This window comes from Amycolatopsis sp. NPDC058278 (assembly GCF_042881395.1).
Classification (GTDB): Bacteria; Actinomycetota; Actinomycetes; order Mycobacteriales; family Pseudonocardiaceae; genus Amycolatopsis.
In genome coordinates, this window is sequence record NZ_JBHVXZ010000021.1 from 57672 (window position 1) to 107789 (window position 50118).

General features: G+C 68.6%; 46 protein-coding genes (1 of these 46 cut by a window edge). 26 read left to right on the forward strand and 20 right to left on the reverse strand.

Annotated elements, in window-relative coordinates; genetic code table 11:
• The 3 genes from ACFVYA_RS13680 to ACFVYA_RS13690 form a co-directional block, all read right to left on the reverse strand.
• On the reverse strand, positions 1-213 hold the beginning of the coding sequence (locus ACFVYA_RS13680) for an NUDIX hydrolase (protein WP_387044923.1). The gene continues 345 nt to the left of window position 1, outside the view; the window shows 213 of its 558 coding nt (coding positions 1-213); it begins with the start codon at positions 211-213; the stop codon falls past the left edge of the window.
• A 1069-nt stretch (positions 214-1282) separates the two neighbouring features.
• The gene (locus ACFVYA_RS13685; protein ID WP_387044925.1) at positions 1283-2620 is read right to left on the reverse strand and encodes an FAD-binding protein; all 1338 of its coding nucleotides are present in this window, start codon (positions 2618-2620) and stop codon (positions 1283-1285) included.
• On the reverse strand, positions 2617-4869 hold the full coding sequence (locus ACFVYA_RS13690; RefSeq protein ID WP_387044926.1) for an ATP-binding protein: 2253 nt from the start codon (positions 4867-4869) through the stop codon (positions 2617-2619). Before ACFVYA_RS13690 ends, ACFVYA_RS13685 begins: the two co-directional genes overlap by 4 nt.
• Positions 4870-5282: 413 nt before the next feature.
• Here ACFVYA_RS13690 and ACFVYA_RS13695 point away from each other — a divergent pair, with 413 nt between their 5' ends.
• Positions 5283-5543, forward strand: a complete 261-nt coding sequence (locus ACFVYA_RS13695) for a DUF6355 family natural product biosynthesis protein (protein ID WP_387044983.1) — start codon at positions 5283-5285, stop codon at positions 5541-5543.
• A gap of 86 nt (positions 5544-5629) precedes the next feature.
• Here the strand turns inward: ACFVYA_RS13695 and ACFVYA_RS13700 are convergent, their stop codons facing one another.
• The gene (locus ACFVYA_RS13700; protein ID WP_387044928.1) at positions 5630-6424 is read right to left on the reverse strand and encodes a prepilin peptidase; all 795 of its coding nucleotides are present in this window, start codon (positions 6422-6424) and stop codon (positions 5630-5632) included.
• 102 nt (positions 6425-6526) lie between these two features.
• Between ACFVYA_RS13700 and ACFVYA_RS13705 the strand changes: the two genes are divergently transcribed.
• The 12 genes from ACFVYA_RS13705 (at position 6527) to ACFVYA_RS13760 (ending at position 15226) form a co-directional block, all read left to right on the forward strand.
• Complete coding sequence (locus ACFVYA_RS13705; RefSeq protein WP_387044930.1) at positions 6527-6958, forward strand: hypothetical protein; 432 nt, start codon at positions 6527-6529, stop codon at positions 6956-6958.
• Between the two features lie 23 nt (positions 6959-6981).
• Positions 6982-7947: a hypothetical protein gene (locus tag ACFVYA_RS13710; RefSeq protein WP_387044932.1), complete on the forward strand. Its 966-nt coding sequence runs from the start codon at positions 6982-6984 to the stop codon at positions 7945-7947.
• A 113-nt stretch (positions 7948-8060) separates the two neighbouring features.
• Positions 8061-8762, forward strand: coding sequence for a hypothetical protein (locus ACFVYA_RS13715; protein ID WP_387044933.1), 702 nt, complete (start codon positions 8061-8063; stop codon positions 8760-8762).
• The gene (locus ACFVYA_RS13720) at positions 8762-9625 is read left to right on the forward strand and encodes a carbon monoxide dehydrogenase maturation protein (protein ID WP_387044935.1); all 864 of its coding nucleotides are present in this window, start codon (positions 8762-8764) and stop codon (positions 9623-9625) included. The genes ACFVYA_RS13715 and ACFVYA_RS13720 overlap by 1 nt, the downstream gene beginning before the upstream one ends.
• Positions 9622-10983 carry a CpaF family protein gene (locus ACFVYA_RS13725; RefSeq protein WP_387044937.1) on the forward strand — a complete coding sequence of 454 codons (1362 nt, stop codon included), beginning with the start codon at positions 9622-9624 and terminating at the stop codon, positions 10981-10983. The genes ACFVYA_RS13720 and ACFVYA_RS13725 overlap by 4 nt, the downstream gene beginning before the upstream one ends.
• Positions 10971-11885 (forward strand): type II secretion system F family protein, encoded by a 915-nt coding sequence (locus ACFVYA_RS13730; protein ID WP_387044938.1) that lies wholly within the window; start codon positions 10971-10973, stop codon positions 11883-11885. Before ACFVYA_RS13725 ends, ACFVYA_RS13730 begins: the two co-directional genes overlap by 13 nt.
• On the forward strand, positions 11882-12769 hold the full coding sequence (locus tag ACFVYA_RS13735; protein WP_387044940.1) for a secretion system protein: 888 nt from the start codon (positions 11882-11884) through the stop codon (positions 12767-12769). The genes ACFVYA_RS13730 and ACFVYA_RS13735 overlap by 4 nt, the downstream gene beginning before the upstream one ends.
• Before the next feature lie 18 nt (positions 12770-12787).
• On the forward strand, positions 12788-12982 hold the full coding sequence (locus ACFVYA_RS13740; protein WP_387044942.1) for a hypothetical protein: 195 nt from the start codon (positions 12788-12790) through the stop codon (positions 12980-12982).
• A 1-nt stretch (position 12983) separates the two neighbouring features.
• Positions 12984-13406 (forward strand): TadE/TadG family type IV pilus assembly protein, encoded by a 423-nt coding sequence (locus tag ACFVYA_RS13745; RefSeq protein ID WP_387044944.1) that lies wholly within the window; start codon positions 12984-12986, stop codon positions 13404-13406.
• Positions 13407-13422: 16 nt separating this feature from the next.
• Positions 13423-14304, forward strand: a complete 882-nt coding sequence (locus ACFVYA_RS13750) for a hypothetical protein (protein WP_387044945.1) — start codon at positions 13423-13425, stop codon at positions 14302-14304.
• Positions 14301-14756 carry a TadE/TadG family type IV pilus assembly protein gene (locus tag ACFVYA_RS13755; protein ID WP_387044946.1) on the forward strand — a complete coding sequence of 152 codons (456 nt, stop codon included), beginning with the start codon at positions 14301-14303 and terminating at the stop codon, positions 14754-14756. Before ACFVYA_RS13750 ends, ACFVYA_RS13755 begins: the two co-directional genes overlap by 4 nt.
• Positions 14756-15226 (forward strand): pilus assembly protein TadG-related protein, encoded by a 471-nt coding sequence (locus tag ACFVYA_RS13760; protein WP_387044947.1) that lies wholly within the window; start codon positions 14756-14758, stop codon positions 15224-15226. The genes ACFVYA_RS13755 and ACFVYA_RS13760 overlap by 1 nt, the downstream gene beginning before the upstream one ends.
• 154 nt (positions 15227-15380) lie before the next feature.
• On the opposite strand, the gene ACFVYA_RS13765 is transcribed toward ACFVYA_RS13760, so the two are convergent.
• The 5 genes from ACFVYA_RS13765 to ACFVYA_RS13785 form a co-directional block, all read right to left on the reverse strand.
• The gene (locus tag ACFVYA_RS13765; RefSeq protein ID WP_387044948.1) at positions 15381-15758 is read right to left on the reverse strand and encodes a hypothetical protein; all 378 of its coding nucleotides are present in this window, start codon (positions 15756-15758) and stop codon (positions 15381-15383) included.
• 126 nt (positions 15759-15884) lie between these two features.
• Positions 15885-16412 (reverse strand): hypothetical protein, encoded by a 528-nt coding sequence (locus ACFVYA_RS13770; protein WP_387044950.1) that lies wholly within the window; start codon positions 16410-16412, stop codon positions 15885-15887.
• Positions 16413-16417: 5 nt separating this feature from the next.
• Positions 16418-18604: a hypothetical protein gene (locus tag ACFVYA_RS13775; protein WP_387044951.1), complete on the reverse strand. Its 2187-nt coding sequence runs from the start codon at positions 18602-18604 to the stop codon at positions 16418-16420.
• A gap of 185 nt (positions 18605-18789) precedes the next feature.
• Complete coding sequence (locus tag ACFVYA_RS13780) at positions 18790-19104, reverse strand: helix-turn-helix domain-containing protein (protein ID WP_387044952.1); 315 nt, start codon at positions 19102-19104, stop codon at positions 18790-18792.
• A 13-nt stretch (positions 19105-19117) separates the two neighbouring features.
• Complete coding sequence (locus ACFVYA_RS13785) at positions 19118-20191, reverse strand: tyrosine-type recombinase/integrase (protein ID WP_387044954.1); 1074 nt, start codon at positions 20189-20191, stop codon at positions 19118-19120.
• A 196-nt stretch (positions 20192-20387) separates the two neighbouring features.
• Between ACFVYA_RS13785 and ACFVYA_RS13790 the strand changes: the two genes are divergently transcribed.
• The 5 genes from ACFVYA_RS13790 (at position 20388) to ACFVYA_RS13810 (ending at position 27921) form a co-directional block, all read left to right on the forward strand.
• Positions 20388-20798, forward strand: coding sequence for a hypothetical protein (locus ACFVYA_RS13790; RefSeq protein WP_387044955.1), 411 nt, complete (start codon positions 20388-20390; stop codon positions 20796-20798).
• Between the two features lie 84 nt (positions 20799-20882).
• A complete protein-coding gene (locus ACFVYA_RS13795; RefSeq protein ID WP_387044956.1) occupies positions 20883-23369 on the forward strand; it encodes a transcriptional regulator in 2487 nt (828 codons plus the stop codon).
• A 1171-nt stretch (positions 23370-24540) separates the two neighbouring features.
• Complete coding sequence (locus ACFVYA_RS13800; RefSeq protein ID WP_387044958.1) at positions 24541-25338, forward strand: AAA family ATPase; 798 nt, start codon at positions 24541-24543, stop codon at positions 25336-25338.
• A gap of 39 nt (positions 25339-25377) precedes the next feature.
• The gene (locus tag ACFVYA_RS13805) at positions 25378-27153 is read left to right on the forward strand and encodes a vWA domain-containing protein (protein ID WP_387044959.1); all 1776 of its coding nucleotides are present in this window, start codon (positions 25378-25380) and stop codon (positions 27151-27153) included.
• A 72-nt stretch (positions 27154-27225) separates the two neighbouring features.
• On the forward strand, positions 27226-27921 hold the full coding sequence (locus ACFVYA_RS13810) for a hypothetical protein (RefSeq protein WP_387044960.1): 696 nt from the start codon (positions 27226-27228) through the stop codon (positions 27919-27921).
• 72 nt (positions 27922-27993) lie between these two features.
• Here ACFVYA_RS13810 and ACFVYA_RS13815 read toward each other — a convergent pair whose 3' ends face one another.
• The 9 genes from ACFVYA_RS13815 to ACFVYA_RS13855 form a co-directional block, all read right to left on the reverse strand.
• Positions 27994-28626 carry a hypothetical protein gene (locus ACFVYA_RS13815; protein WP_387044961.1) on the reverse strand — a complete coding sequence of 211 codons (633 nt, stop codon included), beginning with the start codon at positions 28624-28626 and terminating at the stop codon, positions 27994-27996.
• Between the two features lie 180 nt (positions 28627-28806).
• Positions 28807-29769 carry a C40 family peptidase gene (locus tag ACFVYA_RS13820; RefSeq protein WP_387044962.1) on the reverse strand — a complete coding sequence of 321 codons (963 nt, stop codon included), beginning with the start codon at positions 29767-29769 and terminating at the stop codon, positions 28807-28809.
• An 18-nt stretch (positions 29770-29787) separates the two neighbouring features.
• On the reverse strand, positions 29788-30867 hold the full coding sequence (locus ACFVYA_RS13825; protein WP_387044963.1) for a replication-relaxation family protein: 1080 nt from the start codon (positions 30865-30867) through the stop codon (positions 29788-29790).
• 20 nt (positions 30868-30887) lie between these two features.
• Positions 30888-33380 (reverse strand): type IV secretory system conjugative DNA transfer family protein, encoded by a 2493-nt coding sequence (locus tag ACFVYA_RS13830; protein ID WP_387044964.1) that lies wholly within the window; start codon positions 33378-33380, stop codon positions 30888-30890.
• Complete coding sequence (locus ACFVYA_RS13835; protein ID WP_387044965.1) at positions 33377-35215, reverse strand: VirB4 family type IV secretion system protein; 1839 nt, start codon at positions 35213-35215, stop codon at positions 33377-33379. The genes ACFVYA_RS13830 and ACFVYA_RS13835 overlap by 4 nt, the downstream gene beginning before the upstream one ends.
• The gene (locus ACFVYA_RS13840) at positions 35212-36255 is read right to left on the reverse strand and encodes a PrgI family protein (RefSeq protein ID WP_387044966.1); all 1044 of its coding nucleotides are present in this window, start codon (positions 36253-36255) and stop codon (positions 35212-35214) included. Before ACFVYA_RS13840 ends, ACFVYA_RS13835 begins: the two co-directional genes overlap by 4 nt.
• Positions 36256-36267: 12 nt before the next feature.
• The gene (locus ACFVYA_RS13845) at positions 36268-37968 is read right to left on the reverse strand and encodes a hypothetical protein (protein ID WP_387044967.1); all 1701 of its coding nucleotides are present in this window, start codon (positions 37966-37968) and stop codon (positions 36268-36270) included.
• Between the two features lie 504 nt (positions 37969-38472).
• On the reverse strand, positions 38473-38781 hold the full coding sequence (locus tag ACFVYA_RS13850; RefSeq protein WP_387044968.1) for a pilin: 309 nt from the start codon (positions 38779-38781) through the stop codon (positions 38473-38475).
• A gap of 176 nt (positions 38782-38957) precedes the next feature.
• Positions 38958-39842 carry a sigma-70 family RNA polymerase sigma factor gene (locus ACFVYA_RS13855; RefSeq protein WP_387044969.1) on the reverse strand — a complete coding sequence of 295 codons (885 nt, stop codon included), beginning with the start codon at positions 39840-39842 and terminating at the stop codon, positions 38958-38960.
• Positions 39843-40227: 385 nt separating this feature from the next.
• Here ACFVYA_RS13855 and ACFVYA_RS13860 point away from each other — a divergent pair, with 385 nt between their 5' ends.
• The 6 genes from ACFVYA_RS13860 to ACFVYA_RS13885 all read left to right on the forward strand — a co-directional run bounded on the left by ACFVYA_RS13860 (position 40228) and on the right by ACFVYA_RS13885 (position 45080).
• Entirely contained in the window at positions 40228-41106 is an 879-nt protein-coding gene (locus ACFVYA_RS13860) for a hypothetical protein (RefSeq protein ID WP_387044970.1), read from the forward strand.
• A gap of 29 nt (positions 41107-41135) precedes the next feature.
• Entirely contained in the window at positions 41136-42179 is a 1044-nt protein-coding gene (locus ACFVYA_RS13865) for a TRM11 family SAM-dependent methyltransferase (RefSeq protein WP_387044971.1), read from the forward strand.
• Positions 42176-42745, forward strand: a complete 570-nt coding sequence (locus ACFVYA_RS13870; RefSeq protein WP_387044972.1) for a VUT family protein — start codon at positions 42176-42178, stop codon at positions 42743-42745. Before ACFVYA_RS13865 ends, ACFVYA_RS13870 begins: the two co-directional genes overlap by 4 nt.
• A complete protein-coding gene (locus ACFVYA_RS13875) occupies positions 42742-43611 on the forward strand; it encodes a hypothetical protein (RefSeq protein WP_387044973.1) in 870 nt (289 codons plus the stop codon). Before ACFVYA_RS13870 ends, ACFVYA_RS13875 begins: the two co-directional genes overlap by 4 nt.
• Positions 43608-43796, forward strand: coding sequence for an excisionase family DNA-binding protein (locus ACFVYA_RS13880; protein ID WP_387044974.1), 189 nt, complete (start codon positions 43608-43610; stop codon positions 43794-43796). The genes ACFVYA_RS13875 and ACFVYA_RS13880 overlap by 4 nt, the downstream gene beginning before the upstream one ends.
• A gap of 69 nt (positions 43797-43865) precedes the next feature.
• Complete coding sequence (locus ACFVYA_RS13885) at positions 43866-45080, forward strand: tyrosine-type recombinase/integrase (RefSeq protein ID WP_387044975.1); 1215 nt, start codon at positions 43866-43868, stop codon at positions 45078-45080.
• 128 nt (positions 45081-45208) lie between these two features.
• Here the strand turns inward: ACFVYA_RS13885 and ACFVYA_RS13890 are convergent, their stop codons facing one another.
• Positions 45209-47524: a hypothetical protein gene (locus ACFVYA_RS13890; RefSeq protein ID WP_387044976.1), complete on the reverse strand. Its 2316-nt coding sequence runs from the start codon at positions 47522-47524 to the stop codon at positions 45209-45211.
• Between the two features lie 302 nt (positions 47525-47826).
• Positions 47827-48351: a hypothetical protein gene (locus tag ACFVYA_RS13895; protein ID WP_387044977.1), complete on the reverse strand. Its 525-nt coding sequence runs from the start codon at positions 48349-48351 to the stop codon at positions 47827-47829.
• Positions 48352-48584: 233 nt separating this feature from the next.
• Between ACFVYA_RS13895 and ACFVYA_RS13900 the strand changes: the two genes are divergently transcribed.
• Both ACFVYA_RS13900 and ACFVYA_RS13905 read left to right on the forward strand, forming a co-directional pair.
• Entirely contained in the window at positions 48585-48923 is a 339-nt protein-coding gene (locus tag ACFVYA_RS13900; protein WP_387044978.1) for a hypothetical protein, read from the forward strand.
• An 866-nt stretch (positions 48924-49789) separates the two neighbouring features.
• Positions 49790-50020, forward strand: a complete 231-nt coding sequence (locus ACFVYA_RS13905) for a hypothetical protein (protein ID WP_387044979.1) — start codon at positions 49790-49792, stop codon at positions 50018-50020.
• Positions 50021-50118: the final 98 nt, after the last annotated feature.

The following is a 50118-nucleotide window of genomic DNA, read 5'->3' on the forward strand; positions in this document are numbered from 1 at the left end:
CCGGTGCCGCCACATCATGAGAACGCGGTCTTGGTCGTCGAGGACAGCCATCATCGCGGCTTTGGGCATGCGGAGCACGTACTGCTCGAACTTCACGCCGTCCGGTAGCTCGACCGAGGCAATGCTGAGGCGGAGTCGGCGAGTGTCGTCGACGACTCGCTCGCCGTGGATCGTCCAGCGTGTCAGCTCTTGCCCGTTCGATTCGGTGGCCACATCACGAGATGTTACGGCGTTTGTCCCGGGTGCGCGCTGTCTTCGATGGCCCTGCCTCTCACGCCGCCGGGAGCTCGATGGGCTGCCTTCTGACGATCACCACTCGACGTTGGCGGAGATTGGCCAGGTCAGCGAGCAGGTCGTCCAGCGTGACCAGCAGGTCCGCTGATAACTCTGGTGCCAGCTGGCCGGCCTGCCGCCGAGCTCGGCGCTTCCGCGCTCGTCGCCAGCTCGATGACGTGACCGCTGTCGACGCCGAGGTACTCGTAGAGCTGGAGAAGCTCCGGCGTAATCGTCGAAGCCTGAGCTCGTCGCGCTGGCGTCCGTGCCGGGACCATCCGCCTTCGCCCGCCCGCAGGCAGGTGCGATGGTCAATCGTGGCAACGCCCGCCTCGGTGGCCGCGGCGATCGCGTGGGAGCCGTCGGGTGTGCGGCGACCGGTAGCCCAGCCGTAGCTGCCTCGTCGACGATGGCCAGCTGGCGCTCGGTGACTTGGCTGCCCGCACCAACGGCGAGTTCGAGGTGATCGTCTTGCGCTCGCTTACGGGTGAGGCGCGGACGGCCCATCGAACGCATGTTCTACGATTTGATAGCTTGGCCGTGCCGAGGTTGGGACGCTGAGCCTGGAGGTTGTTGTGGCGTGGTTGCTGAAGGAACGAGCTTCCGGTCGCGAGTGGCGAGTCGGCGACAGCGACCTCGCGTGGGAAGCTGGCGGCTACGACTCCGCGCGCTTCGAACTTCACGTCCTCGACGAGGAAGTCATCGGCACGCCAGACGGCGTGCCAGCAGGTGTGTTAACCCACCGATAAGGCAGTCTTCCGCGCAAAGACTTCAGTTTCCGGCTGAACCCCTGTGATTGACTTGCAGGGCCCATTGGGAGGTGGGTCGCTGTGGACGCGGCTGTTCGCCTGCTGGTTGAGCTGGCACTCGCCCCGGTGGTCGCCCGCCTCACGCGCCGAGCTGCCTTTGCACCTGTGCCACGTCGGCGCGTCGTCAAGACGATCGCCGCCGCGGCGCGATCGCGGTCGCACTGGTGTGCGGAACCTGGGCTCGGTCATAGCCGGTCGGATCAGGCGAAGCGGCGCGGCAACAAGTTCGACGGGTCGTATCGAGCTTTGGCCTCGGCGAGCGCCGCCTGTGCCGTACCGAGGTGACGTGTCCAGTCGGCGCTGGTGAACGGGATGGCCCCGGTGGGGTAGCTGGTGCCGCCTACGCTGACGGCGGTGTCGTACCACCGTCGGTTTCCGGCCACCATCTCCTGGGCCTTCGCTGCGTCCATCGCGAAGCGAAGCCCGGCGACCAGGTAGACCGTGCTGCCCTCAGGTAGCCGGAAGAGCGGGGTGCCGAACGCCGCGGTGGTCATCGGGTAGATGAGGATCAGCCCGGACGCGCCCAGGTCAGCCTGTTCGAGGTCAGCCATGACCTCGCTCATGAACGCGTCAAGCTTCGCATCAGGCAGCAGCAGGTTGGGCCACGGATGCAGGGCTTGCCATTCGCCAGTGCCCTCGAGGTACGTCACGGTCTCGTTGAGGCGGGTGGCGAACTCCCAGTAGCCTAGGTCCTCGATCTTGTCGCGGGCGGCCACGAAGCCGATCCCAGCCACGAGGACGTCATCGTCGGGCTCGTGGGGTGGCGTGTAGTACGAGGCGACGTCCAGCATGTACACCCAGCCGTCCGGGGTCGGCAGGATCTCTCCCTGCAGGAAGTCGAATCGGCCGTCGGCGAGCAGGCGGCGCTGGCAGGCGAGCAGCTCGTCGATGGTGGGGTAGTAGACCTTGACGCGCCGCACGCGCGCGGGGGCTGGAATCAACGGCAGGGTGGCCCGCACGATGACGCCGCACTGACCGAAGCCTCCCAGTACGGCGTGGAAGAGGTCTGGTAGCTCGGACGGTGAGCAGTGGCGGAGTATCCCGTCGGCCGTGACGACATCAAGCGCGAGCACGTTGTCCGTCTGAACTCCGCACCGATGGCTCGTACCGCCGATTCCGCCCGCTGACAGCGTGCCTCCGACAGAGAGGCCCAAGTAGTCGGTGAGGACGCGCGGGGTCAGCCCGTGCTGGAGCGTGCGTGCGAGGAGTGAGTTCCAGGTCGCGCCGGCGTCGACGGTCACTTCGTCTTCGGTGAGATCGTGAACCTCGGTCAGGGCGGTCAGGTCGATGACCAGACCGTCGAGCGCTTGCGCCTGTCCCAGGCTGGTGTGGCCGCAGCCGCGGGGCACGACGGCGATGTTGTTGGCCGCAGCGACGGGCAGGACGGCCTCGATGTCGGCTGTGGACCCGGCGCGGAGAACCGCGCGAGGCGGGCGGTTGACGATGCCACCGAAGTCGGCCGCCGCCAAGGCCGTCGCGGCGGGATCGGTGACCATCGTGCCGTCAAGACGCAAGTGGGAAAAGACGTTCGAAGTCAATGCGTTGTCCCCTCTTCCAGGTTGGCGATGCTGGCGCGCACGACGGCTTCGGCGGGATCGCCCCGGTGTTCGAAGATGGTCGCGGCCTCTTCGAGTCGACAGCGCGCCATGGTGCTGTCGCCGCGAGCGATCCACGTTCGTGCGAGAGCCCAGAGGGTGTCGGCTTGCCCCTTGTCGTCATGCGCGGCCCGTTGGACGGAAAGGGCCTCGTCAAGCCGGTGCAGCGCGTCGTCGAACATGCCGGCGGCGAGGTAGGTCGTTCCCAATTGGTAGAGCGAGAGCCCTTCGCCGTACTTGTCGTCGATGGACCTGCAGAGGGACAGTGCGCGGTCCGCGTACCGAAGCGCGTCTCCGGTGTGCTTCTCTGCCCGGCAAAGGTCGGCGAGATGTACCAAAGCCACCGATTCGGCGTGCTGGTCGTTCTGGTCGCGGTGGATCACCATACCGCGCTCCAGCGCGCTCTTGGCCATGCTGACGTCCTCCATGTCCGCGTGCGCGAGCCCGATGCCGATGTGGCACCACGCAGACCTGGTTGGTTCCCCCTCGTTTTCCAGCAGGTCCAGTCCTCGGCGAAACGCATCGCGGCCGCTTTCCGGGTTTCCCAATCCGAGTGCGACGAGGCCGAGGCCGGTCAGCATGTCCGCCTGCAGACAGGGGTCGCCGAGCTTGGCCGCGGCCTCCAGACCCAGGTGGTACGTGCGTTCCCAGATCGTCCACGGTTTGCGGAGGTGGAAGTAGGAAAAGAGTGCTTGCGAAAGCCGGCAGGCAAGATCAGGGTGCCCGATCCTGAGAGCAAGCCCGACCACCGCTGGAAAGCTGGCCAGTTCTTGCTCGCACCAGGCGAATGCCTCGGCGTAGCCAGGTAGCGCGGTATCGGAGGTCGGCGGCCGGAACGGCTCGAGGGCGCGCCCGGCCGCGGCGGCGGTGTCGAGGTACCACGACAGCTCACGTACTTGAGCTCGCTCTATCTCTTGGGCGGCGTCGACGGCGAGGGCCTGCTCGGATGCGTAGACCCGGAGCAGATCGTGCAGCCAGAAGTGATCCCGGCCGGCCTCCTCGACCAAGTGGCACGTGGCGAGTGCGTGAAGAAGCTGCGCTGCCTTGTCCACCGGTATGTCGGCGAGCGCCGCGGCCGCAGGAACACTGATGTCCTTACCGGGGTGCAGGCCGAGCATCCGAAACATCCGCGCTGCCGCCGTCGGCAGCGCGCGGTAGGACCAGGAGAAGACCGCCCGGACATCGGCGTCCTCGTCCGACGCGAGAGCGGCGAGCCGTTGACGCTCTTCGGCGAGGTCTTCAGCAAGCTCGGACAGCCGGATGGGATGCGCGGCGATCCGTTCCGCGGCGACCGCGACGGCGAGCGGGAGGTGGCCGCACCGGTCGAGGACAGCTTGCGCCGCCGCCGGCTCGTCGTTGACCCGCGAGCCCACGATTTCCTGCAGCAAACGGAGCGAATCGTCGGCGGGGAAGGGGGCTAGGGCCAGCTGTGCTGCACCCGCGCGTACGACCAGCCCGGTGAGCGTGACCCGGCTCGTCACCAGGACCGTGCTGCCGGCCGCGCCGGGGAGCAGAGGACGTACTTGGTCCGAAGAGACCGCGTTGTCGAGCACGACCAGGATGCGGCGATCGTGTGTCATCGTGCGAAACAGCGCGGCTCGCTTCTCCTCAGTGGAAGGTACGTCCGCGGGAGTCAGCCCTAGGGAAATCAGGAAGTCTTCCAGGATTTCGGCGGGGCTCGCCGGTGATTGGTGTCCTGAGTGGCCGCGCAGATCTGCGAACAGCTGGCCGTCTGGGAAGCGGTCGACCTCCCGATGGGCCCAGTAGAGGGCAAGGGTCGTCTTTCCGACTCCAGGTGGTCCGTGGACGGTCGCGATCGACAGCCGGTCAGCTTTCTCCGAGACCGCGTCGAGAGCCGACAACTGAGCGCGTCGCCCGACAAACCGGCCTGGAGCCGCCGGCAGCTGTGCGGGACGCGTTACCGCGGCTTGCGAATCACTCTGGCGTGGACGCGGAATCAGGGCCAGCAGTTCGCCGTCAGCTTCGAGTGCGTTGTCGCAAGCCTCAGCAAGCTCCGTGGTCGCGGCACGACGGCCATGCTCGACGTTGGCGAGGTGAGCCCGGCTGTAGTGAGTGCGAGCGGCCAGTTCCGTCAGTGAAAGCCCGCGAGCGATTCGCACATCCCGAAGGCCGGATCCGAAAGTCTTTCGCCTCTCAACTTCCGATCCCCGTGTTTCATGTTTCTTGTACATGAAAACAGAAACCCCCTGGTAATCGCGGTCGCTCCAGCAGATCCTGAGATGGAAGCACCGAGCGACGGATACGTACCCCTCGGCAACGAGGGTAGCGCCGCTGGAGCTTCGAGACAGGCAAGTCGCGGGACGCCGCGAGCAAGATCGTCCGCGAGGTGGACGGTCGAGTACTGAAAGTGATCATTGCTCAGTTTGTGACACCAGACGGGTGACATCACGAACGGTGCGCCGTGAGCGCTTCGTGACGGCCCCGCCTCGATCTTCGGAAGTGCCACCTGTCCGGTCGGACTGACACCTGTGTGGACGTCTGGCTGACTTAAGCCTCTTTGGAGAATGAAATGTCCATTTCTTCGCATCTTCGACGCGCTTCCGTTATTGGAGCGGTCGTTGTGTCAACCGGCTGTTCCGTGGCGATGGAAGCGTCAGCTCTGCCAGTGTCGGAGGGGGTGGAAACTTCTGGTTGCGGCTACATTGGCGGAGGTGAGTACACCCATTGTGTCAATGGTTCCGGGTCGACTGTGATGCTCGACGTCCGGGACATCTTCTTCAACTTGTACCACTACTGCGTCGGGCCGGGCACCACGAATCTGCAGCCGGTGATTCGCTGGCGTGTGGTGGGCGCTTGGTGGAACGGCGGAGTGGGCTGCAGCCCGGGGTACTACGGCCCCGCGTGATGCCACAGGGTGCCGCTCTCGTGCGAGAGGAGTGCGGGCGGTCGTTGCCGTTCGTTCCCGAAAGCGAGCGCTGTCGTTGGCGACAATCAGGCAGCGACCGTGAGCATCGCCGTCATCCCCGCCAGAAGGCACGGACCAAACGGCACAGCGCGGCTCGCTCGGTTGCGCGGTACGAGCAGAAGCGCCAAAGCGATGAGCGACGCAAGCACAACCGCGCCGGCCAGCTCGGCCCAGCTGGACCAACCGGTAACCAGACCGACCACGGCCGCGAGGCCAACGTCTCCAGAACCGACACCGCCTTCGACCAGAACCGCGAGCAACAGGTAGAAGCCTGCTCCCGCGAGCATCGCCCACAGTGCACGGAGTCCGGGACCTGGGTCGGAACGCGCCACGCACAGGAATGCGAGACCGAGCGCAGCGCCCACCAGCTGAGGCACGACGACGATTCGAGGTAACCGATGTTCAAACCAGTCGATGATCGACAACGGGACTCCGAGCACCAGTACGAAGGCGTAGACCGGCAGCTCCCCGCGGGAGCCGACACGCCAGGCGAGGATCCCGAGAGCCAATGCGGTGAGGAACGCGCCAAACCACCACGACGACGCGATCTGTGCCGGTCGACTGGAGAACCGCTTGGTGATCAGGCTTCCCCCGGCCCCGAGGCTGAAGCCCGCTACTGCGCTGATGATGGCCGGCCAACCGTTCACAGCGGTGCCGCCGAGTTGTCGCTGATGCAGCTCCCCATGAAGCAATGCTGGCCAGCTCGTTGGCAGACTGCACTGCTCGTCCCACCAACGAGTGAACTTCGGGGGAGGTGGCGTCGGCGACATGACGGTCAGCTGATCATTCCCAAGGGAGGGGACGTCATGAGTCTGCGTCACGGTGCCATCGGTGCCTCTTTGGTCTTGCTGCTTGGAGCATGCAGCTCCGCCACGCCGAGTGGACCACCGATGCCTTCAAGTACCACGGCGGCAACGAGGAGTGTGCTACCGCAGCCGGTAGACGAAGCGAAAGAGCGCGCGGTGGCTGCCTACCTCGGCATGTGGAACGACATGGCCGACGCCGCCGTGACCTCGGACTGGCAATCACCGAAGCTGGCGTTGAACGCCACGGCCGACGCACTGTCGAGGATTTCCCGCGGTCTGTACGCCGACCACTACAACGGCCTCGTCACCAAGGGAAAACCGGTCAACCATCCGACGGTCGAATCCGTCGAGCCCGCGGTTGCTCCGACCACGGTCGATATCGTCGACTGCGGGGACGACAGCCAGTGGCTCAAGTACCGCGCCGACACCGGCCAACAGGCCGACGACGGACCGAGCGGACGTCGCCACATCGACGCAAAGGTCAAGAAGGCCGTGGACGGCTCCTGGAAGGTCGTCGACTTCGCGATCCAGGGCGTGGGGACATGCTGACGCGGGTTCCGGTGGTCGGCGGAATGATCGTCACCCTGCTGCTGAGTTCGGCGGCCAGTGCCTCGGCTGGTGGCTGGGGTTCCGTCGACTGTGCGCAAGAGTCATCGCCCTACTGCGAACTCGGAGCTGGAAAGACCGGAAAGGCCCCAGAAGGCAACGGCCGGGTACCGGACGAGCCGAGCCGGAAGGGCGGCGGCGGAAAGGCCACCCCTCCTCCCGGTGACCGGATCATCGGCGGTAGCTCGCCGGTGGCGAACTGCTCGTACGTCCGGAGCAACTTCCAGCCTCCGGCGAACGGCGTCCAGACCGTGGCGTTCCGCGGTGCTGCGCGTGCTGCTCCGCCTGTCGTTCTCGCGTCCGCGCCGCTTCCACGAGCAAGCAACGTCGTCGCGCGGCAGAGTGGGGCGTGGTACGTCTACCGGTGTACTGGTCCGGGTTTTCACGATGGTCTGTACCGAGCGCCGATCTGGCTCCCCGACGGAGCGGCTCCTGCCGAAGCGGCCCTGCCCTCTCCGCAGGAACTGGCGGAGCAGGCTCGAACTCAGCTGCGCTTGCCGTCTCCGCATATCGAAGCCAACCCGGTCGGCGACAAACTGGTGAGCCTCCCGACCTGGCTGTGGCTGGACCGCGGCAACTGGGGAACGCGACAGGCGACGGCGGCTGTTCCCGGCGTATCGGTGACGGCGGTGGCGACGCCCAAGTCCGTCTCCTGGTCGACGGGCGACGGGGATACCGTGACCTGCTCCGGCCCGGGAACCCCGTTCGAGGCCGGGCGAGACGCCTCGACGTCCTCCCCTGATTGCGGTCACACCTATCGCCGGTCCTCGGCCACAGCTCCAGCCCAGCAGTTTCCGGTCAGGGCAACGGTCCATTGGACGGTGACCTGGGCCGGAGCCGGGGCGAGCGGCACGTTCCCCGACTTGACCACGTCGGCGGCGGCAGCTTTCCGAGTTGCCGAGATCCAGGCGCTCGGTACCGGGCGCCGCTGACCCGCCGACCCGGCTGTCGACAGCCGGTCGGCACATCCACATTCCCGCTTTGAGCTGTGCACCAGCGTCCAGGAAGTGCACGGCGCGGTCGAACCATGCCTGGGAGGCACCTCGTGACCAGCATCCGTACCGGTGACCACGACACGAGAACTGAGCCCGGTTCCGTCTCGTGGCTGGGGAAGAAAGGCCAGCTGGCCGCGGTGCCAGCTGGTCGGCGAACACGTCGGAACCTGCCGCACCTGCTCGTCGGCGTCCTGCTCGTCCTCGTGTGCGTCGGCGGTGCGCTGTGGTGGACCACCAGCGCGCAGGGCCGGGTCCCGGTGCTCGCGGTCGCCCGGCCGCTGAGCGTCGGACACGTTCTTGAGCGGGCGGACGTCCGCGAGGTCGAGATCTCGGACGTCGACACGATCGCGACCGTGCCAGCAGAGCAGGCGACCACCGTGCTCGGCCGGCCGATGGCCACGAACCTCAGCCCGGGTGCGTTGCTCACCCCAGGCAGCGTCGGCCCGGCAGCGGTCCCCGCCGCAGGCCACGCCATCGTGGCGGTCGCGCTGAAGCCGGGGCAGTTCCCGCTCGAGGTCGCAGCCGGGTCGCCCACCCTCGTCGTGGTCACCGCGCCGTCGTCGCCCTCCGGTTCGTCAGTCGCGCCGGAGAGCGGGCAGATGTGGCAGGCCACCGTGACCGGGCTGGTCAAAACGGAGTCCGACCAGACCACCGTGATTTCACTGCAACTCTTGGGCGATGCCGCGCTTGCGCTCGCCCGGGTGCCGGTCGGCCAGGTGTCGCTGGTCATGCTCGCGGGTGGTGAGCGCTGATGTTGATCGCTCTCGCCAGCGTGAAGGGCTCGCCGGGCGTCACCACCTTCGCCCTCGCCCTGGCCGCGAGCTGGCCGGCCGACGTCCGTCGCGTGGTCGTCGAGTGCGATCCCGCCGGCGGTGACCTCGCGCAGCGATTCGGCCTGGCCACATCGCCTGGTCTGCTCAGTCTCGCCGCGGCTGCTCGACAGCCAGTGGATCCCGACGTCGTCTGGAACCACACCCAACCGCTTCCCGGCAGCATCCAGGTCATACCGGGCCCGCCGGGAGGCCAGCAGGCGCGTGCCGCACTGAGCACCCTGACTTCGCCGACCTCGCCGCTCTACGGCACGGCCCGCCAACCGGCGGTGGCGATGTTCGCCGATTGCGGACGATTGGACCCGGGTTCGCCCGCCGAAGGGGTGATCCGGCACGCGGACGTCCTGCTGCTGATCTCCGGCACCTACAGCGACGAGCTCGCCCACCTCGCCACCCGCGTTCACGAGCTGGGCCACACTGCCGCCCGGGCATGCCTGGTACTCGCCGGCCACGGGCACCCAACCCACGCTGTCGAGCGCGAGCTGCGCATCCCGGTCATGGCGCGAATTCCCGACGACCCGAGCGCAGCCGCGCGCTACACCGGGCGAGCAGCCACCGGCCGGCGGCGACCAGGTGGGCTCATCCGGGTCGCGAACGTCGTCGCTCAGGCCCTGTCCAATGGGTCCCCTCGCGGACCGTCCCAGCCCATCCCGGACTTCGTGCAGCAGGTGCCGGGCGTGCCTGCCCAGCCCACTGCGGCGTCCGGCGTCCGCTTACTTCCGCCGCCGGCCCTGCATAACGGCCACCCCCAAACCAGTGCTTCCGGGAAGGACGTTCGGTCATGACGATTCTCGACGAACACCGCCGGCCCGATCCGGCAGCCGACTCCGGTCCCGAGGGCCGCTTGCGGGCCTTTCTGCGGCGCACGCTCGCCGACGAGCTGCCGAGCCGGGTCGGCGCGGCAACGGAGCCGATGACCGCGGCGCAGCGCCGCGAGTGGGCCCGTGACGTTCTCCGCGCCGCGGTGGCCGCGCACAGTGAGGCCGAGCTGCAAGCGGGACAGGTACTGCTGGCACCGGACGCCGAGGCGCTGCTCGTCGAGGCGGTCCTGGACGAGGTCTTCGGGCTGGGCGGACTGCAGCCACTGCTCGACGACCCCGCGGTCGAGACCATCAACGTAAACAGCTTCGACCGCGTCTTCGTCCAGTACGCCGACGGCACTCGCGCCCAAGTTGCCCCGGTCGCCGCCTCGAACGACGAGCTGACCGACCTCGTCCGCACCCTCGCCGCCCGGGCGTCCTCGGAGGAACGCCGCTTCGATCGCGGCTCGCCCGCGCTGAACCTCCAGCTGCCCGGCGGCGAGCGCCTGTTCGCCGTGCTTGGGCTCACCGCCGGCGGGGTCACCGCGTGCTCGATCCGCCGCCACGGCTACCTCACGACCAGCCTCGCCCAGCTGAGCCGCCGCGGCACCCTCGACGTCGGCCTCGAGCGGTTCCTGCGCGCGCTCGTGCGTGCCCGCAAGAACGTCCTGATCACCGGCGGCGCCGGGTTCGGCAAGACGACGCTGCTGCGGGCGATGGCGGCCGAGATGGATCCGCTGGAACGCATCGTCACCATCGAGGACGCCTTCGAGCTCGGCCTCGGGCTCGATCCGCGCCTGCACGCCGACGTCACGGCCCTGCAGGCCCGCCAGCCCAACGTCGAAGGCGCGGGCGCGATCAGCCAGGCCGAGCTCGTGCGCTGGGGCCTGCGGATGTCCCCGGACCGCGTGATCGTCGGCGAGATCCGCGGGCCCGAGGTAATTCCGATGTGCAACGCGATGTCCCAGGGCAACGACGGCTCGATGGCGACGTTGCACGCGAGCAGCTCGAAGATCGCCTTCACCCGGCTGGCGTCCTATGCCGCCCAAGGCGCCGAACGGCTCTCACTGGAAGCGACCGCGCTGCTGGTCGCATCGAGCGTGCACTTCGTCGTGCACCTGGCCAAGGCTGCCGACCGCACGACCCGGGTCGTCTCCTCGATCCGCGAGGTCGTTGACGCCGATGGCGGAACCATCATCTCCAACGAGGTCTACCGCCCCGGCTCTGACCTTCGAGCGCGTCCGGTCGCTGGCGCGCTGCGTGCGAACACGCTCGACGACCTCGTCGACGCCGGATTCGACCCGGACCTCCTTGCCGCGCCGGAGGGGTGGTGGGCGACGTGACCGACACCCTCATCGGCAGCCTCACCGGACTCGGCAGTGCCATGGGCATGCTGCTCGTCATCGTCGGCTTCCGCCAGCCGCAGCTACCGTCCGGCGCGCTGCCTTCCCGGAGTGCGTGGTGGCGAGTCGATCGAACCTTCGTGCTCCGGTCGGGCGTGGCCCTCGGCGTCGGCCTGCTGGCCGGCGCGATAACCGGCTGGGTCGTCGGGGGAGTCCTCGCCGCGGCAGCGGCGTGGTTCTTGCCCGCGTTGGTCGGACCCGACCGTGCGCACATCCGCCGGGTCGCGCGGATCGAAGCCGTGGCGTCGTGGACGGAGATGCTGCGCGACACGCTCTCGGCCGCGGCCGGGCTCGAACAGGCGATCCTCGCGACCGCCCCGCTCGCGCCCACGGCGATCCGCGAGGACGTCGGCCACCTCGCGGCGCGGCTGCGGAGCGGGCATCGGCTCGCGCCGGCGTTGCGACATCTGGCCGAGGAACTGGCCGACCCGACCGCGGACCTGGTCATCGCCTCGCTGGTCCTAGCGGCCGAACACCATGCTCGCCAACTCGGCGACCTGCTCGGCTCGCTGGCAGAGACCGCGCGAGCGCAGGCGGCGATGCGGATGCGCGTGGAAACCGGCCGCGCCCGCACCCGAACCTCGGTGCGGGTCGTCGTCGCCACCACGATCGCGTTCGCCACCGGCGTCGTCGTGCTCAACCGCGCCTACCTCACCGCCTACGACAGCCCGCCCGGCCAGACCGTCCTGCTCGTCATCGGCGCGCTGTTCAGCAGCGGGTTCGCCTGGCTGACCCGGATCGCCGCCGGCCGCCCCACTGCCCGGGTGCTCTCGCTGGCCGACCCGCCCGAGCTCGAACCGACCACAGCCGCCACGGCGTCGTGGGGTGGTGAGCGCGTATGACCGCCGCGATTCTCTTCGGCCTCGGAGCCGGCCTCGGCCTCTGGCTGGTAGTGATCTGGGCGATCCCGCCGCAAGCCACGCTTCGGGGCAGGTTCGCCGACCCGGGGGACGACATCGGCTCGATTGCGGCGGTCACCGAGACATCGTGGGCCACCACCATGGCAGGGCCTCTCGTACCCAGCCTGCGCGCACTCGGCTTACCCGGAGACCGGCTGGCCCGCGATCTCCGTGTCGTGGGCCGCGGCGCTGACACCCACCTGGCTATGAAGGCGCTACTGGCCTGCACCGGTCTGCTGACGCCGCTGCTGTTACAAGGCCTGGTCGCGGTCCTCGGCGTGCCCCTCGGCTTCGACGTACCGTTGGTGTTCGCGCTCGTGGGCGCCGCAGCCGGGTTCATCGCTCCCGACCTCGAGGTCCACGGCAAAGCCACGCGTGCACGTGCGGAGTTCCGCGCCGCGTTGTCAGCGTTCCTGGACCTCGTCTGGATCACCCTCGCCGGCGGTTCCGGTGTCGAAGCCGCACTCTTAGCTGCTGCGGACGTCGGTCGCGGCGGCGCCTTCGGCCAGTTGCGCCGCGTTCTCGATGCCGCTTTGCTGACCCGCACCGCGCCGTGGACGACGTTGCGACGGCTCGGGGAAGAACTGGACATCGCTGAGCTCGCCGAGCTCGCCGCGTCGGTTTCGCTCGCCGGCACCGAGGGTGCCAAGGTCAGAACCTCCCTGGCCGCAAAAGCTGCGGCGCTGCGCACTCACCTGGTCGCCGAGGCCGAGGCCGACGCTCAAGCCGCGACCGAACGTATGGCGCTGCCGGTCACCCTGCTGTTCCTCGGCTTCCTCGGATTCATCGCCTACCCGGCTGTCACCCAGGTCCTCAACGGACTCTGACCATCCACAGGAGACATTATGCTGACCTACTGCCGAACGCTCTGGAGCTTGATCTCCGCGCGAGTGCTCCTGTTGCGAAAAGACAACAGCCGTGGCGAGATCACCACCACGGTCATCGTCACCGCGCTCATGGCCGTGCTCGCCATCGCGCTGATCGCGATCATTGCCGCCAAGCTGACCGCCAAGGCCAACAGCATCGACCTCGGCGGCTGACGTGAAATCGACACTGGCCGGCCGCGGTCGGCGGCGCGTCAGGCGCGCGCTGGCAGGGGACCGAGGAGCGGTCACCACCGAGCTGGTGATCGCGACCCCGCTGCTGTTGCTGGCGTTGCTGGCGATCGTGCAGTTCGCCCTTTGGTCACACGCGACCCACGTCGCGCAGGCGGCTGCCGCCGAGGGACTCGCCGCCGCGCGTACCCAGGACGGCACCGCCGCGGGCGGCCGGGCCGCCGCCCAGCGGCTGCTCGACGACCTCGCGCGCGGCCCCTTGCGATCGTCGCGCGTCGAGGTGGCGCGGACGGCGACCTCGGCGTCGGTGAGCGTGCAGGGCGAGGCCGTTGCTGTTCTGCCCGGCGTGCACCTGCACGTGCACGCCGAAACCGCAGGCGAGGTCGAAAGGTTCGTTCCCGACGCCTGATCGAAGGGGAGAAGCCGTGTCATTGCTGGAGAAGTCAGACCCGGTGACCATCGGAAATTTCGTCGACGGTCCCGACACCATGCTGTGGAATCCGGCCCTCACAACGAAACGTTGGCGCGCGGAGGTGTTTCGTGCCTTCCTCCGGCGAGCCTTCTCGATCCGCTGCGTAGCCGGGCTGCTCGCCTTCGCTCTCGTGCTGGGCTTCGACGTCGCCGAGAGCCTCACAGGCGCGCTGACGATCGGCGGTGGCATCGCGCTCGCGCTGAGCGGGTTGGCGGATGCGGTCATCACCGCGGCCTCCCTGGCCACCGATCACCAGCACAAGCCCGGACAGCGCTGCCGACTGGAGCGATCGCCTGGCGAATTTTTCCTCCGAAGCCATGACTTCGCCGACCTGGACGAGGCAGCTAGCCAGACCGCCGGGCTCCTGGTTGACCTCACCGGCGAACTGCACGACACATCGGCCCGCGACTGGCTCGACCCGGAGCTGTCCGGCCGAGTCCACCAGATCGTCTGGGATGCACTGACCCGCCTGTCCCGGACCGGCGCTGCTCGCCGGCACGCCGCACGGCTCGCCGTGACCCAGGGAGAGAGCGACCTCGCGGCCACGATCATGGCAGCGATTGCCGAGTTCGACGCGCTGCTCGGCGAGCTGGTCTTTCACCTGCAAGGGTGCGTCACGCTCACACGAGAATGGGAAGCCAAACTTCGGCATGCCGAGCTGCTCAAGCGCACGACCACCGTCTGCTCCGAGCTGGAGGCGGCGTCCGTCCGCCCGGTGGTCGTAGATGCTGTGGAGCTGCCGTGCTCCGTTTTTGCCTACGTCACCGCGGCCCGCGACCTGACCGAAGCCGGCCCGTTCCCGTGGGAACGATCACCGGCGGAGCCGGTCCGGTGACCGCCACGCCCCGCCCGGTGATGGGCTGGTGGCGTGCCGAGCGCGGGTCGGTGACCGCCGAGGCCGTCCTGATCGCGCCGGTCCTGGTCATGCTGCTGGTGTTCATCGCTGTGGTCGTCCACCGCGGCGTCGACGCGCGACTGCGCCTCGACGACGCCGCACACCAGTCCGCGCGCGCCGCGAGCCTGCAGCGCACTCCCGCGGCCGCCACCGCCGCTGCGGAAGCGACCGCCAGATCGGCCTTGGTCGACGCCGGGCTGGTCTGCCGCGACGCCGCGGTCAGCACGACGACCTCGTCGAGCCCGGGGCGCACCGTCATCGTCAGCGTCCGCTGCACCGTCGATTTCGGCCAGGCGTTCGTCCTCGGCGTCCCAGGCAGCCGGACGCTCAGCGCCACGGCCACCGAGGTCATCGACACCTACCGCTCCCAGCCAACCGCCGGAGGCGCGTGATGAACGCCCGCTGCGCGGCGTGGTGGCGAGCCGAGAAAGGTCAGGTATCGGCGTTCGTCGTCGTGCTGGTGCTCGGGCTCCTCGCCTTGGTCGGCCTGGGACTCGACGGCGGCCTCGCACTCGCCGCAAAGGTGCGAGCCACCGGCCAGGCCGAGTCCGCCGCTCGCGCCGGCGCGCAAGCGATCGACCTCGCCGCCTACCGGGCCACCGGCGCGCTGCGGCTGGTGCCCACAGAAGCCGACGGCCTCGTCCGCCGCTACCTCGCCAGCGTTGGTGCCACCGGCACGGTGACGGCCACGGCCGACACCGTGACCGTGACCGTCACGACCAGCCAGCGCACTCAGCTGCTGTCGCTCATCGGCATCCCGTCGATCGACGCCCATGGCAGCGGCGCGGCCCATCCCCAGCGCGGCGTCGCCGAGGTTTCCCGTGAGTTCGCGAATTCTGAAGTGCAGACTGGGGTGAACTGACGTGTATGCCTTCGCTTTCAAGGTACCTCGGCTCGTGGGTTCGCGAACCGAGGTGTCGGGGCGGGTAGTGTTGCCGTTGTGCTGCTCTACCTTGTGTGAGGCAGCGCGGCCATCTGCGAGGCGTTGGTCCGAACGTACGACCAGGCAGCAGACGTTATGCGTCGAGGTATGCGTACTTGCTGTCACCGGGCTCGAGATGTACTTGACCGTCCCTGACGTGCAGCTGGGTCATGGTCATCTGCTCGTCGCTGACGATAAACAGGCCTCGGATCAGGGGTTTGGACCCGGACGCGGCGAGGGGGGCCAGCTGGCGCAACTGGTTCACGAACCAGTTGATGCCGTCGGGTTCGACGTGCAGGCCGTAGAACGCGTACCAGTGCCCGGTGTTCTGCTGATGAGGGAATCGCCAGCCGAAGTTGTCCCACTCGTTGACGACTTCCTCTTCGACAAAGTCTCTGACGAGCGCGATGTCATCCCGGGCACCTTCAAGCCACCCTCTGATGTTGACAAGCGCCGCGTTCGTTGCTGCCATCGCGGTGTTCCCTCCTCTTGCACTCTGAGCCGGAGTCAGACCCGCGGACGTCGGGCTGTACGTCATTGTCCTCGTCTGGCTGTTCACATCGTCTCGCGGGGTTATCGGCAGTCGGGTGGAGGTCGCCTACTGCTCGGCTTGCGATGGCCAGATGTCGGGCAGGTCCAACTCCTGACGTGCAGCAACCAAGAACCTGCGGTGAGCCTTCCAGAGCTCGTCGAAGAGCTCTGTTGGAATGTCCTGTTCGGTGTGCGTAGCACGTGCCGCGGCGATGCGGCGAGTGCGATCGATGAGTTCCTTGGCCGCATCTGCGGTCTCTCGTTGCGCCGATACGAGCCTGACTGTCATGATCGCAGCTTCGAACTTCTCGCGATATGGCCGGCCGACCTCATCGAAGTACGGCATCATTTCATCCGGCTTGCGAGGACTGGGAGAAGCAAATATTCGAGCGTCTTGGTCGAGCGCGAACGCAAGGTACTGCCGATATGCGGAGAGGAACTCGTTGTAGGCAGACAGTCGGATGTCGCGCCATTGCCGGGCGTGGTCTCGTCGCCACAACCGCTCTTGGTTGCGGGTGCTGAGCCAGCCACCAAGCAGCACGCCCATCAGCGTGAGGAACGACGTAGTCGCGCTCGTTGCGAAGTTCATCGACACCGCCCTTATCTTGTCGTTGCAGCACTTTTGAGGATGCACGCGAAGTCAAGAGGCGCCAGGAGCTTTGCCGCCGCAGCGGTCGCGGTTAGCGCGCGGTGCTCAGGTCTGCGTGTTCTGGTCGGTGGCGGCGGTGTAGCGCTCGGCGCCGCCGACGGACAGGTCGAACAGGTCGCAGAGTCGGCGTATGTCGCCGCCAGTGGCGTGGACTTCGTGCAGGATGCGGTCCTCCCGCAGAGCTTGGGTAGACAGGCCCAGGCGGTGCGCCAGCCATTCGATCTGGACCGGGCCGACGTGGTTGGCGCTGCGGTAGTGGATGAACAGGTGTGGGTTCGCTGTGGCGGGCCAGCGGGCGGCACGGTAGTCGAGGTAGACGCGCAGGCGGGCGCGCACCGGGTGGGCCAGCGGGATGCTGCGGTCGCCCAGATGCAAACGCCCATCGTAGACATCAGTGACCTGCAGGTCGCGCAGCTGTCCGGACGCCAGGGCGTGGAAGGCCACCAGCGCGGCGAGCGCGGCGCGGGTGGGATCGCCGTCGGCCAGGGCTTCACGGATGCGGTCGACTGGGGCGGGCAACGGAATACGTCCGGTGTGTCGACGACGGGGATGCCTGTGGTCGGGTTGACGAAGACACGCTTGTGAACCTTGAGCAGCCGGAAGACCGACCGCAGCCCCTGGAGCATGGTGTGTCGGGGCGTGCCGGAGGCGGGCAGCACTGCGAGCACCTGATCTCGGGTGATTTCCCGCAGGTGCTCGTGTCCGGCCTCGGCCCAGGCGTGCAGGGCGGGCAGTGCCCACCGCAGCTTGGACTGGACCGTCCGTGGAGCGCGGGGTTTGCTGCGGGGTGGGCTGGTGTGGCCGCGTCGCATGACGTCGAACCAGAGCTGCAGGTCGGTCACGATGGCAACGGGCAGCTTGGCGGTTTTGGCGGCGAACCACCGTTCGATGGTGGGGACGCGGTCGTCGTGGAGGTACCCGACCGCGGCCAGGACGTCGAGGATCGGGCGCACCGGAACACGCAAGCTGGACAGGGCAATGACATCGGTGGCGTTGATGGCTGCGCCGGAGGTGTCCTGCAACCCGAGCAGGATGTGCAATCCCATCCGGGTGCGGGTGGTGACCTTCCCGTCCCAGCCGTGGCGGGCCGCGTGCTCGGTGACGCACGTGTCCAAATAGGTCACCAAGTCGGGATCGGCGGGTTGGGGGAAACCGTGCTCCCGGCCGGCGCGGAGGTCTCGGGGGAGATCGAAACCGGCCAGCTGCTGGTGGCGCGCCGGGTGGCGAGGCGGAATCGGGTGCGCGACGAGCAGGCGACGCCGTTGGGATGCGGCGGCTCGGGCGGCACGGACGCCGAGCCCGGAGAACATGTCGGCGAAATACAGCTGGTGTCCCCAGCGCCGGACGTGCTCGGCAAGTTCTTCTCGCGCGATGTCCGGCAGCCAGAGCGGCTGCTTGCGGCAGAGCCGGCAGATGCCGTCGTCGTTGATATGACGGCTTTGTCGGCACATTCCGCAGGTTTCGAGGTGGGGATGGTTGCGACGCCAGGCGCGGCAGCCCTCGCACAGCCAGTTGTTGCCCCGGCGGGTGCCCCAGGCGTGGCAGTCCGGACAAGAGTCCACCGTCAGCGGCGAGAACCGGTAGCAGCGGACACACAACCCGGCGGTGTAGTAGTCGGTGGGCGTGCCGCATTTGCTGCACGGCGGCGGTGTCACCGGGCTGCCGGGCTGGCATGGATAGCAGTACTCGGCCTGGTGGTGCTTGACCGGCCGCTGCCCGCAGCGGGTGCAGGGCCGCGGGGTCGTGGTGGTGTTCGGACGCAGGGCGTCGAAGATCGTCCATTGCCGCATTTCCGGCGGACGGGTTCCGGTGGCGCCGAACCGTGCGGTCGGACCGGGTCGCTGGCGAGGCGGACCGGGGAGGGTGGCTTTTCCTCTCCGGCTGCGAAACAGGTCGGCGAAGAACAGCTGATGCCCGTTCTCGACCGCGGCAGTGATGTCGTCGATGCCGAGCAAGTCGGCCTGCCGCCAGCACAGCCGGCACGCGCGCAGCACCGGGTCGACCGCCACACGCCGGCCGCACGTGAGGCAGTCGCCGACCGCGCGGCGCTGCCGCCAGCCGCGGCAGCCGTGACACAGCCACTTGTGTGTGCGGGTTGCGCCCCAGGCGTAGCAGTCATCGCACGAGTCGATGGTCAACGGCGAGAACCGGTGGCAGCGGGTGCACAAGCCCGCGCTGTAGTAGTTCTCGGTCGTTCCGCAGCGCTGACACGGCGGCGGGGTCACGGGGCCGCCGGGCTGGCAGGTGTAGCAGTAGTCGGATTGGCGATGTTTGACCGGCCGCACGCTGCACACGCGGCAGGTCCGCGGCCACGGTCGCTTGGTCACGCCGGCGGCACCGACCGGTGCCGCCCCAACCGCGGTGTCACGACCGCGCCGCCGGTCGCCTCCACCTTTTTGGTCGGCTTGCGTGCCGCGACCTTCTCAGGCTCGCACAGCAACAGGTCGGTCGGCTCGCATGCCAGCACCGCGCAGATCACGTCTAGGTCGTCGAGCCGGATGGTGGTCGGGGTGCCGGTCCACAGTGCCGACATCTTGCCCGCGCTGATCTCCAGCCCGGCGTCGGCCAACCGGCGACGCATCTCCGTGGACTTCCAGATCCCCGCCTCAGCCGCTTTCATCCGCAGATTCCACCGCATCGCAACACCTCCCTTACTGCCCGAGCCGGGACGCCACTCGCTGATTTGCCGTTTCCCACGCGTGCTCAACGTGGTTGGCATGGACGTGGATGTACCGAGTCGTCGTCGAAAGCCACTCGTGACCGAGAATCTCCTGTATAGCCTTGAGATCCATCCCGCGCATGTACAACGAGGACGCGCAGTAGTGCCGCAACCCGTGTGGTGTCAGCCGACCGGTCCACGAGGGAAGCCACCTGCTGACCGCTCCGGCCAGCCCGGAGCGCAACGCGTCGTCGCCGACTCGCGTGCACAAGCCGGTGTCCCGATCGTGGCGCTCGCTGGGCAGCAGCGGGGCATCCGGGTCCGCCCAGTCCGGCCCGAACTGGTGGCGCACGTCGGTCAACCACCACTCCAGCAACGCGTCGACCTCGTTGATCGCCGGCACCAGGCGGGGCTTGTGGCCACGGCCACGGCTGCCCTTGCCGAACCGCACATGCACCTTGCCGTGCTCGCCCAAGTCAGGTCGCCAGTCACGGATGTCGAGCATCAGCGACTCGGTGATCCGCAAGCCCGCCCGGCGCCACAACGAAGCCGCCATGTAGTCCCGCGCGGCGGGCAGGAACTTTCGGGCCTCGGGCAGCGCGTCGCGCCACGCGGTGAACAGGGTTTCGACTTCCTCCTGCGAAGGCGGTATCCGTGCGGCTATGTAAGCCGGCTTCGAGGGCCGGTTGAACTCATCGACAGGCTGTTCAAGCACGTGCCCCGTCAAGGCGTGGATGTCGCCCTGGTAGCGCGCGACCAGGAAGTCGAAGAACGCGGCCAACGTGCCGGCCTTGGCGTACACAGTGGACGCCGCCCGGCCCCGCCTGCGCTGATCAGCCAGGAACCGATCGACATCATCCGGTCGTGTAGTCCACACCGGACGGCTCATGGAGCGCACGAACTCGAACACCACCGACCGATACGACCCCACGACGCCATCGGTCACTCCAGCACCGACCTGCGCGAGGGCGAACTGATCCACCAGCTCCTGCTCGAAGTCCTCGAACTCCTGAGCGGTGCGCAACGGCCGCGCGGATCCCAACGACCGCACCTCAGCCAGTGTCACGAGTACCCCTGTTCATCGGGAGACGGGATCTGTCAAGAACATCGGCATCTCGTCAGGAATCTCGACCCTCGATCGGAATCTCCACGCGATCGAGTGACCCCCGTTCCACCAGGCCAAGGGCCGGACCTGGGACTGAGCTCGCCGAGCAAACCCGCGGCATTTCATGCACTGGAGCCCTGACCAACGAAGGAGGACCATGATGATCACGACCGACGAGATCGAGAGGCGCGTCGAGAAGGTCGACGCGGAGAAGAGCGTGAGGAGGACCGCGGCGGCGCGCGAGGTCGGAGAACTCGCGCATCGTCGCACCACACTCGTCGAGCAGCTGGCGGACGTCGAGCGCCGGCTCGGAGCTGTCATCGCGGCCGCCGCCGACGTAATCGGTACCGACGAGCTGGCCGAGTTCACCGACGTTCCGGCTGCCGACCTCACCAGCTGGTTGACAGCCGGCAAGCCTCGCGCCCGGCGCGGACGGCCGCCCGGTAGCCGCCGCCCGAAGCCGGAAATCCGGCCTGAGACCTCGCTGGCGCCCGCACCGGCGGAACCTCGACCGGGGCCGCCGTCGGCGGGTGTGCGGCCCTCGGTGGTCCAGGGCGAGCGACGCTGAGCTGTGCCTATAGAACGGCAGACCGGACGGCGGCGACCTCGTCGTGCGCTCGTGCTTGGCGCAGGGCGGCTGCTGCATGCCGGTGTGGCGCTCGCGCTGCTGTCCGGGTTGTGTGCCGGGCTGCCGGGGGCGTTGGTGCGGTTCGTCGGCTGGCCCCTTCCAGATCACCTGCCCACCATGGCGGAGCTCGGCGAGGTGCTGACGGCTCGGCTGTCGACAAGTCTGCTGCTCGACGTGCTCGCGTGCGGCGCGTGGCTGCTGTGGGCTGCATTCCTCGTCGAGCTCGCCCGGTGCGCACGCGACCTCGTCCTCACCGTCGGCCGGCCGGACTCAGCCTGGCATGGCAGCCCGCTCCGCCGGGTCGCGGCGGTGCTCATCACGACCGTTGTCGTGTCGTTCGTCAGCCGCACCGCCCTCGCCGCCTCCGGCGGAGGCAGCATGATGCAGACCGGTATGAGCTCGTCGGTCACTACTCCATCGGACGTCGACGGCCGCCCTGAGGACATCGAGCTGGTGCGTCCGCCCCACGACGGTGTCCACGATTCGCTGTACCGGATCGCGCAACGCCGCCTCGGCGACGGCAACCGCTGGCCAGAGATCTGGCGCCTGAACGCCAAGAGCACCCAGACCGGCGGTCGCACGCTTACCTCACCCAACCTGATCCACCCCGGCGACCGGATCCGCCTACCGCCGACGGCCAGGCCCGTAGAGCCCACACCACCGCAGCGACAGTCGCCATCAGCGCAGCCCGCGGCTAGCTCCGCGCCGAGCCCGGCGGCACCTCCCGCCGCTGCGCCGAGCCCCGGCCCGTCGTGGGAGCCCGGCGTGTACGTGGGCCTTGGGCTGGCGGGCGCGATCAGTGCGGCGCTGCTGATCGCCCGACGACGTCACCGTGCCGGCTACCGGCCCGGCAGCGGCCGGCGCGGTGACGACCTGCCCGTTGCCCCGGTCGTCTACCAGCTACACCTGGCACACCAGCACGCTCAAACCAGGCTCGACGAGTTCGATGTCGCCGAGGCAGAAGCGGACGGCGACCTTCCCGAGCCGGATACGCGGCTCAAGCTGGGTGATCCTGCAGACGAGGCGGCCGCGGAACTGGCGTTGGACCTCGCAGCCACGCACGGCCTCGGTCTCATCGGCCCCGGCAGCCACGCCGCGGCCCGCGCGCTGCTGCTCACGACCATGACCTCCATCCGCCACTGCGAGGTCGTCGCGCCCGCCGCGGACCTGCGTGGCTTGCTCGGCGTCCCGGAGACCGGCGCCGAACTACCGTCCTGCGTCCACGCCGTCGACGACCTCGCTGCCGCGCTCGCGCGCCTCGGTGACCAGGGACCGCCTCAGAACTTGCGGCGAATTCTCTTGGCCGATGCGCCGGCAGGCGAACTCGATCGCGCCCGGCTGCAGCACGCCCTCGCCGACGGCGCGAGCACAACCGTGCTGCTGCTCGGCCAGTGGCATCCGGGTGTCACGGTCTATGTGGACGCCGCGGGCACGATCACCGCAACGTCGCCCGGTCCGGGTGAGGTGCTGCGCGGCCGGCGAGCCTTCTCCCTTCCCGAATCCGCGACCCGCGAGCTGTTCGCCCTCTTCGACGCTGCACACGGCGCTCAGGCCGAGCACCTCGAACCTGCTCTCGAGCCCACCCACGGGTTGGAGATCGCAGACCCGCCGTGTCTTGGTCAAGCAGAAGCGCAGGCCGAGCCGGTCACGGAACTGACCGTCGACACCGAGCACGACGCGTCCACGTCGCTGGTGCTGTCGGTGTTCGGGCAGCCGACGTTGAGGTGGCGACCGGACGTCACGTGCCCCAGCCACACCGTCGAAATCACCGGCAGGCTGTCAGCGCGGCTGTGGGAGCTGCTGCTCTACCTTGCCCTGCACCCGCACGGAGTTCCGCGGGCCGCGATCATCGACAGCATATGGGCCAGCCGCCCAGCGCAGGACCCGGCCGCCGTTCTGCGCACCGTCCTGTCCCGCCTCCGCAGCACCCTCCACAAAGCCACGTCCCCGGACATCGGCGACCTCGTGGTCGCGCAGCACGGCAGGTATCGGCTCGAGCCGTCCATCGTCGAAGTCGACTACTGGTCTTTCGCCGACGCCCTCACTCGACGCCGAATCACGACCGACAACCAGCAGCGCGCGGCGGCCAACGCCGCGATCGTCGCCAGTTACGGCGGCGAGCTGGCGGCCGGCGTCGAGGCCGAGTGGCTCACCGCGCTTCGGGAAGGAATACGCCGCGACGCCCTCGACGCCGTCGCCGCCCTCGCTCGCGACCGGGTTCACAGCGATCCCGAGTCCACACTGGAGCTGCTCGAATCGGCGCGAGACTTCGACCCGCACAACGAGCTGCTCTACCGGGACATCATGCGACTCGAACACAACCTCGGCCAGCACGACGCGATAGCCAGAACGCTTCGCCTGCTGGAAGCACGCCTCGCCGAGATAGACGAAAAACCGACTCCCGCGACAATCGAGCTCGCCGAGCGTCTCCGAGGACTCCACGTCGACATCGCCGATCCGGAAAGCAAAAGGCATGCCCGGTACGGTGAAAATACCTCGGCGCAGAAATAGCTGATCAGCCGCGACGGATGTTAGTGTCGACCTACTGATCATGTCGCGCAGAAAAGTCTCCTGGTGTTCTCGTTCGAAGTTGCTGTCATCAGTGGCGTAGCCATTGGCGTCGTACTGTGCGGAATATGGACGGGCACGGCGCCTCACCGCTACCTCAGGAGACTGTTTCACGGACGCCCGTCCAGTTGGGACGCGGACCTTTGCCTGTCCGCCGGCCGCCGGGGGTTCCTGTGTACCCACCGATCGCCCTGGCGCTCCGTAGGGCGTCTAAGGCGGATCCTCCGTGGGCGCGCATATGTGCAGGTCAGAACCTTCATGCGGGGATCCGCGAGTATCCCAGACTCGCTTGACGACAAGCAGGTGAGAACATCAGGCTGGCATCGTCGGTCACGGCTCCTGTGTTCACGCTCCAGTCGATCCAGTCTGATGGTCAGCTCGCCTCGTGTTCATAGCTGTTGTTCACTCTATCTTATTGCAGAAGAAATCCACATTTTCTTCCTTGTCTTGCGGCTCCCGCCGGCCGCTTCTCGTTCGCTGACCTGCGTAAACGTCTGGGCGAAATTGTCTGGAATTATTTTATGTGCAGGAATGCGTCACCCGAATGAGGTGATGAAAAGTATTGTGCGCGGCTGGTTTGTCGAGCTACTTTTGGTGTGTCGCCGGAATTGGAAACCGGATTCTGAAATCGCCCGATGTTGGCTGCGACAACTACCAGTCACCCGCCACGTCTGAAAGGGACACCGCGATGACCACGCCCACACCGCCCGCTGCGGGACCGACCACCTCGGCGGGTGCGACAGCGACCCGGCTCCGCAACGGCGAACTTCGTGCGATGGTCGCCAAAGTCCTCGCAGACGACCCCGCGACCGCTCACACCCCGGGCAGCATCGCGAGCGCCCTGAACCGGTCATCGGGCGCGGTCGGGAACGCGTGCCGCGCGTTGACGGACCGGGGGCAAGCCGAAGTCGTCACGATGGCGCCGGTGACCTATCGGGCCACCGCGACCACGGCATCCGCTGCCGCGCCCGCCGTCACCCCAGGCTCGTCACCTGCACCCCGCCCGCGACGGCCGAAACGCGCCAGCACAGCGCCCGACGCGCCCGTGCCCACACCGGCCCCATCCGCAGCGGGCAGCACCACAACGCGACCGGCGCGCAAAGTCACCGGGCCGGTGAAACGTCCGAACGGGATGGATTACCACCCCCGGTTGCTGTCCGGCATGCCGGACGTGACCGCGCTGCAGCGGCTGCGCGACGCAGGGGTGGCTGCCCTGCTGTACGGCCCGCCCGGCACCGGGAAGACCTCGGTGGTGGAGGCGGCGTTCAACGACTGCCTCACGGTTCAGGGCGACGGCGACACCGTGGTCGCCGACCTCGTGGGCGACTACACGAAAACTCCCGACGGTGACTTCGTGTTCGTTCACGGTCCGCTGGTCCGTGCGATGCGCGCCGGGGTGCCGCTGTTCATCGACGACGCGACCCTGATCCCGCCGACCGTGCTCGCCGTGGTCTATCCCGCGATGGACGGGCGCCGCGAAATCATCGTCAAGGCCAACGGCGGCGAAGTCGTCACGGCCGCCCCGGGGTTCTACGTCGTCGCCGGGCACAACCCCGGCGTGCACGGGGCCATCCTCACCGATGCGCTGTCTTCCCGGTTCTCCGTGCACATCCAGGTCTCCAGCGACTACGCCCTCGCCGAACAGCTCGGGGTCGACAAGAAGGCCGTGAGGGTGGCGCGCAACCTGGCGACCCGGCAGGAGAAGGGCGAGATCGGGTGGGCTCCGCAGCTGCGTGAGTTGCTGGCGTTCAAGAAGCTGGCCGACGCGTGGGACCTCGACGCCGCCGCCGGGAACCTGGTCGGGATCGCGCCGGAAGAGGATCGCGTCACCGTCGCCGCCGTGGTGCGCGACGTCTTCGGCAAGACCGTCACCCCACTCGCCCTGGGCGCCCGCATCACCACCAAACCCTGAACTCGCCGCACCGCGTACCGTCGCGAAGGGACCCATGCCATGAGCGCCCACTTCACCGCCGACCCGGCCGCTACCGGTGTCGCCGTGTTCCCCGCCCGCCCGGAATGGCTGACCTTGTCCGCCGCGTTCGCCGACGAGGTTCCGGTGATCGCCGACCGCGACGACCTCGTGGTCAGCGTCGCCCCCGGCGCGGGTGGCGGTGCCCCGGCCTGCTTCTACCCGCACCGGGCGCTGATCGAGGTCGACGGCGACCACCTCGGCGTGGACCCCGCCACCGTGTACCCCGCCAACCTGTCCGACCGGGCCCGCTACGCCCCGGCCTGGGGTGCCCTGACCCATGAGTGTGGCCACGCCAAACACACCGCGTGGGAACCCCCGGACGGCGCCCCGCCCGCCGTGGTCGCCGCCGCCGTGCTGCTGGAAGAGCCCCGGATGGAAGCGGCGCACATCCGCCGCCGCCCGGACGACCGGCACTGGCTCCGGGCGTGCGTGCAGGGCATCGTCGCCACCGACCTGCACCTGTACGCCGACCCCGCGACGGCCCCGAAGATGACTCCGGCCGACGCCGCGCACACCGCCGCGCTCCTGCTGGGACGGGCCGACGGCGGCGTGCTGAGCCACGCCGAGGTCTACCCCGTTGCCCGGGTCGTCGAGGACGTGCTCGGCACGGAAGTCCTCGGCAAGCTGCGGGCGGTGTGGCGGAAGGCGCTGCTGGCCGCCGACGACGCGGGCGAGGAGATGCTCGACCTCGGGCGGCAGTGGTGCGAGATTCTCGGTACCGATCCCGCGAGTTCGGCCTCGACCTCGCCGGCCTCGCCCACCACCTCGGACCCGTCGGGCAGCTCGCCCGGTCCGGGTGCGCCTGCGTCCCCGTCACCGTTGGCGGATGCCATCGCCGCTGTGCTGGGCGAGGTGGCGGCGAAAGTCGCCGCCGAGAAGGCACCCGAAGACCCGGCCGCCGTGGCCGCCGCAGCTAAAGAAAGCGAAGACGCCGCCGAGATGGAAGCGGCGACAGCGGCGCGGCAGGTGTTCAAGACCGGCGGCTCCCGCAGCGGCAACACCAGGACGACGGGCACCCGGCCGCCCACACCGCAGGAATGCACGGCCGCGCGGGTCCTCGCGCGGGCGCTGGACACCGCCGGAACCCGGGAACGGGTCGCCGTCCGCTCCACCTCGCAGGTACCGCCGGGACGCCTCCGGATGCGCGGCGTGCGTGCTGCCGAAGCCCAGCAGGCGGCAGGGGCCGTGGTGACCGCCGAGCCGTTCACCCGCACCATCCGCACGCCGGTGACCGTGCCGCCGCTGCGGGTCGGGATTGCGTGCGACGTGTCCGGTTCGATGGGCTGGGCGCGCGCTCATGTGGCCTCGGCGGCCTGGATCCTGGCTAACGCCGCCCGGCACACCCGGGTGGCCGCCGATACCGCGAGCGTGATCTTCGGGAACCACGTGCGCCCGCTGACTCACCCGGGCAAGCCGCCCGCCGAGGTCACCGAGTTCCGCTCCAACGACGACTACGAGGACATTCCTCGCGCGCTCGACGCCCTCGACGGTGCCCTCGGTTTGTCCCGTCCCGGCGCGGCCCGGCTGGTGGTCATCGTGTCCGACGGGAAGTACTGCCCTGACCCCCGCCGCGACGGTCAGAAGAAGCTCGACCGCCTGCGCGCGTCCGGGTGCGCGGTGCTGTGGCTGACCACCGGCACCACCGACACCCCGCTCGCCGGGGCCACCGTCCACGTCCTGACCGACCCCACCACGGCCGCCCGCGCCATCGGCCACGCCGCCACCACGGCATTGCGCGCGACCGCTCGCCGGTAGGCCCGTCGGGCACTGCACCTGCGCATCTCGACTACTGCTGACCACCGAACATCACCGGAAAGGCGAACCGACATGGCTACCCGCGAAGAGCGAATCATCGGCGGACTACTCGATTTGACATCCGAGCTGGCCGGGTCGTGGGGCCTGGTGACCTACGTACGCAACTACGGCTACATGACCAGCTTGTACGGCCGCATGGTGCTCCTCGGCCCAGCAGGCGATGCCCTTCGCATCGATCCGGTCAGGAACCGACGGCCATGGGCCTACACCATCCAACCCGTCCTGCCGTATGACGAGGACGAATTCACAACCGGATGGGTCGAGCCTGCCGGGTACATCCACCACCCTCGTCTGAAGTACCCGCCGGGCTGGTTCATGCCCAGGGATTATCGCCCACGCCCGTTGGTCGTGGAGACTCGCACGCCGATCAAGGAAGTGGCCGACCGCCTCGAAGAGGACGTGCTTCCCACTTATCGATACTGGGCCGACCGCATCCGGGCACGCAACACCCGACGCCGTAAGCGACTGGCGCAAGAACGCGCAGCCGCGCTCGACCTGGCGCACGAGTTCGGCGGGCCAGTGCGTCTCGTGCCCGGGCCGCCGAGTGTCACCTCGTGTCGACTCGACGACGGGCAATCGCGTATCCAGTTGGACACTCGTTCGCCGTACGTGGAGATGTCGTTCTTCGTCCCTTGTGATCACGCTGCCGTGATCGCACCAGAGTTAGCTCGATTGCTGGGTTTCGCGCCGCAGCAGGCGACAGAGTGATCTCCCTGTCGGGTCTCACAACCAAGGGGCGGATCGCCGCGATGGCGATCCGCCCCCTTGGTTGTGCTGTGGTCAGCTGGAAGTGAAGCGCTTCGGTGCCTCGCACGTTTTCGTTGCCAGGCCGTTGGCGACGAGCTTCTCCAGGGCGTTGTTCACTGCACCGCTGGACCGGACCAGCTCCGCGCCGATCTTGGCGGGTCCGAGTTCCTCGCCGGGATGCGCCTGCAGGAATCCCAGCACCATGTCGTACAGCGCACCCTTGGGCAGCCGTTCCTTCTTCGGCGCCTCCGCCGTTGCGTCTCCTGACGTTGCCCGGGGCCAGTCAGTACTGACGTCGGGGTCCGGCGCGGGCGAAGGATCGCCCACTCGCACGCCAGTTTCAGCGGTGAGATCCTCCGTGCCCTGATCTGCCGTGTTGGCAGCCGCTTCGTCGGTCGTTCCGGCTTCGGCGGTCTCGTCGTTCTGGTCGTCGTCGCGCAACGTCCACGTGACGGGGACCGACTGGTCTTTGCCCGCCATCCGGGTCACCAGTCCCTCCGCGGCCCAGCGGGACAGGAGCTTCGACGCCGTAGAGCGTCCGACTCCGGCCGCGCTGGCCAGGGCCGCGGTCGTCGCGCCAGGGTTGGCTTCCAGCGCGCGCCGTACCTTCGGTTCCGCGGTTTCGGGCTGGGTGTCGGTCGCTGGGGTTTTCTTGGTTTCGGGCATGACAAGCTCCGTTTCGGGAGAAGCGGTGGATGGTCATGCCCCGGCCGGGGCGTTCGCCCGCCGGTGCGCATTCCGGTGGTTCGGGCTACATGTCCATGGACGCTCCGTGCACCGCTTCATGTCAAGCATTCGTCCAAACAAGACATATGTATCGTCCGGAAGTGCTTGCCCATTTCAGTTTCAGTGCTGCGTGGTCGGTCTGGTTGCGCCGATGTAGTCGTCACCAGGGTGACGGTAGGGCTCCACTTTCACTGCCTGCCCGAAGTCGGGGGCGTCGATCATGTTGCCGCCGCCGATGTACAGCCCGACGTGGTGGACGCGCCCAGTGGTCGCGTAGAAGACGAGGTCGCCGGGCAGGAGCGGCGCGCCGGCGGACACGCGCGGTCCGGCGGCGTACTGCTCGCGTGAGGTCCGCGGCAACGCGATGCCGGCAGCGCCGTAGGCGGCTCGGGTCAGGCCGCTGCAGTCGAAGCCGGCGTCACCGTCCTCGGGGCCGTTGCCGCCCCAGACGTAGGGCAGCCCCCGTTGCCCGCAGGCGTAGTTGATGGCGGTGAGCGCGGCGGACGTCGGCGCGGTGATGGTTGCGCAGTCCCCGCCTCCGGTGTGCTCGCAGGTGACTCCCGCGACTGCGGCCACGATGGCTTCGGCGTCGGTCTGGTGCTGGCCGTAGGCGTCTGGTGTCCCGGAGTGCTGGACGGTCTGGGCGGCGTCGTTGAGGCTCATCTGCTGCCACCCGGGGACGGCCTGCAGATGCCGGTAGAACTGCGTAGCCGCGTAGGTGGGGTCCATGATCTGCGCAGGTGTGCCCCAGCCTTGGGACGGGCGTTGCTGGAAGAGGCCGAGGCTGTCCCGGTCGCCGTGGTCGAGGTTGCGCAGTGTGGATTCCTGGATGGCGACGGCGATCGCGATGACCCACCCGGGCTCGGGGACCTGCAGCTGTTTGCCGACCGAGGTGATGATCGCCGCGTTGGCGAGCTGGTCGGCTCCGTAGCCAGGCACTCCGTCGGAGTTTGTGCCGCTGGGTGTGCAGGTCGTGCTTCCGGTGCCGGTGAGCGAGTTGACGACGGCTTGCGGCACGGCGCCGAGCAGCACCGGGAGCATCGCGAGCACGGCGGCGACGCCGACCGCGATCTTCGATCCCATGACGAACTCCTCGTGTGATCAGGCTCCGGGCCGACGAGTTCGGCTGGGTGTGGCGTCCGGCGGTACTGGAGACGGCGGCGGCAGCCGGTAGGCGACGGCTTGGCCGGACGTCGGGCCGGTCGCGTCGTCGAGGCCGGAGGACGCTGTCGGCGCGAGGGCCGGCCAGGCATGCGTCAGCTCGCTGAGCCGGTGCCGCGGCGAGGTAGCCCGGTTCGATGACCTCGCGTGGAGCGGGAGCCAGACCTCGTCGGCCGGGCTCGGGCACGCCGTGCTCGGATCGAGGAGGTCGGCGGCCGCGGTGGCGACGGGGACGTCGGCGCTCTGGTCGAGGTCGGCGTGGATACGGGCGAGCGCGGTGCGGGCGCCGGCTTCGCGGCGGCTGGTCGGTAGCCAGAACAGGACCGGGGTCGCGATGCCGGTGGAGTCGGCGAGCCGGGCGTAGGCGAGCAGCTTGCGGGCGAGCTTGGTCAGCGACTCGCTGCCGGTGTCGTATTCGAGGAAGAACTCGAGCTCGCCGGTGGTGCTGTGCCAGCGGCCGTAGGCGTCGGGGATGACGAGGTCGCCGAAATGGCGGGCGCAGCGGGCCTCCGACCACCAGGCCGTGACCCCTTCACCATCTCGACCAGGGTCGCGGCGTCGGCTGCGTGCGATGAGGGAGGTGAAGAAGTCGCCGACGCCGACGGTGTGGGCGAGGCGCTGGTTGTGGGCGATCGCCATCGCGCGGTCGTGCCGGTAGCCGAGGTCCTTGACCTCCAAGCCGTGCTCGGCGGCCAGCACGGCGGCGCCGACGGGCCCGAGGACGTAGTGCATCGGCGCCGAGCCGACCTGCCGAAACGGCTGGAAGCGGCTGACCGCCCGCCAGAGGTACAGCTCGCGCAGACGCTGGCGGGTCGAGCGACTGGAGGGAAACGCGGCGTCCTGAATCTGGGTCGACGTCAGGACGCGGTGCTCGAAGAGCAGGGCCAGCAGCCATTTGTCCCGGGCGGTGAGGCGAGTCGCGAGCGCCGCCTGGTGCTCGACGGAGCCGGCCGCGCGTGCGGCCACCCGGCCGGGGAGATGCTGGCGAAGCTGGTGCTGGCGTGTCGTCGTGGTGATCAAGGGATCCTCCGAACGGGATGTCAGAGCTGGGCGCGGCGCGGGTCGGTCTTGCGGTCTCGCGTCGGCCGGCTCGGCGGAGCCGCGGCGCCGGCGGGCCTCGACGGCGAAGGCCTGCTCTGGTGGAGGGCAGCGCGGATCTCCTTGGCCCGGCCAGGGACGGCGGGGCGCATCGGGGTGGTGGTCATGGTGAACGGCTCGGTCTCGGCGCCGTGGGCGACGAGCCGGGCGGCGACGTGGTAGACGCCGAGGTGCGCGAGGTCGTGTTCGGACAGCCGCGGCGCGGTGTGGCGGGCGAGTTCGCGGGCGTCCTCGGGTGAGGCGTTGAAGAAGATCTTCGAGCGGGCGTTGGTGGAGATGCCTTCCTTGAGTTCGCGGGGGAGCTGGCCGAGGTGCTGGTGGGCGAGGGTCATGGCCAGCCGGAAGCCGCGGGCTTCGGCGAGCATGTCCTCGATCGGGTAGGGCAGGTTGAGGAAGTTGTGGCACTCGTCGATGACCAGGGACGCGTCGGGCCGGTCGCGTTGCGGGACGCGGGCGCGGCCGGTGGTGGCCTGCCAGGTCCGGGCGACGACCAGTGAGCCGACGAGCCTTGTCGTCTCGTCCCCGAGCGAACCTTTCGGGATCCGGACCAAGCAGATGCCGCCCTCGTTCAGGATCTGGTTCATGGCGACGGTGGAGCGGCCGCCGGCGATCGCGTCTTTGACGAACGGCCGCAGCAGGAAGGCGCGGAGTTTGTTCATCAGCGGGGAGATGACCTGGCTGCGGCTGGAGTCGGTGAGCTCGTCGTACCACTCCCAAAACCCGGCCAGCACCGGGTCGGGCAAGCCCGCGGTGACCCGGGCGCGGAAGGCTTCGCTGGTCAGCAGCTTGGGGAGGTCGGCGAGGGTGGGGACGCCGTCTTGGGCGCGCAGGGTGAGGCAGGCGGCGCGCATGAGGTCGTCGGTGCGCGGGCCCCAGAACGCGGAGTAGACGCGGCGGAAGACGGAGACGAGGTTGTCGACCTCGCGGTCGGTCTCCCCGCCCTCCAGGGGGTTGAGGCAGGGCGGGCGTTGCTGGGAGTCGGCATCGAAGAGCACGACCCGCTCGGCGGCCTGGGCTGGTAGTCGCGAGAGGACGTCGGTGACGAGATCGCCCTTCGGGTCGATCAGCACGACTCCGCGGCCGGCGTCCGCGTCGTCGAGGATCAGATTCCCGAGCAGTGTCGACTTCCCCGACCCGGTAGCGCCGAGCACGTGCAGGTGATGACGGGCATCCGGCACGCGCAACCCGATCGGCCGGGCGTGGCCGGTGTCGGCGACGCCGAGCGGTTTGACCTCGGGGCCGGGGACGGCGATGCCCGGCGGCGGGGCGACGGCTTTGGCGCCGGCCCGCTCGATGCCGGGGATCTCCGCGTCGACCGGCAGGTGCGCGATCGCCGCGAGCTCGGGGACGGAGAGCAGGTCGCCGCGGTCGAGGCGTCGAGAGGCGAGCGCTTGGGCGGGGTGGTGGAGGCGGGTTCGGGTGTAGTGATTGTGTTCCGTGTAGGCGGCGAAGCTGGCGGCCAGGGCGTGGGCGCGGCCACGCGCAGTGTCCCGAGCCCGCCGCACCTCGGCGTCGGGGGCATCGGGTGGCAGGTGGGTGGTGACGGCGTAGCGGACGACGGTCTCGTACTGGGAGCCGCGCTGCTTGCCGACGATGGCCCGGTTCTGCGCGGAGTACTCCAGCGACAACTGCGGATCCTGACTGATCCGGCGGCCATCGCGCGTCCGCCCGGGCCGGGTCGCCGCCCCACCGGGCGTGATCAGATCCAAGATGCGACCGCCGAGCCGGCCGGACGCGCCGGTATGTACTCGCCGGGCGGCACGCCGAGCCCGGCCCACCCGCCGGCCGGTCACCGGCCGGGCGAGGACCTGCACGCTGGCGTACTCGTCGCGGCCGAGGCCGACCGGCGCGCCCAGCAACCCACGGATCGGGTCGGCGTCGAACCCGGTCCGGATCGGCAGAGCCTCGGTACGAGCGAGCCTCAGCTGGCCGCCCACCGTGACGGCCCGTACGTCTTTGGGCTCGGGTAGCGGTGCGTCGGCGGGGACGGCGCGGGTGTGCGTGCCCGGCCACGCGGCTTCGATCGCGCGCTCGACCAGTCCCGGCGGGATCACGCCCGGAACCCACAACCGCAGGGTGACGCCGCGCTCGGAGAACCGGTACTCCCAGGCGAGGTGCGGCTGACCGCTCAACCATCGCCGCCAGCTCGGCCGCAGCAGACCGACGAGGTTGGCCCACAGGAGCGCACCGCCAGCGGGATCGACGGTGGGCGGCGCGAGCACGGTGACGCACCGCGCGTCGGCGAGCAGCGCGGCATGGCACCGGGCTCGCCACCAACGCCGACCGACGGACAGGCCCGCGGCAACGATGGCCAACACCGGAAGAGCGATCGGACCCCAGCGCACCGCCACCTCGAGGACGTCCGCGAGCAGCTGGTGCACCGCGCTCCACGGATCGGTCAGGTAGCCGCCGATCCATCCCTGGTTCCGGATCACGAGTCGACCTCCGTGCCGGCCGGGCCGAGGTCGACGACGTCGTCCACCGCGGGGTCGCCGAAGTCCTGAGCGATCTCGGCGAGTTCGGCGGGATCGGTGGTGACGAGGACGTTCTCGGTCGGTGAGGCGAGTGCCTGGAAGGCGACCCACTCGGTGCCGGAGCCGAGCAGGCCTTGGCCGCGGTCGGCGGTGAGCAGGAACTGGCGCTGGCCTTCGGAGAGGTTGAACGTCGCCGCGATCTGGTCGATCGCCTGCGGGGACTGGCGCAGCAGCACGCTGGTGGCGGCGTTGGCGACGATCGCCCGGCCGAGTTCGCTGTGCAGGACGTCGTCGATGTCCTGGGTGGCGACGGTGAGCCCGGCCCAGTGCTTGCGGAAGGTTTTGGACATCCGGTAGAGGAACTTCGCCCCGTCGGTGGACTGCATCAGCAGCCACGCCTCGTCGACGACCACCAGTCGCCGGCGCCGGTCGGCCGGGTTGGACACGCGCCGCCAGATCGCGTCGAGGGTCAGCAGCGTGCCGATTGCCTTGAGCTCGTCGGGCAGATCCCGCAGGGAGAACACGACGAGGTGGCCGTCGGGCGCGGTGGTGGTCGGGCCGGAGAAGAGGTCGGCGAAGGCGCCGTCGACGAACGGGTGCAGTCGTGCCGCGAGGTCTCCGGCCGTGCAGTCGCCGCCAGCCGCCAGGACGTCCCGCAGGTCCCGCATCAACGGCGCTGGCCGCGTCCAGGTGCGGGGGTCGGTGGTGATGCCGGCGTTCGCGTAGGTCATCGTGAGTGCGGTGTCGAGGACTGCGCGTTCACCGGCGGTCAGCTCGGCGCCAAGGCACACCGCGAGCACGGTCTGCAGAAACAGCGCCCGCCGGGTCAACGCGTCCGGCGGCGCGGTCCGGCGTCCGGCCGCGGTGATGTGGATGGGCAGGTCGAAGGGGTTGAGCCGGACGCCTCCGCCGCCGAGGTGGACATAGGCGCCGCCGACCTGCGCGGCGAGCCGGGCGTATTCGTCTTCGGGGTCGATGACGAACGCCTGGATGCCCCGGTAGAGGCTGCGCAGGGTTTCCAGCTTGACCAAGTAGGACTTGCCGGAGCCGGATCGGCCGAGGACGACGGCGTTGTGGTTGTCGCAGGCGAACCGGTCCCAGTGCACAAGCCCTTGGGAGCCGACGTTGTAGCCGTAGAGCACGCCACTCGGCGAGGTCGACGTCGGATCGACGGCGGGCAGGTCCGGTGATGTGAAGGGAAACGCGGCGGACGCGGCAGCGGTGTCGAACGTCCTCTTCAGACCGAGCGAGTCCAGCCCGAGCGGCAATGTGGTGACCCAGCCTTGCAGCGAGCGGTACGTGGCCGGTTTGGCGTCCAGCAGCAGCGATGCACACAGCGACCGCAGCGCCGACACCTCCTCGGCCAGCGTCTCCTCGTCGGGTGCGTGGATGGTCAGGTAGAGGCCGAACTTGAACAGCCGGCCTTCACCGCGGGCGATCCGCCGGGACAGGTCGGCGGCGTCGTCGGCGGCCGCGTCGAGATCGGGGTCGTCGAGCTGGTCGTGCCGGGCGTGGTGGCGCCGCGAGGACTCCAGCCGGGCCCGCTGCTTTTTCAACCCGCTGGCGGCGGTGACCGGGTCGACCGGCTGGACGTGCACGGAGACATCGAGCCGCGCCGGGTAAGTCAGCAGCGGCGCCAGCCAGCCCGGATAGACCTCCTGCGGGTAACCGGTGACCCCGAACGAGGCCACCCATTCGTTGCCGACTTCGAGGTGACGGCTGCCGATCGACAACGCGTCCGGCGTGAACGCCTCGGCCGCCGACCTGCGGTACTGAGTCTTGGACACTGCGGTCACCGGGCTTCGTCGTCGTAGAGGTCGGCGCTCGGCACGGCGGTGACGATGTCGCCGGCGCCCGCGAGCATCGCGGAGGGCGGGAGGAAGGCGTCGGGGTTGCAAGCGGCGGCCAGCACCCCAGTGGCGGTCGTAGCGTCCAGCGCGGTGACGGCGATGCCGGCCGCGGTGAGCAGCTCGACCGCCTCGGTGAGTCGCCGGACGAGCCGCTGCTCGGCGACCTGACGCGCCGCCTGATCGATCGCGCGGGGTGTCGGGTCGCGTCGGAGACGTCCCAGCGCCGAGCTGACGCTGCCACCAACGGCCGGACGGGTGGGTTCGCGCAGGACGAGCAGGACTTGGCGGCGCAGGAGGTCAGCGTGCTCGGTGAGCTGGACGAGATAGTCCGCGTGGTCGTGCGCGGCGGCTTCGAGCGCGGGGTGGGGGAGCCCGCCGGCGCGGGCGCGCAGCTCGGCGATCTGCGGGCCGAGGTCAAGCCGCTCGGCCCGGACCAGGAACTGCACGGGCGCGGTCAGCGAGTGCAGGTAGCGCGCGAACGAGCCGACGAGGGCTTCCTGCTCGGCGGGCGTGCGCAGCGAGAAGTTGACCGTCGAGCAGGCGGCGATCACCGCCAGGCCATCAGGGCCCAGATCCACGACGCCCGCGACCGTCCCGCCGTCGACGCCCCGGGCGGGGAGTTCCAGCGGCGTCGGCGCCACGTCATCCCGCGAACGGCTGCTGGCGAGCCATTCCGGAACCGGCTGCACGCCTTCGGGAGCTGACACCTGATGGCGCGGGGTGAACCGCTGCCGGACCGCGGCCACGAGGAGGCGATCGAGCGGGATACCGTCGCGGCGGCCGAGCGCGACCACCGTGACCGCCAACCCGACTGGCACCGCGAAGACCAGGAACAGCGGCAGCGGGACGACGCCGCGGGTGGCGTTGTAGAGGGCGTAGAGCAGTAAGCCGGTGACGCCGAGGATCGCCAGCTGCCGGGCCGTCAGCGGACCGAGCACGCGGTCGGGCCGGTCGACGTCGGCGGGAATGCGCACGGGATGAGACATGACGTCGCGACCTCACTTCGACTTCGGGCGGCGCCGCCGTGGCGGCAGGCTCAGCGGCAACGGCAGCTGCGTGCCGGCCGGTTTCCGCGTCGGCGCTGGTGGCGTGGGCGGAGTGGGTTTCGGCTGGCGGCGGAGGCCCAGCGGGAGCGGGTACTGCCCGGACGCGAGCGGCCGGTTGCCGCTGAACGCGTCGGGCGTAGGGCGTCGGCGAGCGCGGGCCGCGCGGTTGATCTGCCCGGACGGCGTGATCAAGCCAGGCCCGGTCTGCGGCGACCGATTGGTCCGGCCGGGGTCAGTGAGGTCGTCGGCGAGGCTGCGCCGAGCAGACCGCACAGGCTGTGGCGGCAGGTGGATCGGCAGCATGCCCGGGCTCGGTGGGATCAGCGCGTTCGGCAGCTTCGTGGGCGGGCGGGAGTTGCGGTTGATCCGCCCATCGGGCATCAACAGCCCTGGTTGACGCGGCGGCCGAACAGGTACTGGGTGCGCGAGGTCGTCGGCGAGGGGGCGACGCGGAACGCGATCGGGCTCGCGGCGCACGGTCATCGGCAACCCGAGCTGGTCGGCCGGTAGCGCGTTCGGCAAGTCCTTCGGCGGCAACGCGCGTGGGTTGGCACGCAGAGCCGGTTTGCCGTCGCGCGTGTGCGAGGTGAGCAGCGACAGCTGGCCGGGAACCGGCGTCCCGTCCAGCGCACCAGTCCGCGGTGGTTCGTCCCAGCGGCGGCGCAAGCTGTGCACAGGGGTGTTGGTGCGTCGCAGTCGCATGGGCAGCATGAACTGACCTGACCGGGTCGCCGGCGGATCAAGTGGTGCGCTCGGCCTGCCGGCGCGTGGGCGTCCAGCTGCGCGAGCACCACTTGCGGCGCCGGCGAGCAGCCCCATCGTCTTGTAGGCGATCACACCGCGCGCGATCCGGCCCAGCAACGAGGGACGGCCGGAGCGCAACGGGGCGAGGAACCAGAACGGGATCTTGATCAGCACGTACATCAGCGCGATGCAGAGCAGCAGATTCATCAGCGACGAAAGCGACGGCCCGAAGAGGGTGAACCCGCCCGGTGCGAAGAACACCCGCACGGTGACCACGAGCGTCAACGACTGACCGACCTGGATGAACAGCACCCCGCCGCTGCCTTTCCACCAGAGGTAGGCGATGCCTTCGGTGTGGGGGAGGGCGTGGAACATCAACGCGATCGGCGCGGCGGCCACCAGCAGGATCGTCACCATCACCCGCACAACGAAGACGACCAGCAAGACCAGGAGCATCGTCACCAGGACCAGCCCGAGAATCCCTAGGAAGATGCCGCCGCCGTGCAGGGAGCTCTGCACCATCGTGATCAAGCTGCGCGTCATCTGCGCCGGATCGACGCCCTCGCCGAGCACCGCGGCCGACAACGCGTTGGCGACCTGGATGCCCTTGGTGAACAGGAACAGCGAGAGCGTGCCGGCGAGAAACCCGACAACGAGCCGGGGCGCGAGTTCTTTAATGGTGTATCGGGCCTGCAGCGTCTGGTAGCCCATGATGATCAGCCCGGCCAGCAGGACGAGGATCACGTAGGCGGTAAGCAGGATGTGCCACGACCCGACCCACACGGCGCCGAGGCCGGGCAGCTGATCCGGTTCCGGCGTCGTCAGCAGTGTCTTGCCAAGCAGGTCCAGCAGCGGGTTCATCCCGGCAGCGACGACCGCGGCGAGCAACGCGCTCGCGGCGACGACCATGCAGCCAGTGAGGTCGGTCAGGCCGCATTCCGCAGCGTCACCGCCGGCGCCGTCCGGGACCTGGGCCGGCGGTGGCGTACTCGGCACGAGCGTGGACGGCTGCGGGATGCAGTTCGGACCCTGACACGGCGAGCTGGTGGCCGGCGCGCAGCCGGGATCCAACGAGCCGGGAAAGCACGACGGCGGAGCGGGCAACGCGGTGATCGGCGGCAGGGGAGACGCCGGAATCGACGGAGGCGAACTCGCGCTCGGGAGGTGGCATACCGGTTCCGCAGAACCCGGCGCGCACCCCGGGTTGGGCGGCAACGGCAACGGTGGCTGTGCCGGGGCGAACTGGACTGCGCCGATGTGCCGCGGGCCGGAGGCGGCTGCGCTGGACGCGACGCCGCCGAGCACGGCCGCAAGCAACGTCGCCAAGGCGGCGAGCCAGAGCAGGCGGCGACGTGACGGCGGAGCTGAATTTCCGGGGGCGACCATGCGACGTGAGGTGCGGGCGGACATCGGCTACACCCCGCCGACGATCGTCTTCAGAATTTCGACGACGAGCGGCGCGAGGGCGGCGAGACCGAACCCGATTCCGGCAGCCTTGAACGCGCCCTTCGCCTTCTCGATCTCACCGGGGTCGTTGGACGCCATCAGGTAGCGCAGGCCGCCGATCGTCAGGAAGACGAGCGCGACGCCGGCGAGGATGCCCATGATCCACGAGCGAATGTTCGACAGGACCTGATCGACCGACTGCGCAAGCGCGACGTAGTGCACCGTCTCCGCGTGGGCCGTGGAGCGGCTGAGCAACAGCGCGGCGATGGCCAGCATGCAGGCGAGCGCCCCGACCGGGAGCCGACGCGGTCGCACCCGAGAGAACGGAGCTTTCGGCACAGAATCGGGCCGACGGCAGGTCGTCGCGCGAGCTGAAACTCGAGCCGTTGTGCGGTGGTCGCGGCGGGTCGGTGGCCGGCGGATGGGTGCGTGGTGGTCGGGGCGGTGGGTGATCAGTCGCATGAGGACGCCTCCTGAACGGCGCCCGGTTCCGACGTGGACCGGGATGGGCGAGGGCGGGCGGGCACTCGCGTCCCGCGGTCACCAACTCCGGATTTCGGCGACCGGGGAGACACCGGACGCCGCGCCTTCTCGGGCTCGCCGGCGACGTTGCGCCGCGTCCGCCGGTGCGCCGCCAGGTCGCTCTCGCAGAGGGCGCTCAGGTAATCGGTCAGCCTGCGCTCGGCGCGGTGCCGGGCCTGCTGCGTCGCCTTGTACGTCTGGCCGCGGGCCTGTGCCGCCTCGGCGAGTGACATTTCGCCGAACCTGGTGTCGCCGATCAGCGCGGCGTCGGCGGCGGTCAGGACCCCGGCGTCGACGGCGGCGAGCAGAACGAAATCGGGGTGTCCGCCTGCGTGCTCCGGCCCGGGCGCGCGAGCGCCGAGGTCGGCGACCGGGGCCGCGGCGTCGAGCGCCTCGCGCAGAGCACGGTGGCCGGCGCGGTAGGCGGCCCACCGCAACCGGACGAGGATCGCCGGCCGATCGAGGTCGACGTCAGGGAGCGCTTCGAGGAAGCCGGTCAGCACCGCGGCGTGGATGTCGTGGACCTCGCCGCGGAACCGGCTGGTCAATTTGGCCGCGACCGGCAGCAGCACCGGCAACGCGAGCCCGACGCACGCGACCGTCCACGTGCCACCCTCGGCACGCGACCGCGTCACGAGAGCTGTCCACACCGCATCCCGCGTCTGCTGTGGACATCCTTTCGCGACGGTCAGCTTGCCAACTTCGTCCAGCGGCACGAGCCGGGACGGCAGTCCGCGGACCTGGCGGCCGTCGAGGGCGACTGGGTGTGGTCCGGTGACCAGCCAGGCGAATGCAGCGCGGGCGGTATCGAACACGCCGGACTCGCCACGCGGACGCGTCGTCGGACTGGTTGTGGGGTGTTTTGGTGACGAGGGCTGGTCCATGGCGGCACTCCTGAGCGACTGGAACGTGACGTCGCCAGGAAGCCCGCCGGGGCGCCTCAAAACCGCTTCAAGCCCAGGTCAGAGGCGTGACGAACCCGCTTCAGGACCGTTTCGCGTTTGCGTCTCGCCCTCGAAATCGCAGGGGGGATTCGACAGCAGACCTGCTCAGACTTCGCCACAGAGGTTCGGCCGCCGGACGGAAAACACGGATTTGGCGTGACGGTGTCTCTTGCCGACCTCGTTGCCGGAGTTAGCCGACGACCGCGCAGAAGCCGCCGACTCGATCGGTCGGTGGCCCGCCCCGGAGGTTCCGCTCGTGACTCGACGCCCGCCGTCCGCAACCAACCGCCCGTCCAATCGAGACGACTCCACTCGCCGACCGCGCACTCGTCCCGCCAACGGCGTCCCGTACCCGGGTGCTCCCGATCCCGTCGGCACGAGCTCCCGCACTCGCCGCTCCCCGAAGCGGGCGGCCGCCACCCGCGAGCTGGCGCCGATTCCGCCGACGGTGTGGACGGCCGGGCCCGACCCGATCGATCCGGCAGCCGCCTGGCCGGTACCGATCATCGAAACCATCACGACCAGCTTCTCGGCACCCGGCGCCCAGGTTCTGCTCGCGCCGTGGCCCGCCGGTGAGGGAGCCGCACGTCGCGGAGTCGGCGCCGGCGAACTGGACGCCGCGCTCGACGCCGTGCACGAGCTCGGTCGCCACCCCGCGATCACCAAGCTCGAACCGCGGACCACGGACGCGGGGACCGTGAGCGGCGTGACGGCGTCGGTCTCGGCGGTGGCTGTCGAACGAGTCGACTTGGTCATCACGTCGCTGCCGCCCGAACGCGGCGCCGACGGCTCGGCGGAAGCGGTGGCGATCGCGGCAGCGCAGGCGCTCACGTTCGGCGGCATCCTCGCGGTCTACACCCATAGCGACTGGTCGAGCGGCCGGTTGACCGACCCGTCAGGCCCGATGATCGCGGCCGCGCAAAACGCCGACCTGCTCTACCTCCAACACATCGTCACCCTCCACACCCCCATCCGGAACGGCCGCCTGCAGCCGCCCACCGCGACGGACCGAACCGACGGTGCGCGCGGCGGTCGAGAACTCGCCGCGCCAATGACGCACGCGCGCGTGCACGGCGACGTCCTCATCTTCGCCCAAGCCCACGCCGACGCCGCTCAGCCAGAAGACCTCCGATGACCAGCTGACCGAAAGGCACGGGCACCACCATGACCACCACGCAGTCGAACACCCCGACGTCCTCGGTCGACGAGCCGACCATGCCGCTGCCCCGCGCGTTCATCGACGCCCTCGACACCACCCCGCCCGCCGACGCACCGACGGACTTCGGCGAGCTGCCGGTGTCGGTGTGGGCGACCGCGCAGACCTCGCCAGCCGCGCAACGCAAAGGCCGATACGTGCCGGAGTCGACCGCACACCCAGCCAAGATGCTGCCCGCCGTCGCAGCACACGCGATCGAGCACTACACCAAGCCGGGCGAAGTGGTACTGGACCCGATGTGCGGAATCGGCACCACCCTGGTCGAGGCAATCGACCTCGACCGCCGCGCCATCGGCGTCGAATACGAGCCACACTGGGCCGCCATCGCCCGCGCGAACCTCCGCCTCGCGCGCAAGCGCGGCCACGAACACGACGGCCAAGTCGTCCGAGGCGACGCCCGCCAGCTCGAGACCCTTCTGCCTCGCGAGTACGTCGGTCAGGTTGCGCTGGTCGTCACGTCGCCGCCGTACGGCCCGTCGGTGCACGGCCAGGTCTCGACCGGACCCGAAACCGAGGACGGCAAGGTGCGCAAGCACCATTACCGCTACGGCAGCGCACTCGACCGCGGCAACCTCGCCAACATCGGCCACCACCGTCTGCTGGCCGGCTTCACCCGCATCCTCACCGCCTGCGCCCGCGCCTTGCGCCCCGGTGGCCACGTAGCGATCACGGTCCGGCCGTGGCGCGAGCATGCCGAACTGATCGACCTCCCGTCCCAGGTCATCGCCTGCGGCATCGCAGCCGGCCTGGTGCCGGTTGAACGTTGCGTCGCCCTGCTCGCCCGCGTAGCGGAAAGCGACCTGGTCGCGCGCGGCAGCTTCTTCCAGCGCGACTTCATCCGCAAGCAGCGCGAGGCGGGTCTGCCGCTGTACCTGATCGCGCATGAGGACGTCATCGTGTTCCGTGAAGGCTTCCGGCCTGTGATCGACGACCCATCCTCCAGGACCGCCGGGAAGCAGCATGCTGCTCCGTTGGGTCGGCGAACGGCATGACCACCGCAAGGCCGGACACGGTGACAGACCACCTCCGAGATCCAGCAGCCGCAGTTCGCCGAGGCCGATCAGCGGCCGCGCTCGGCTACGTCGGGGTAATCCTCACGACGAACGTCGCCGCGACGACGGGCGCGACGCTCGACCTGGCACTGCTCACCATCCCGGTCGGAGCCGTGTGCGCTGGAGCGGTCCTCGAAATCCAAGATCACGTGCACGAGGCGTTCGGTCCGCGAGGAGTCGCCGCGGCGATCGGCTGCGGCACCGGTCTGCCGTGGCTGCTGGGATCCCCGGCAGCCACGACAGCCAGTGCTCTCGCCTTCCTCTTGTCGGAAACCATCGACGCGTACATCTACGCCCGGCTGATGCGCCGGCGAAGCCAGGCACTCGCGATGATGGGTTCGAATGCCGCGGGCCTCGTAGTTGACAGCGTCGTGTTCGTCCCGCTGGCCTTCGGCACCTGGGCGCCGCTAACGGGTCAAGTCGTCAGTAAGGCCTTCGCGACGGCGATCGCGGTCGGAGTACAGGCAGTTGCACGGGCGACACGGCAGCGGCTGGTGGCTCGATGAAGTTCTACCTGGGAACGCATCAGCCGGCATGGCTCGCCCGACGGCTCGGCGTCCGCTTATTCGTCTCGCACCGCCGCCTCGCCGGCCGTAAGACGATGCCGCGAGCCCAAGGACCGTGGGCTCTGGACTCCGGCGGATTTACCGAGCTGACGATCCACGGGCGGTGGCGCACCACTCCGGACACCTACGTCACGGCGGTCCGCCGCTACCGGGCAGAGATCGGCCGGCTGGACTGGGCAGCGCCGCAAGACTGGATGACCGAACCGGAGATCCTCGCCCGCACCGGGCTCACCGTCACCGACCATCATCGGCGCACCGTCGACAGCTACCTGCACCTGCGCGAGCTGGCGCCCGAGCTGCCGTTCATCCCGGTCTTGCAGGGCCAGATCATCGCCGACCACCAGCGCTGCGCCGATATATACGAACGTCACGACGTCGACCTCGCCGCGCAACGGCTCGTCGGGCTGGGCAGCGTGTGCCGGCGCCAAGCCAGCCAGGAAGTCGACGACATCGTCCGCGCCCTGGCCGAACGAGGGCTGCGACGGCACGGCTTCGGCGTCAAAACCACAGGACTCCGGCGCTTCGGCGACGTCCTCGCCAGCGCGGACTCGATGGCGTGGAGCGCTCGCGGCCGCCGCGAACCTGGCTGCGCGCCCGGGCACCGAAGTGAGGCGAACTGCCTGCCGTACGCACTGGCGTGGCGGCGCACCCTCATCGACAGCCTGAGCACCAGCCAGCGCGTAAACCCGACAGCCGGGGCCGGCTTGTACGCGTCCGCTTCGCAGACGCGCCACCAGAACGAAGACCCGAGTTGTTCTGCCGTCGCGGTCATGCGGTGGCCGGCATTAACGAGGTGCATGCCATGAGCGAGGAACGGTTGTCGCGTCGCGCCTGGACGCCGCGGGAAGTCGCGACACAACTCGGAATTCCCTACGAGACAGTACTCGACCTGATTCATAAAGGCAGTATCAAGTCTCTGAAAGCAGGACGGTATTACCTGGTTCCTGATTTCGAATTAGACCGCTACCTGCACTCGTGTCAGGGATGCTAGCGTCAATGTCGATCAACAGTTTGAAGCGCTCGAATTGCCTCGTAAATGACATCCTGAAGGAGTCCTGCTGTGGGCAGGTTGTCGACACCGATAGGCGCCTACGGCGTCATCGCCGTCGAGAAGCAACCCAAAACCAAGAAGCAGGGCGCGCGCTATCGCGCGAGCACCTACTTCAGGACAAGCGACGGCACCCTGCAGCGGGTGCGACGGCAAGCGGTGGGCAAGGACCTGGCCATCAAGCGGCTGAAGGAAGCTATCGGCGACCTCACGACGAAGTCGACCGACGGAGAAATAAGCCGGTCGACCCGATTTGAGAAAGTAATCACCCTGTACCTCGATGAGCTCGAAGAAGAGGCGAGCCTGGGAAATTTCTCGCCGACTTCCGTCCGGCTCTACCGCAGTGTGCTCAAGAACTGGGCGACCCCTCCGCTGGGGCAGCTGCAGTGCTACGAGGTCAACGTCACCCGCTGCAGCAAGGTGATCAGAGACGCCCGAAGGAAGAAGAGCTACGACACGGCGAAGACCTTGAAGGCGGCGATGTCGGGCGCGTGTGACTACGCGGTCAGGCACGGCGCCATGGACGAGAACCCAGTCCGCAAGATCGGCCGGATGACGCGCAACGGCGAGCAGAAAAAGGTGGAAGCGCTCACCGCCGAACAACGCGTCGACCTGCTCGCCAAGCTGCGCGCGTACGCACTGACCCGCCAAACCGACGCCCGCGGCCGGCCCCTCGGCCCCCGCGGCCAGCTCTGGCTGGACCTGGCCGACCTGATGGAGATCATGCTCGCCACCGGAGTCCGGATCGGCGAAGCGCTGGCGATCCTGGGCACCGACATCGACCTCGACGCCAAGACCGTGGCGGCGAGCCATCACATCATCCGTGTGGCGGGAGCTGGTCTGGTTCGCCGCCCCCAGCGCAAGGGCAACCAGGACGAACTTCTCCTCGGTGTGCCGGCGTGGGCCCTGTCGGTTCTATGCAGACGCAAGATCGCAGCAGGGGACGGACCGATCTTCGCCTCGTTCGCCGGTGGCTTCCTCGATCCGTCGAACGTCATCAACCGGCTCAGCGAGGCGGTGGTCGCCGTGGGGTATGAGTGGGTCACCAGCCACGTGTTCCGCAAGACGGTCGGCACCGTCCTCGACGAGGCAGGCCTGCCGACGACAGCGATTGCGGACCAGTTGGGCAACAGCCGGCAGGTCGCCGAGCGCCACTACCGCAAGCGTCGCGTCGCGAACACGGCGAACGTCGCCGCCCTCGAGGACATGATGCCCGCGAGCGGATGAGATCGAGTGTTCACTGTTCAACCACAGGCCCTGGATCTTAAGAAGTGGCGCGGCCGGCGTGTCGACTTGGCGACCTTGACTCGTGGGGCCAAGCACGCGTGGTGTGGAGGCACGGACGGTGACACTGATCAGGGGGTGTCGGCAACCGGCCTCAGACCGAATTCTTCGGCGAGTGCATCGAGTTCGGCGTCGTCAACAGTCGGATCGTTGAAGTACATGGCGAGTTCGAGGTTGCTGTCTTCGTCGAACAGCAGACCGTAGGAGCGGTCCGACTTCATCTGGTGGCGCTTGAGGCGCATGTACGCCTCGAGATGCCGTCGGACCGGCTCCAAGGCGGATTCACGCGGGCGGGAGCCGAGGAAGACAGTCGGGTGGCCCCAGACGCCGGAAAAGGAAAACACGGCCTTGTGCGGTTGGCCGTCTTGACGGGTCAGACGGACGCATCGGTCGATGGCGTCGAGCACGTTTTGCTGCGCGTCGCCGGCCAGTGCGAGGATGTCGGCGCCGAAGCGGATCATTCCGGTTGCGTGAGTGTCGATCACATCGATGAGGTCGAGGATGCGAGGCACCGCATTGTAGGTCGGCTTCGAGGGCGGAGGGTCGTCGTCGTGCATTTGTTCGCGGGCCATCCAGGCGTTGAGAGGGAGGCACTGGTCGGCGACTCTGATGGAGGCTGCGGCCCGGGTGCGCTCTTGCCGATCTCGGTCGGGGTCGGGATCGACGTAGAGGTCCGCGTTCATGAAGAGCATGAAGAGGTCGAGCTCGTCAGACGCCTTGTAGTAAGTGGCGACGTCGGAGTCAGTGCGGCGGCGTAGGTACAGGAGGAACTCGGACGGACGGTCGCAGACCTGGGCGATGGTTTCGAGGTCGTGCAGGGACGTGACCCAGGGGGTGCGTTCGACGGGAAGTAGCCCGGTTTCACGATGGTCGCCGAGTCTGGTGCCGAGGGGACCGACATCGTCGAGGAGCGCGACGACCGACCGCACTTCTCGGATTTCTGACAAGTCGAGCCAGGTACCGTCTTCGAGCCAGAGACCGGAGTTGGTCTCGATGAGTGCTTGGAGGCGCGCGGCTTGCTTGCAGCCGTCGCCGATGGTGGCTTTGAGGTCGTTCCAGAGCCGCTTGACGTCGCCTCGGCGTGCAGCTGACGCCATCGATTTGCCTTTGACCTCGACGCAGATGGCGACGTCGCCGACGATGAACAGGCCGTCCCCCTCGACCTGCTTTCCCACGGCTTTCGGGTTTGCGCAATCGTGGCTGAGGAGGGTGTGGGTTTTGTTGTCGTTGGGCGCGTAGTACGTGAACGCAGTTAGCTTCGGAGGGGTCCGCAGCAGCTTTTCGAGTGAGCTGGTTGCGAGCCGCTCGCTGACTACCTGGCGGACCTTCTTGTCGTAGCGGTGGAACGGCGTCGTGCCGACGAGCGCAGACTCCACGATCCGCCGGAGCGAGTCGAGCCCCACTCCGTTCGCGGTTTCCACGTAGTTGCCCGCACCGTCTGAAAGCAGAGGAGTGAGGTGAAACGGATTGCTGCTGGTGAGGAGGTCGTAGACTCTGCGGGCGGGGGTGATGCTGTCGTCGAACGTCTGGGCGTAAGACTCCAGGACGGCTCGGACTACATCTACGTCGGCGCCCGAGTCGGTGGCTATGTCCTCGGCAGTGATGATGGCCCGGTCGGCCGGCAGAAACATGAACGGGATCATCCGTGTCATGAATTCGCTCACATCGTCCTCGGGGACCTGGTCTGGCGGCGTTCCGTGGTGCTGCATCACAATCGCGCCAGTCTCGTCGCGCAGCTTGGTCATCCGGTCGCCGCCGAGCTTTTGCATGGAGTGGCGAACCGTGACGACGTCGGGGTAGGTGTAGCCGAGGTGCTCGGCCATGAGCGGGGCGACGATGGTGTTGTCGAACAGTTGGGTTTCGTGGTTCTCGCGGATGGTGTCGTATTGAAGGTTTCGGATGTGGAGGACCGCGCCCTGGTACTCCGCGGCCAGCGGTGCGAGCGGGTCGTCGCTGATTCGTGCTTCGATCAGCTGTCGATAGGTGGCCAGCCGCCCGAGGCGTTGGGCGCGGCTGTGGAGCTCACTGACGGCTTCGTGCGGGCGAGTGTTCATTCTGGGCGTGTCATTGGGCTTGCGGGACTTGCGGCCGAGCAGCATCGCAGCGATGATCTCGATGTTGAGCGCCGACCCTTCCCATGCGAGGTTCGGGTCTGGGACCGGCGGGAACTCCCGCATCCGCATCAGCTCGATAACGTCGAACGCGTCGGCGTCTTCGACGAGCTTGAGCATCTCGTCGACCTCAGCGACCACTTCACCGTGAAGTACCCCGCGAGCCTCGGGAACGGTCCTGCACTCACGGAACAGGCCGAGCTCCGTCAGCGGGTCACCAAAAGGCGCTGGATCGGGGTTGCCCTTGACCTTTGCGTCGGTTTTGCGTCGTGGCATCGTCACATCCTCTTGTCGAGAGGGCGAGCTTACGAGCTGGCCCCGACAGTTTCGCGCGCGATCACACCGCGCGCCGCCGGCCATCGTGGTCGATGGCTGGTCGACACCAGGCGTCTGCGGCGCCACAGTCAGTGCGGGCCGCGCAGCGGGCGACCTTGCGATCCGGCCAGCCGGTCAAGGTCTACGCCGCGGAGTTCCCCGTCCCGGTCGTCCGCGATACACGTTCCGCGGTCCTTGCGTTCCGGGCGCCGGTCGATCGTCCGCCAGAAGTCTCGGGCGTGCGGGTGTTTCGTCGTCTGCGCTCAGCCGCCGAGTGCCGCCTGGTACGCCTTCGCCTGGTCCGGCGTCAGGAACCGCGAAACTCGCACCAGCACACCGTTTTTCACGTAGTCGTATTCGCCGACCGCGGGCATCCCCTTCGCGATCGACTGGATGAAGTCCATTCGCGCCTTCGCGCCGGCCTCGTCTGTGTACACCTCGACGGAGCCGCCGCGTTCTACCGCGTCCTCGTCCAGGTACTCGACGTCGTCGGCCTTAACGCGCGAGTCCGAGAACGCTGTCTTCGAGATGTAGCCGTTCGGCCGGCCGAGCAGGTGGTTCGGGTCGTCTTCTGCGGTGTAGGTCTTGAACGGCTTGACCGTGGGGATCTTGTCGGTGAGCGTCTTGGTGACGTCGTCGGCGGACTTCGGGCCGCTGGCGGCTTCGGCTGGGGCGATGACACCGCCCGAGTCAGTCGCCGTGGGTGCGCCGCCTGAGCTGCTGCACGCGGCCAGCGAGAGTGCGGCAGCGGAGACGCCGACGGCGAGAACGGTACGGCAGGTGATCACGAACCCTCCAAGTTGGTGACGGTCAACGCCGGTATGTCTCGCCGGGCAGATCTTGTGTTACGTCAAGCAATGAATTCGTTACCGTGGCGTAGCCTGGCGCGACTGAGGCCCAGAGGCGCATCGCCGGACGGACTGGCAGATTGTGCGGTATGAATAGCGTGCCTCAACCGAGCTTGCTCCAGAATGGCGCCTGGATCGCCACGATACTCAGCGGCTTGTCCATAGTGGCCGGCGTGATCGTGTGGATCTTCAAGCAGGCCCGCGGATGGCGAGAGCATCGACGTGCCATCCGGCATCGCAACTGGCACGGCTACATCGTCATGGGCTCGATTTCGAGCTGGTACGTCCGGGTCGCCGATGACCCCAAGAGCCCGACCGGTCGGATCGTCGTGGACGTGCTCAACGGTCCTGACGGCACGCCGGATGCCAACCGGGCGTATTCGATGCGCCTGCAGATCAAGGCGGACGGAATCATCGCCCGAGCGCCGACGTCAGGAGAAGACGCCTTCCTCAAGTCGCTGGGCCGCAGGCGCGGTGGGGGAAATGACCCGGAGGGGTTCCCGGTTCGCTGACCGCCGCGGCCGCCCGCGCGGCGGCGTGCTCGGCGTCGAACCTCAACACTTGGCCAGCGCATGACCTGGGGAAGCTGACGGCGTCGAGCCGAACTAGCGCCAGGTGCGCCGTGCGAATCGCGGCGATCTCCTGGTTCTCGTGTGCGCCCAAGCCTTCGAGCGTCGCATGGATCTAACCGACCCCTGTCGCGCTTAGGCCGCGCTCGCGCATACCGCTAAGTCGCTGGAGCAGGTATCGACGCTACAGATACCGATTGTGAAGAGGAATGCTACACAAAGTGAGAGCACGATCGGGGAACAACGTCACCGACCCGCTGGGTCCTGGCCTGCGACATTGAGGGCTATCGGCGGACGCGCTGGGTCATCTCCCACATCCAACTCGCTGATGACGAGAAAGACTGCCCGTTCTACGGCCGCGACCAGGTCGTCGACGAAATGGCCGAGCGCGTGCAGGTCCTGACCACGCGGTTGGCTTCCCAGTTGGTCCTCTCCCTCCTGCGTGAATCACCGACTGCGCATACGAGGCACTGCGGTGATCAGAGTCAAGAGATCGGAGATTCCTATTGACATCACCCGTATACCGCTCGATTCCTCGGATAAGGCCTGATTGATTGTCCACTTGGGACAGTTAAACCGCTCATCGTTCGGCCGAACTAGTCAGCAACTGCCGCTTGTCGCACCATTCGGCGCGAGCACCCCGAGGCGGCTAGACGGAACTGTGGCCGACGGGCCAGTGCGGGAGGGGCCCCTTGGATTCCAAGGGGCCCCTCGGGACCTCCGCCCGAGAAAGCATGTGGAGCAACCAAACCGCCTGCAAGCCTGTCGGTTGGTCCACACGAGTGAACTCAGACAGAGGAGTCTGCATCGTGACGATACGCCACCGCGGCGTGTTCAAGCCAGCCCGGAGACCGGACAAGCGTCCAGACAGGATTGCGAATCCAACCCTCTGGCGGACCGTCGGCCACGCTTTGAGTAGCTGGTCGGGCGTTTTTCGCGTGATTTTGCTTGTCACGGTTCCGATCGTGATCATTCTCGTCGCCGCGTGGTTATTCCATATTGCCATCGAAGCCGGGCCGGTAAAAATCACGCACAGCTGACGGTTGTCGCCGCGGGGCCCCGGGGGGGGGGCCGCCGGGGGGGGGATGTAAGGTAATAAGCGCCCGCCCCCGCCGGGGCAGGAGTGGTGGGGGGGAAA

What these genes read in the sequence shown, in the direction of transcription:
- ACFVYA_RS13690 (WP_387044926.1), bottom strand. Translation starts at nt 4,869, where the DNA reads ATGTACAAGAAACATGAAACACGGGGATCGGAAGTTGAGAGGCGAAAG.
- ACFVYA_RS13695 (WP_387044983.1), top strand. Translation starts at nt 5,283, where the DNA reads ATGGAAGCGTCAGCTCTGCCAGTGTCGGAGGGGGTGGAAACTTCTGGT.
- ACFVYA_RS13710 (WP_387044932.1), top strand. Translation starts at nt 6,982, where the DNA reads ATGATCGTCACCCTGCTGCTGAGTTCGGCGGCCAGTGCCTCGGCTGGT.
- ACFVYA_RS13720 (WP_387044935.1), top strand. Translation starts at nt 8,762, where the DNA reads ATGTTGATCGCTCTCGCCAGCGTGAAGGGCTCGCCGGGCGTCACCACC.
- ACFVYA_RS13725 (WP_387044937.1), top strand. Translation starts at nt 9,622, where the DNA reads ATGACGATTCTCGACGAACACCGCCGGCCCGATCCGGCAGCCGACTCC.
- ACFVYA_RS13735 (WP_387044940.1), top strand. Translation starts at nt 11,882, where the DNA reads ATGACCGCCGCGATTCTCTTCGGCCTCGGAGCCGGCCTCGGCCTCTGG.
- ACFVYA_RS13740 (WP_387044942.1), top strand. Translation starts at nt 12,788, where the DNA reads ATGCTGACCTACTGCCGAACGCTCTGGAGCTTGATCTCCGCGCGAGTG.
- ACFVYA_RS13760 (WP_387044947.1), top strand. Translation starts at nt 14,756, where the DNA reads ATGAACGCCCGCTGCGCGGCGTGGTGGCGAGCCGAGAAAGGTCAGGTA.
- ACFVYA_RS13765 (WP_387044948.1), bottom strand. Translation starts at nt 15,758, where the DNA reads ATGGCAGCAACGAACGCGGCGCTTGTCAACATCAGAGGGTGGCTTGAA.
- ACFVYA_RS13780 (WP_387044952.1), bottom strand. Translation starts at nt 19,104, where the DNA reads ATGCGGTGGAATCTGCGGATGAAAGCGGCTGAGGCGGGGATCTGGAAG.
- ACFVYA_RS13790 (WP_387044955.1), top strand. Translation starts at nt 20,388, where the DNA reads ATGATGATCACGACCGACGAGATCGAGAGGCGCGTCGAGAAGGTCGAC.
- ACFVYA_RS13805 (WP_387044959.1), top strand. Translation starts at nt 25,378, where the DNA reads ATGAGCGCCCACTTCACCGCCGACCCGGCCGCTACCGGTGTCGCCGTG.
- ACFVYA_RS13810 (WP_387044960.1), top strand. Translation starts at nt 27,226, where the DNA reads ATGGCTACCCGCGAAGAGCGAATCATCGGCGGACTACTCGATTTGACA.
- ACFVYA_RS13815 (WP_387044961.1), bottom strand. Translation starts at nt 28,626, where the DNA reads ATGCCCGAAACCAAGAAAACCCCAGCGACCGACACCCAGCCCGAAACC.
- ACFVYA_RS13820 (WP_387044962.1), bottom strand. Translation starts at nt 29,769, where the DNA reads ATGGGATCGAAGATCGCGGTCGGCGTCGCCGCCGTGCTCGCGATGCTC.
- ACFVYA_RS13840 (WP_387044966.1), bottom strand. Translation starts at nt 36,255, where the DNA reads ATGTCTCATCCCGTGCGCATTCCCGCCGACGTCGACCGGCCCGACCGC.
- ACFVYA_RS13845 (WP_387044967.1), bottom strand. Translation starts at nt 37,968, where the DNA reads ATGGTCGTCGCCGCGAGCGCGTTGCTCGCCGCGGTCGTCGCTGCCGGG.
- ACFVYA_RS13850 (WP_387044968.1), bottom strand. Translation starts at nt 38,781, where the DNA reads ATGCTGGCCATCGCCGCGCTGTTGCTCAGCCGCTCCACGGCCCACGCG.
- ACFVYA_RS13865 (WP_387044971.1), top strand. Translation starts at nt 41,136, where the DNA reads ATGACCACCACGCAGTCGAACACCCCGACGTCCTCGGTCGACGAGCCG.
- ACFVYA_RS13870 (WP_387044972.1), top strand. Translation starts at nt 42,176, where the DNA reads ATGACCACCGCAAGGCCGGACACGGTGACAGACCACCTCCGAGATCCA.
- ACFVYA_RS13875 (WP_387044973.1), top strand. Translation starts at nt 42,742, where the DNA reads ATGAAGTTCTACCTGGGAACGCATCAGCCGGCATGGCTCGCCCGACGG.
- ACFVYA_RS13880 (WP_387044974.1), top strand. Translation starts at nt 43,608, where the DNA reads ATGAGCGAGGAACGGTTGTCGCGTCGCGCCTGGACGCCGCGGGAAGTC.
- ACFVYA_RS13890 (WP_387044976.1), bottom strand. Translation starts at nt 47,524, where the DNA reads ATGCCACGACGCAAAACCGACGCAAAGGTCAAGGGCAACCCCGATCCA.